The organism is Tabrizicola piscis (assembly GCF_003940805.1).
GTDB lineage: Bacteria > Pseudomonadota > Alphaproteobacteria > Rhodobacterales > Rhodobacteraceae > Tabrizicola > Tabrizicola piscis.
The window spans coordinates 1,495,543-1,552,301 of sequence record NZ_CP034328.1 but is presented as its reverse complement, the minus strand read 5'-3'; the positions used below and the strand labels follow the sequence as shown (position 1 = coordinate 1,552,301).

Genomic DNA, 56,759 nt, shown 5'->3' with positions numbered 1-56,759 from the left:
TGCGATGATCGGCGCGATCTTGGAGGCGTCAGCGCGGGTGTACCAGTCGTCGATATCCTCAAGGTCCCAGACGCTCAGGTCTTTCCGCTGATGCGCCATCAGGGCGATCATCTTGCCAAGGTCAAGCGCGGACCCCCCGCCAAAGCAGATCACGCCGTCATGGCCCCCGGCCAGATAAACCGCGATCCCGGCGGTCATGTTCGCTTCATTCGGGTTCGGGTCCACGTCGGAAAACACCGCCCGGCCCATCCCCGCCTTTTCCAGCACGTCCAAAGCATTGGCGGTGATCGGCAGGCTGGCAAGGGCCTTGTCAGTCACCAGAAGCGGCTTCTTGAGGCCCGCCCCGGCGGCATGTTCGGCCAGTTCGGCAATCCGGCCGACGCCGAACTTGATGGCGGTCGGGTAGGACCAGTTGCGATTGGGAACGGAGTGATTTGCAACAGTCATCGGGGTCAGACCTTCTTCAGGTGATAGGATTTCGGACGGGTCACCGAATGGAACCCAAGATAGGACAGCGATCCGCCCCGCCCGGTATCCTTGCAACCGGTCCAGCACAAGGCCGGGTCAAGGTAATCGGCCCGGTTCATGAACACCGTTCCGGTTTCCACCTGCTCGCCCAGTTTTGCCGCCGTGTCATAGTCCTGCGTCCAGATGCTGGCGGTCAGGCCATAGGGCGAATCGTTCATCAGTCGCAGCGCCTCGGCATCGTCCTTGACCTTCATGATGCCGACGACGGGGCCGAAGCTCTCCTCCATCATCACCCGCATGGAATGGTCAACGTTCACAAGCACTTGCGGCGCAAGGTAGGCGCCCCCGTCATCGGCGGGGAACAGGGCCGGGTCGATCAGCGCCTTGGCACCCTTCGCCACAGCCTCGGCAATCTGGTCGCGCACCACCTTGGCAAACCGCTTGTTGGCCATCGGGCCAAGGGTGCTGTCCGCGTCAAACGGGTTGCCCAGCTTCAACGCCTTGACCCAAGCCACCGCCTTTTCGACGAAGGCATCGTAAAGCGATTCATGGACATAGATCCGCTCGATCCCGCAGCAGCACTGGCCGGCGTTGTACATCGCCCCGTCCATCAGCGTATCCACCGCCGCGTCAAGGTTCGCATCGGCGCGGACATAGCCCGGGTCCTTGCCGCCAAGCTCCAGCCCAAGCGGAGTGAACGTGCCCGCCGCCGCGCGTTCCATCGCCTGCCCGCCCGCGACGGACCCGGTGAAGTTCACGAACCCGAAGGACCGCGCCGCGATCAGCGCCTCGGTCGTGGCGTGGTCAAGGACGACGTTCTGGAACACATCGGCGGGGACACCGGCGGCATGGAACGCCTCGGCCAGACGCTCGCCGACAAGCATGGTCTGGCTCGCGTGCTTCAGGATCACCGTATTCCCGGCGATCAGGGCGGGGACCAGCGTGTTGATCGTGGTGAGGTACGGGTAATTCCACGGCGCCACGATGAAGACCACGCCAACCGGGTCGCGGGCGATGTAGCGGCGGAACTTGTCGCTGTCTTCCACCATCTGCGGCGCAAGGGTCGCGGCGGCGATCTCGGACATATACTCGGTCCGGGCATTCACCCCGCCGAATTCGCCGCCAAAGCGGGTGGGGCGGCCCATCTGCCAGGCGATTTCTTCAACCACCACATCCTTCATCTCGTTCAGCTTTGCGACACCGGCCTTGACCAGCGCAATCCGCTCGGCCAGCGGGCGGGCAGCCCAGCCCTTTTGCGCGGCCTTGGCGGCGGCAACGGCGGCCTTCGCGGCCTCATGCGTCAGGGGCATCCGTTCGGCGTAGACCTGGCCGTCAACGGGGGAAATCAGTTGGATAGGTTTCATATCGTCCTCGTAGGTCGGGCTTCAGCCCGACGGTGTGCAGTCAGTCGGGCTGAAGCCCGACCTACAGGTGTTCCAAGCGTCCAGTCACGCCCGCTCCAAAAGCCGTTCGCGTTCAAAGTCGGTGACAACGCGGTCGGTCTCGGAAATCTCCCATTGGGCGGCGTGGTGGTAGTGGTCGATCACGTCATCGCCAAAGGCCTCGCGCAGCATTTTTGACCCGTTCAGGAGCGCAGCCGCTTCACGCAGGTTATGCGGGATCTCGCGGATGCCGGCGGTGTTGTACATGTCGCCGGACATTTCGGGTTCCAGCTCCATCTTGCCTTCGATCCCTGCAAGGCCCGCCGCCAGCAGCGCAGCGCAGGCGAGGTAGGGGTTCACGTCCGACCCCGGAATGCGGCATTCGACCCGTACGGCCTTGGAGTGGACGCCGCAGACCCGGAAGCCCGCCGTGCGGTTGTCGGCACTCCACACCGCCTTGGTGGGGGCGAACATGCCCACGGTGAAGCGTTTGTAGCTGTTGACGTAAGGCGCCAGAAACGCCGTCAGCTCCCCCGCATGGGCCAGTTGACCCGCCATGTAGTGCTTCATCGTGGCCGACATGCCGTGCTTGTCATCCTTGTCGGCAAAGCAGGGCTTGCCGTCCTTGGTCCACAGGCTTTGGTGGATGTGGCTGGAGGACCCGGCCTTCCTATGGTCATACTTGGCCATGAAGGTCACCGACTTGCCCTTGGTCCAGGCAATTTCCTTCACGCCGTTCTTCACGATCACATGGTTGTCGGCGGTGTCCAGCGCGTCAGAGTAGCGGTAGTTCACCTCTTCCTGGCCTGCATCCGCCTCACCCTTGGAATTCTCGATCGGGATGCCCGCGCCATAAAGCCCGTTGCGGATGGCGCGCATCACGTCTTCTTCCTTGGTGGTCTGGAAGATGTGGTAATCCTCGTTGTACCCCGATACGGGTTTCAGCGCCGAAAGCCCGCCATCGCGCAGGTTTTCGTAGGAATTCTCGAACAGGTAGAATTCAAGCTCGGTCGCCATCATGGGTTCAAACCCCAGCGCCCGGGCCCGTGCCACCTGACGCTTCAGGATCGCGCGGGGGGAATGGGGAACTTCATGCCCGTGATGGTCCAGCGTGTCACCAAGGACCAGCGCCGTCCCCGGCAGCCAGGGGATCAGCCGCAGGGTGCCCATGTCGGGCTTCAGGATGTAATCGCCATATCCCGTCTGCCAGGATGAGGATTTGTAGCCCTGCACCGTGTTCATCTCCATGTCCACGGTCAGCAGGTAGTTGCAGCAATGGGTTTCCTCCCAGCCGCCATCGACAAAGAACTGCGCGTGAAAGCGCTTGCCCATCAGGCGGCCTTGCATGTCGATGCCGGCCACCAGAACAGTGTCGATGTCGCCGCGCTTTACGGCGGCCTTCAGGTCTTCAAGCGTCAGATTTCCGGGCATGGGTGCCTCTTTCAGATGTCGGAATGCAATGCGGGACACGCCGGCCCCGGGTTCAGCAGTCGGGCGAAAATGCCCCGTCCGCCGCCAAACTCGGGCTTGCGCGGCCAGCAGGGGCCGCGGCTGGTGTCTTGCGGATCAGACCGCATTCTGACGTTCTCCCCAACTCACGGCGAATGATCCGTGAATTTGATCATTCATTCACAGGTCGGGCCCGGTTCGCAAGCCCCCCATCAGGAAGAGTCTGCGCCATCTGCGCCCGTGCTCCCATCACCGCGTTCAGCACCACGGCAGCCAGAAGGACCCCGCCGCCGACGAAGGTGGCCGCACTCGCCGTCTCGCCAAGGAAGGCGAACACCCACATCGGTGCCAGCAGCACCTCGATCAGCGACAGAAGCGTCAGTTCCGCCGCCGGGATGACCTTGCTGCCCAGCGTGTACATCACCATCCCCAAAGCCAGGATCACCGCCCCGATTCCCAGTGAGACGCCGATGTCCCAGCCCGACACGACAATCGGTTCACCCGACGCGGTCAGCACAAGGCCGGCCACCAGCACGGAGAAGACGCCCCCCAGCATCGACACCGGCAGCATCTGTCCCACCTTTCCCCAGCGCAGCGCCACCGAAAAGGCGCCGAACCCGACGGCTGACAAAAGGGCTGCGATGTTGCCAGCCAATTCTCCCATGGCCAGCCCCTCGCGCACCATAAGGTACATCCCGATGACCGCCAGCCCGATGGCCACCCAGGTCCAGCGGCCCACCCGTTCGCCAAGGATGATCCAGCCAAGGATCGCCGCGACGAAGGGCGAGGCGGTGAACAGGAACACCGCATTGGCGATCGTGGTGGTCTGGATCGCATAGATCGCCCCGGCAAAGGCAAAGACCAGGCCGCAGCCACCGATCACCCCGGCAAGGCCAACCTTGCGGATCGCGGCAAAGGGCCTGCCGCCCGACCGCCACCAGATGAAGGCGAACAGAACCGGCACCATCCCGACCGACCGCCAGAACAGGATCTGCCACACGCTTGCCGCCTCGATCTGGCGCAGGCCAAGGCCCATCAGCGACCACAGGCTTCCCGCCGCCAGTACCAAAGCCACGCCTTGCCCGTATCGCATTCCGCACCTCGCTGCGACAGTGCTGCCATGGGCGATGGCATCCGGCTGTTCCGTTCCCGACCTTTGAAGGTCAGTAGCCGCGCGCCCGGTCGACAAGGTGGAGGAAGGGCTCTCCGGCTTCGCCCCGGCGGATGTTTTCCGCAATCACCCGGGCGGCGGACGAAGTGCGGGTATCGGCAGCGATGTGGGGGGTTACGGTCACGCGCGCGTGGGCCCAGAACGGATGGTCCGTGGGCAGGGGTTCCACCCGGAACACATCCAGCGTGGCATGGCCGATCTGCCCCGCATCCAGCGCCGCCAGCAGGGCTGCATCGTCGATCAGTGGCCCGCGCCCGGGGTTCAGGATCACGGCCCCCTGGGGCAGCAGGGCAAGCTGGGCGGCGTTCAGAAGGTTTTCGGTCTCGGGCGTTTTCGGCAGCAGCAGGACCACGATCTGCGCCGTGGCCAGGGCTTGGCGCAACCCGTCCTCGCCATGCAGGCAGCCGGGCCTTTCCGTCCGGCTCCACCCCGTGACCGGAAAGTTCAGCGCCTGCAGGGCGGCAGCACAAGCCGCGCCAAGCGCCCCCATGCCCAGCACCGCCACCGGCCGTTCCCGGGCAAGGGGTGGGCAGGTCGGGTCCCACACATGGCCGGGATTCACGATATGCCGGTCCATCCCCAGATGGTGCCGCAGCGTATGGCCCACCACCCATTCGACCATCCCCTCGGTCAGGCCGGGGTCGACCATCCGGCACAGGGGTTGGGTCAGGGTCGTGTTGCCCACAATCCGCTCTACCCCCGCCCAAAGGCTGAGGACGGCCTTGGTGCGGGTATAGGCGGTGAAATCCTGCAGGGGCGAGGAGGGGGCGTAGACGATGTAGTCGACATCCTCGGGGCGGGCCTCGGTCACGACGGGGCCGGTTACCCCGACCTCGGCCAAAGCCTGGGGGAGGGCCGTCTGATACTCGGGCCAGAGGGAGGGGGCGGCGAAGAGGATCGTGGGCATGGGGCAGGGCCTTTGGCAGGTGTCCCGGGCAGGGACTTTGTGCGGCGCAGGCAAAATCAAGGGCTTGCAGGCGCGACTTCAGGATTTGTTAACGTCTGGGCATCTTGCCCATCCGCCGCCCAAAAGGCCACAGCCTATTGCCCAGCCGTGATTGCGGCATTGATCGCCAGCGCCAGGATGCAGGTGTTGTAGAAGAACGAGACCACCGAATGCACCAGCACCGCCTTGCGCACCTGACGCGACTCCACCGTCACATCCGACACTTGCGCCGTCATGCCGATGACGAAACTGGCATACACAAAATCCATCGCATCCGGTTCACCCTTGCCCGGAAAGGTCATCCCGCCATGCGCGCCGTGATAGTAGAGGTGGGCATAGTGCATCGCCACCAGCACATGCACAGTGGTCCAGCCCAAAGGTATGCTGACCAAGGCAAAGAGCCGCGCCGAAAGCATGCTTTCATCGGCGCTGAGGACCAGAAAGATCGCGGCCAGACTGACGATGATTGCCAAAAGCGCCAGAAGCAGGATCAGGGCCACGCCTTCATCATCCTGTTCGGCATGGGCGCGCAGCTCTGCCGGGCCAGAGGCGCGGATCAGCCGGGCCATCAGCGCCAGATAAAGGATGAAAAACGCATTGCCGCCCAAGAGGACGACATAGACCGCCGACTGCCCTTGCAACAGCGCGGCCAGCGCCACGAGCACGCCAACCCCGAAGGCCGCCAGAAACCGGCCGTGCCGGGGGGCGAGGTGGATCATCTAGCGCGGCCTGTGGACATGCGCGCTTTGTACCAGCCCGAAGCCCACCAGCAGAACCAGCATCGCCGACCCCCCGTAGCTGAGCAGCGGCAAGGGCACGCCTACGACCGGTGCCATGCCCATCACCATCGACAGGTTCACCGCGATGTAGAAGAAGAAGTTCGCCGCAATCCCGACGATAAGCAGCGCCGAGAACCGGTCGCGGTTCTGGAATGCCGCCACAAGGCAGAACCCGATGATCAGCGCATAAAGCCCCAGCAGGGAAAACGCGCCGATGAACCCGAACTCCTCGGCCAGAGTGGTGAAGATGAAGTCGGTGTGCTTTTCCGGCAGGAAGTTCAGCCGGGACTGTGTGCCCTGCATGAACCCTTTGCCGGACCACCCACCCGACCCAAGCGCGATCTTGGCCTGAATGATGTTGTAGCCCGCACCCAAAGGGTCGGCTGTCGGGTCAAGAAACGTGTCGATCCGCCGGTACTGATAGTCATGCAGGAACTGCCATTCCGTGCCGCGCAGGGTAAAGACGCTGACCACCGCCCCGACCCCCAAGGCCAGCACGGCGCCAAAGTACCAAAGGCTGACCCCGGCCGCGAACATCACCGCCGCTCCGGCCAGCAGAAGCAGGATCGACGTGCCAAGGTTCGGCTGCATCAGCACCAGAACCGTCGGCGCCACAGTCAACAGGACCGGGATCAGCACATAAAGCGGGCGCGAGGTCTTCTTGCTGTCCAGCCAGTCGTAATAGGCCGCCAGCATCATCACGAGGGTGAATTTCATCATCTCGGACGGCTGCAGGCGAATGAACCCAAGGTCGATCCAGCGCTGCGCACCCATGCCGACATCGCCGAAAAATTCAACGAACAGCAGCAGGATGAAGGACACCAGATAGGCCAGCCCCGCCATGTTGCGCCAGAACCAGATCGGCACCATGGCGACGATGAACATCAACACCATGCCCGCCACAAACCGCTCCATCTGCGGTCGCGCCCAGGTGTCAAGGTTTCCCCCGGCAATCGAATACAGCATCAGGAACCCGACGGACGCGACCGCGGTGACCAGCACGACCAGCGGCCAGTTCAGGAACAGGACCTTGCGGAACCCCGTGGGGGCCTGCTTGACGCGGTATTCAAGAAAGCTCATCGCGTCACGCCCTTGTCCGAACCGGGGTTTCCCCGGTGATCGGGTCGCGCAGCGGCAACTCGTTCAGCATCGTCTCGATCCGGCCGCGCTGGCTGGAAGGGTAGGCGTCCAGCGATGGCAACCCGTCCGACAGCGCCCGAAGCAGGATGTCACGGGCAATCGGGGCGGCAGCGGTCGACCCGCCCCCGCCATGTTCCACCACGACCGAGATGGCATAGCGCGGCGCATCATAGGGCGCATAGCCCACGAACAGCGCATGGTCGCGCCGGTTCCAGGGCAGATCGTCGTTGGAAATCACCCCCGCCTCGCGTTCGGCGGCGCTGATGTTGCGCACCTGACTGGTGCCGGTCTTGCCGGCCATCACGAGCGTCGGGTCCACGACCCGGCTGGATTTGGCCGTGCCGCGTTCGCCGTTCACCACCTCATTCATCCCGCGCTGTACAGCGGCCAGATGTTCCGGCGTCAGGCCAAGCGGCGCGGCCTCGGGTTCGGGCAGTGCCTGATCGTTCACCATCCGCACCAGACGCGGCACCACGGCCCGGCCACTGGCGATCCGCGCTGTCATGACCGCGAGCTGGATGGGAGAGGTCAGCACATAGCCCTGCCCGATCGAGGCGTTGATCGTGTCGCCAATCCGCCAGTCCTGCTTGTGGCGTTCCATCTTCCACTGCTTGTCCGGCATGATCCCTTCGGTGACGGCGCTCATCGGGATGTCAAAGCGCTGACCAAGGCCCAGCTTGCGGCCCATCTCGGCGATCTTGTCGATGCCCACCCGCTGCGCGATGTCGTAGTAATAGACGTCACAGCTTTCGCTGAGCGACCGTTCAAGGCTGACCGTCCCATGGCCCGCGCGCTTCCAGCAGTGGAACCGCCGCCCGCCAAACTCGATATAGCCCGGGCAGCTGACCCGGGTGTCCGCCGTGATCACCCCGGCTTCCAGCGCGGCCAGGGCCGTGACCATCTTGAACGTCGATCCCGGCGGATAGGCCCCCGACACGGTCTTGTTGGCCAGCGGGCGGTGGTCATCCTCCATCAGCAGGTTGTAGTCGGTGTGGCTGATCCCGCGCACGAACAGGTTCGGGTCGAAGGATGGCGACGAGGCGGCGCAGAGAATGTCGCCGTTGCGGACATCCATCACGACGGCGGCAGCACTTTCCTCGCCCAGACGGGCTTGGGCGAAGTTCTGCACCCCGGCGTCGATGGTCAGGCGAATGTCAGTGCCCGGATCGCCTTCTTGCCGCTCCAGCTCACGCATGACCCGTCCGGCCGAGTTCACTTCGATCCGCTTGGTGCCCGCGCGGCCGCGCAGGGTGTCCTCCATCCACTTTTCCACGCCGATCTTGCCGATCTGGAACTTGGGGATCTTCAGAAGCGGGTCCGGCGTCTCCAGCGCCTCAAGGTCCTTTTCGCTGACCGGGCCGACATAGCCGACCACATGCGCGAAATCCTGGTCCAGCGGATAAAGCCGCGACAGGCCGACCTCGGGCACGACGCCGGGCAGGGCCGGGGCGTTCAGCGCGACTTTCGAGAAATCTTCCCAGCTTAGGCGTTCGGCCACCGTCACCGGCACGAAGGCCCGCAGCGCCTTGACCTCTTCGATGGTGCGTTCAAGCTCTTCCGGGGTCATCGGGATGATCCCGGCCAACCGCCGCAGCACAAGGTCCACGTCCCCCGCCGCCTCACGCGTGATGACGACGCGGTAGTTCTGTTCGTTCGCCGCGATCAGCTTGCCGTTGCGGTCCTGGATCAGCCCGCGTTCCGGCGGGATCAGGCGGATGTTGATCCGGTTCTCTTCCGCCAGCAGCCTGAATTCGTCTGCCTGATCGACCTGCAGATAGCGCATCCTGACGCCCAGCACCGCGACCATCGCGCTCATCGCGCCGCCCAGCAGCAGCGTGCGGCGGTTCAGGGTGCGTGCGACCTCTTCGCTGTCGCGTGCGGTCCGTCTCATAGCCGCCTCCCGAAATCATCGACTTCGCCCATGGCGGGCTTGCGCAGGTCAAGGACGAACCGCGACAGGACCACCACCAGCGGATAAAGCGCAATCGACCACAGGTATTGTACGATGGCAAAGCCGAATGCGGGCTGCGGCACAAAGGCCACCGCCAGCGCCAGCCGGTAGGCCAGCATCATGCCCAGCATCACGCCGGCAACCAGCATCCATTCCACGACAAAGTTCAACTCGCGCGTCAAAGCCACGCGGTTGCGCAGGAATTCGGTCGCCAGCACGACGATCGCGGTCCACAGGCCGGGTGGCCGCATCAGGATAAGGTCCTCCGCCAGCATGACGATCAGGATCATCGGCATCGGCAGGAATTCGGGCCGCCGCACCACCCAGGCCAGGATCAGGCACAGCAGCACGTCAGGGCCGGGCAGCGTTCCGGGCGCGTGGCCAAGCGGCAAGAGCCGCATGAACAGCAGGCCAAGTGCGAGCGCCACGAACAGCGCGCGAAACACCCAATGGGCCTGACGCCAGAAATCACCCATCGCCGGCCCCCGCGTCGGCCCCTTCGGCCAGACCGGACCCGGCAGCCTCGACATCGCCGCCTTCGGTTTCCGCAGGCTGCGCCCCCGCCGCTGATTCCAGTGCTGCGGCAGATGTGTCGGGCAACGGCGGCAGCACCGGAGGCGCCACCAGATTGCCGGGATCGGTGATCGGCTCAAGCTCGTGGCTGCGCAGGACGCGCAGGAACTCCAGCCGCTGATAATCCGCCGCCAGCACAACGCGCAGGCGCTTGTCGGTGCCAAGGGCGACCTGTCCCACCAGCAGACCCGCCGGGAACACCCCCCCATCGCCCGACGTGACCACCCGGTCACCGGGGCGCACCTCATCGGTATCCTCGATGAACTCCAGCGGTGGCAGGGGGCTGTTGTCCCCGCTGAGCAGCGCCTTCTGGCCCGAGGGCTGGATCGTCACCGGAATCCGGCTGTTGCTGTCAGTCACCAGAATGACCCGCGAGGTGCGTTGCCCCACGCCCGAGATGCGCCCGACCAGACCGATCCCGTCCATCGTGGCCCAGCCGTCGCGGATGCCGTCGCGTTCGCCCACGTTCAAAAGGACGGACTGCCGGAAGGGCGAGCCGCTGTCGGCCATCACCACGCCGGTGACATGGGTGAACTTCGGGTCCAGCCGCACCTTGTTCAGGTCCAGCAGGCGGGCATTCTTCTGCTCCAGCTGCAGGGCGGCCTCTTTCCAGGCTTTCATCTGCTGCAACTCGCGCTTCAGCTCCTGGTTCTGTTCGTAGATGCGGGTGTAGGACTGAAAGTCGTCCAGCATCCCCGCCACCATGGTGACGGGCCGCATCGCCCAGTCGAGGTTCGGCACGACGGCGTCAATCAGCCCGGCGCGAAAACGCTCGACCCGGGGGCTGTCGATCCGCCACAGCAGGAACAGTCCCAGCAAAAGCAGGACCGCAATCCCCACAAGCAAGCGGCGCAGGGGGCGCTGGAATTCTTCCGGTCCGATGCGTGTCTTCGCCAAACGTCAGCCTTTCCTGAAGGCGCAAGCGCGCCTCGCCTCAGGTGTCGTAGTCGATCACATGCCGAAGCTGCTTTTCATATTCCAGCGCTTTCCCGGTTCCGAGGGCAACACAATTCAGTGACTCGTTGGCCACGGAAATCGACAGCCCGGTCTGTTCGCGCAAGGACAGGTCCAGATCGCCCAGAAGCGCGCCGCCGCCCGTCAGCATCACGCCCCGGTCGACGATGTCCGCCGCAAGGTCCGGCGGCGTGGCTTCCAGCGCCTGCATCACCGCGTCGCAGATCTGCTGCACCGGTTCGGCAAGTGCTTCGGCCACCTGGGCCTGGTTGATCTCGGTCTCTTTCGGGACGCCGTTCAGCAGGTCACGGCCCCGGATCGTCATGCTGGCCCCGCGCCCGTCGTCGGGCATCCGCGCCGTGCCGATGGAGGTCTTGATCCGCTCGGCTGTGGATTCCCCGATCAGCAGGTTCTGGTGGCGACGGAGGTAGTTCACGATCGCCTCATCCATCCGGTCACCGCCCACGCGGACGGACCGGGCGTAGACGATATCGCCAAGCGACAGCACCGCCACCTCGGTCGTCCCGCCGCCGATGTCGACAACCATGTTGCCGGTCGGTTCGGTGATCGGCATCCCCGCGCCAATCGCTGCCGCGATGGGTTCGGCAATCAGCCCGGCCCGCTTGGCCCCGGCCGACAGCACCGACTGCCGGATCGCGCGCTTTTCGACCGGTGTCGCGCCATGCGGCACGCAGACGATGATCTTGGGTTTCGAGAAGGTCGACCGCTTGTGAACCTTGCGGATGAAATGCTTGATCATCTCTTCCGCCGCTTCAAAGTCGGCGATCACCCCGTCACGCATCGGGCGGATCGCCTCGATCGTGCCGGGGGTGCGGCCCAGCATCAGCTTGGCATCCTCGCCCACCGCCAGCACGACCTTCTTGCCGTCCTTCACATGGTAGGCCACGACCGAGGGTTCGTTCAGCACGATCCCCTTGCCGCGGATATAGACCAGCGTGTTCGCCGTGCCGAGGTCAATCGCCATGTCAGACGAAAACAGACCGGAAAATAACGACATCCTATGGGGTCCCCACATGCAGGCAGTATGTCCCGGCGACTCACGGTCGAAGGCGGGCGCCTTCATATAAGAACCTGTGCAGGGGAGCGAAAGACCTTGTAGCACAGCGCGCGAAGGCCCGCTCACACAATCGCGTAGTTGCAGAAGTTCGATGTTTTCCGAGGTTTCGGCTTCGGAACGACGGAATAAATTGACCTATACGAACCTCCCGCCGATCCTGTCACCAGATGGGGTGATGAAGGGCGCAAGAAATGACAGGTGTTTCAGGTCAGATTGCACTGGTTACCGGGGCCGGATCGGCGGGGGGAATCGGCTTTGCCATTGCCCGGGCGCTGGTTTCAGGGGGGGCAAGGGTCTGTATCACCGCCACCTCCGCCCGGATCCACGACCGCGCGGCCACCCTTGGCTGCATGTCCCACATCGCCAACCTGACCGATCCCGCGCAGGTCGCCGCCCTGTTCGCCGCGGTGGAGGAAAAGCTTGGCCCGGTCACCACCCTCGTCAACAACGCGGGCATGGTTCAGACGGGCAAGCGCGTGGGGCGCGGCAAGCTTGCCGACTGGTCCGACGCCGACTGGGCGCACCACATGGCGCTGAACATCAACACCACCTTCCACTGCTGCCGCGCCGCCTTGCCGGGGATGGCTTCGCGCGGCTACGGGCGCATCGTCAATATCAGTTCGGTCACCGGGCCGGTGGTGACCATCGACGGCAGTTCCGCCTATGCCACGGCGAAGGCCGGGATCACCGGAATGACCCGCTCCATCGCGCTGGAATACGGTCGCCACGGCATCACCTGCAACGCCGTCCTGCCCGGCTGGATTGCGACCGAGAGTTCCTCCAAAGCCGAAATCCGTGCCGGGACGCGCACCCCCGCCGGCCGCCCCGGCACGCCGGAGGAGGTCGCCGCCTGTGCCGTTTTCCTCGCCTCAGCCGAAGCGTCCTACGTCACGGGTGCGATGCTGGTTGTGGACGGCGGCAATACCCTGCAAGAGATGAAAGGATGACCGACCCCGTCTTCCTTCCCGGCGTCCCCGCCGAAGCCGTGCTGGCCGCCCTCGGCCGCCTGCCCGGCAGTGACCTTGACAGTCCGGACTCCTCCTCGGCGCTGTTGGCCAATACTTTCGGCTGGTTTCTGGACCGCCCGCGCCTCCTCCTGCCCTTTCCCGGCGTGCCGATGGGCCTGCCTGAAACGGTGGAGCTGGGGGTGGAACTGCAACTGCCGATGCGCGGGGTTCGCCATCCACGGGTGGACGTGCTGGTAACCACGCCGACGACGTTGGTCGGGATCGTGTCAAAGCGCTACCAGCCGTTCCGCCCGGCCAAGGCGGTTGCCTTTACCGAACCCTTCGATGCCCGCGATTGGGGCCCGGGCATGGCGCGCTTTGCGGCGATGCGCAAAGGCTTGATGGAAGGGCGGCAGAGCTATCAGCACCTTGACGCGGTGACGCTGGTCAAGCAGGCCCATGCCCTGCGCACCCAAGCGGTCAAGCGGGCGCGGGGGGCGGTGCTGGTTTACCTTCACGCCGAGCCGCAGAATTGGGCGAGCGGCAAGCCCGTCGACACCAAGGCCATCGCGCGGCACCGGACCGAAGTGACCAGCTTTGCCCGCGCCGTGAAGGGCGATGATGTGACCTTTGTGGCGCTGACCTGGGCCGAGCTTTTGACGCAATGGTCAAGGACACCCGCACTTGTCGCACATACGGCGGCGGTCAGGGGCTGGTTCGGGGGGCTGTGACGGCTTGCCGCCTGGCGGCTCTTCGGTCCCTGTTCGCTGGCGCCGACCAGCGAAAAGGGACCGCAAGGGACCGCCGAGCGAGCCTTTCCGGAGAGCCTCACTCGACAGACAAGGCGTCGAGGATCGGGTGCGACACTCCAAGCGTCCGGAGGATCGGAACCGGTATCGCGACCGGATCGGCGCAGGCTTTCACCGCGTAGGCAAGGTCGACCGGGATCAGGACGAGACTGGCCGACCGGCCGTCGGGGTAGACCACAAAGTCGTGCGGTCGGCCCGCGACGATCTCTCGGCATTCGGCATTGATGGCAGCGTTCTGCTCGACATACGCATCGGTAAGCCGCAGCGATCCGCGCAGGACCGTGGACGCAATCGAAAAGTCCTTTGGATTTCGCAGGTCCGAGGGAAAGAACTCGCTCCAGTCGACTTCGCTGCCGACGGCAAGATCGAAGGTCACCGCATTGATGAAGCTTTCCGGATGGGCGGCACCGCTACAGTAGAAGGCGCTGTGCGACACGAGGCCAAGAAAGCCGGACGTGGCAAGGGTGACGTCAACCCAACGCTCCCAGAACCGATACGGCCCATCCTCGCAGTCGGACATCGCTGCCAAGGTGGAGCGGTCCAGCGCGTCCAGTCGTGCGTTTACCTTGTCAGCCGCGCCGCCTGAGCCTGCAAGGCGCGGCAGGGCCGCCACATCCCTGGCCAGCGGCGGCTGAAAAATCAGCCCCTCCGGCAATGCGTCTGCTGCTATGGGTCCGGTCACGCCGAACAGGCCGAAGATCGCGAGCCCCAAGGCCCGCGACCGGTCACTCGCCATGATAGCTGACGGTCTTCACATCCTCACCCGGGGCGGTCTTCTGGCGCCGGATGATCAGGCGGTTGAGCGCGTTGATATAGGCCTTGGTGCTGGCCACGATCGTATCGGTATCGGCCGATGACCCGGTGACGATCCGCCCATCCTCCTCCAGCCGGACAGAGACCGTCGCCTGCGCATCCGTCCCCTCGGTCACGGCGTGGACCTGATAGACCTGCAGCCGCGCCTTGTGCGGGAACAGCATCTTCACGCACATGAAGGCCGCATCCACCGGCCCGTCACCGGTGGCGTCGATGTGGTGGTCGACCCCGTCGATGGTCAGCACCATCTCGGCTTCCTGCGGGCCTTCGGTGCCGCAAACGACCCGCAGCTTCTTCAGCTGCAGGAATTCATAGGCGTCGTTGGTCTGCTCGTCCGAAACCAGCGCGATCAGGTCGTCGTCGTAGATTTCCTTCTTGCGGTCGGCGAGCGACTTGAACCGCACGAAGACATCGTTCAGCTGGTTGTCGGCGAGGTCAAAGCCCAGCTCTTTCAGCTTTGCCCGGAGCGCGGCGCGGCCGGAGTGTTTGCCCATGGCGATATTGGCCTGGCTGAGGCCAATATCCTCGGGCCGCATGATTTCAAACGTCTGGACGTTCTTCAGCACACCATCCTGATGGATGCCGGATTCATGCAAAAAGGCGTTCTTGCCGACGATGGCCTTGTTGAACTGGACCGGAAAGCCCGACACCTGGCTCACGCGGCGCGAGAGGTTCATGATCTTCGTCGTGTCGATCCCGGTCTGGAACGGCAGGATGTCATTCCTGACCCGCATCGCCATCACGACTTCCTCCAGCGCGGTATTCCCCGCACGCTCGCCCAGCCCGTTGATCGTGCATTCGATCTGCCGCGCCCCTGCCTCCACCGCCGCAAGGGCGTTGGCGGTCGCCATGCCAAGGTCATTGTGGCAATGGGTGGCGAAGATGATCTTGTCGGCACCGGGGACGCGTTCCAGCAGCATCTGGATGATCCGGGCGGATTCCATCGGATAGGTGTAGCCGACCGTGTCGGGGATGTTGATCGTCGTGGCCCCGGCCTTGATCGCGATTTCCACCACGCGGCAGAGGTAATCATGTTCGGTCCGCGTCGCGTCCATCGGTGACCACTGGACGTTGTCGCACAGGTTCCTCGCATGGGTGACCGTCTCATGGATGCGCTCGGCCATCTGGTCCATGTCAAGGTTCGGGATCGCGCGGTGCAGGGGCGAGGTGCCGATGAAGGTGTGGATCCGCGGGGACTTGGCGTGTTTCACCGCCTCCCAGCAGCGGTCGATGTCCTTGAAGTTGGCCCGGGCGAGGCCGCAGATGGTGGAGTTTTTCGCCCGTCTGGCGATTTCCGACACGGCGGCGAAATCGCCTTCCGAGGCGATGGGAAAGCCCGCCTCGATGATGTCGACGCCCATTTCGTCAAGGAGGCTGGCGATTTCCAGCTTTTCCTCATGCGTCATGGTCGCGCCGGGGGATTGTTCGCCGTCACGCAGGGTGGTGTCGAAGATGACAACCTTGTCTTGTTGGGTCATGGGGTGGTCCTTTTGTCTTAGCCTTGGTGCGTTTGGGCGCTGTTCACCTCTGAGCGGTCGCGCCCGGGGGCACGCTCAGAGGCGGCTAAGAAGGAGGAGGCCAAGGGTCATCGCAGGGCGCAAAGCGGCCCCGGCGGCGGCAGGAATGTGGTGTGCCTTGGTCATGGCTGGATCATACGAAGGAATCCGGCGAAGGGAAGGGGAATTTTCCTGAAACGGGGGGCCGTCTGCGGGGCCATCGAGACCCCGCAGACGGCGCTGCCGGGGAATGGGCCTGACACGGCGGGTCGGCTGCAAGGGCGGAGCCTCCGGCGGGAGTATTTGGCTAAAGAGCAAGCCTGTGGTCGCGCGCGGGGGGCGGGCTATCTGAGGCCTCGCGGTCAGGAGGTGGTGATGCGGGCTTTGGTGATCGGGGCGTCAGGCGGGATTGGCGGGGCGCTGATGGCGGCGCTGGCCGCGCGGGGTGAGGTTGTGGGGCTGTCGCGGCGGGGCGATGGGCTTGATGTGACGGATGAGGCGTCGGTCGCGGCGGCTTTGGGGCGGTTGGAGGGGCTGTTCGATCTGGTGGTGGTGGCCACCGGGGCGCTGGTGCTGGGCGGCGTGGGGCCGGAGAAGTCATTGAAGGCGGTGACGGCGGATGGCCTTGCGGCGCAGTTTGCGCTGAATGCGATCGGGCCGGCGCTGGTGATGAAACATGCGCTGCGCCTGATGCCGCGGGACCGGGTGTCGCGCTTGGCGGTGTTGTCGGCGCGGGTGGGGTCGATCGGGGACAACGGGCTTGGCGGCTGGTACGGCTACCGTGCGGCGAAGGCGGCGTTGAACCAGTTGGTGCGAACGGCGAGTGTCGAGGCGACGCGGACGCATCCGCACTCGGTTCTGGTCAGTCTGCATCCGGGGACGGTGGCGACCGACCTCGCCCCGGCGCATCGCGCAGGGCACCCGGCGATGCCGCCGGAGGAGGCGGCGGGGCATCTGCTGCGGGTGCTGGAGGGTTTGGGACCAGCCGACACGGGCGGGTTCTACGACTGGCAAGGGAAGGTCGTGCCGTGGTGAGGCTGGTTCTGGTTCTGGGCGACCAGCTGACGCCGGGGGTGGCGGCCTTGAAGGCTGCCGACAAGGCCCGCGACGTGGTGGTGATGGCCGAGGTGATGGGCGAGGGGACGAGCGTTCCCCACCATCCGCAGAAGATTGCGCTGATCCTTGCCGCGATGCGGAAGTTCGCGCTGGGGCTGGAGGCGGAGGGCTGGCGTGTGGCCTATTCGCGGCTTGACGATCCGGAGAACAGCCAGACGATCACCGGGGAAGTGCTGCGCCGGGCGGCGGAGTTCGGCGCGGGGGATGTGCTGGCCACAAAGCCCGGCGAATGGCGGCTGTTGCGCGATCTGGAGGAGCTGCCGCTGACGGTGACGGTGCTGGAGGATGACCGCTTCATCGCCTCGGACGCCGAGTTCGCCGAATGGGCTGCGGGGCGGAAGCAGCTGCGGATGGAGTGGTTCTACCGCGACATGCGGCGCAAGACCGGGCTGATGATGGACGGGGACAAGCCCGCCGGGGGCCAGTGGAACTTTGACCACGACAACCGCAAACCGGCGAAGGCGGACCTGCTGCGCCCCCGTCCCCGTGATGCAACGCCGGATGCGGTGGTGGAGGACGTGCTGGCGCTGGTCGAGGCGCGGTTCCCCCACTTCGGGCGGCTACGCCCGTTCCGCTGGGCGACGGACCGGGCCGGGGCGCTGGCCGCCTTGGCCGAGTTCGTGGCCGACCGCCTGCCTCGGTTCGGTGACGAGCAGGACGCGATGCTGGAGGGCGAGGCGTTCCTGAGCCATGCGTTGATCTCGCCCTATCTGAACCTTGGGCTCCTCCTGCCGCTGGAGGTGTGCGAGGCGGTCGAGGCGGCGTGGAAGGCGGGCAGGGTGCCGATCCAGGCGGCGGAGGGGTTCATCCGCCAGATCATCGGCTGGCGCGAATTCGTGCGGGGCATCTGGGCGCTGGAGGGGCCGGGGTATCTGACGCGGAACGCGCTGGGCCACTCCCGTGCCTTGCCTGCGGTTTTCTGGGGGGGCGAGACGCGGATGGCCTGCATGAAGGCCGCCGTTGGGCAGACGCGGGATCTGGCCTATGCTCACCATATCCAGCGGCTGATGGTGACGGGGAATTTCGCCCTCCTGGCCGGGGTGGACCCGGGCGCGGTGCATGAATGGTATCTGTCGGTCTACATCGATGCCTTCGAATGGGTCGAGGCGCCGAACACTCTGGGGATGAGCCAGTTTGCTGATGGGGGGGTGCTGGGGTCGAAACCCTATGTCTCCTCCGGCGCTTATATCGACCGGATGTCGGACCACTGCGGGGCCTGTGCCTACAAGGTGAAGGTCAAAGTGGGTGAGGGGGCTTGTCCGTTCAATCTGCTTTACTGGCACTTCCTTGACCGGCACCGCGAAAGGTTCCGGTCGAACCCGCGGATGGGGCAGATGTACCGGGTCTGGGACGGGATGGAGGCGGGGCACCGGGAGGCGGTTCTGGCGGGGGCCGCAAGGGTGCTGGAACGGCTGGATGGGGGGGAGGTCGTTTAGCTGTCCCGGGCAGGGACAGGGAGAGAGGGTGTTATCTTTCAAGGGGTTGAGAGGGGCGTTAGCGAGCTGTTAGGGAGTTGTGGGGCGGCTGGTACTTTGCGGACTGAGCCGGTGGTCGGGACTGAGATGGGGCGGATTGCGATATGGTGCAGGTTGGGCCTTTGACTGTGCGCGGGGCTGTAGGGCTTGGGACAACAGGTGTGATGGCCGGGGATGATACAGCGATTGATTGGCGCCCATCCAGACGGCCCTTTTGGGCGGGAAGTGCAGGCTGTTTGGGATGATGTGTTAGGAACGCGCTGCGTCCTTGACGGGGACGCTGGTGTTCGTCAGGGGCTTTGGACTGGTCGGGCTCTTTTGGGACATATGTGGCGTATTGTGCATATCGAAGCGGTGGGTTGGCACCCACCCTACGTTTTGCTCAAACCGAAATGAGCTTTCCTGCAGAAATTCGTTCTTTGAGTTCGTCTGACAGATCAACGTTGGCGGGAATGTCGAGGCCGTATGCTGGCGACCCGGAAAACACGTTTCCATATCTCCCCAGCGCGGCCAGAACGAATGCAAGAGCGACTTCCTGCTGCGCCGCTGTTTCAAAGCCATCAGAATTCGTGAGTCTCTGATGTCTTTGATCGTGCGGTCGCTTGATGCCTTGGCGAGCATCGTCCCAGCCGGTGTAGTAGACCAATGGCCTTCCAATATCTTCGATGATCCAGTGAAACTTTGAATGGATCCCTGGAACGCCGGAATGCTCTGTCAGTTGCTCGGCTGAAATCTGAATTTTGCGGCCAGCGATGTTAAGGATCAACAGTCTTTGAATGTTTCCCAGGTCAGCCCTGAAGATCACCTGAAGAAACAGGCCAGGGTCAGATGTCACCACACATTCCGTGACCGCATCAAACCAGAATGTGAGGCCAGTTTCAGAGACGTAGCGATTTACCCGTGAGGTGTCACGGTCTGGATAGGTCTGAAACTGGAATGGTTCGTTGTCGACGAAGCGAAGGTGCTTATGATCCATCTTCCAAAGAACCTTGTCTTCGATGTGGCGACATATCTTGCGATTTGGTTCTGCCGCTAGCCCTACCGGGGAGTAAGCATATGCGGTACATCACAGCGCCAAGTTACACAGGCCGGCAATTTAGTTTATTCATCATTTGCCGTTCTTTCCCGTTCCATTTTGTGACTGCCAGAGTGAAAAGAAGAAGGCAGACATTGATACGTACAAAAACGGGGCAATAACGTAATAAACACAGATTGGATTACCGAGAAAAAAATCTTGCGAGTTCCAGCGGAAGACCGATGGCGACTATTGTCGCGCCAACTTTCAACGGGCTTCTCAAACACGCCTTTGCAGGTCTGAACAGCACTGGGTGACCTCCTGGCCCGTCAAGGGTTGGGCGCGGGGCTGTCTTCCGCTGGCGCCCCAACTTCGGCGGGGGCGTCAACGGCGGGAACTTCAGCCCCCTCCGCCGCCGCCGGCGGTGCCGTCAGGATGCCGTTTTGCCAGATGCCTTCGGCCACGTCGCCGCTGGCGTAGGTCAGGGTGCCCTGACCTTCGCGGCGGCCGGCCTTGAAGGTGCCGACATAGACGTCTCCGCCGGGATAGGTGGCCATGCCCTCCCCCTCGATCTGGCCGGCGACCCATTGGCCGACGTAGCGGAAACCGTCTGTCGTGGTGAACTCACCCTCGCCATCGCGGAGCCCGGCCTTGAAGCTGCCCTTGTACAGGCTGCCATCGGGGTAGACCGCAGCACCCACGCCTTCGCGCTGGCCATCCAGCCAGTCGCCTTCATAGCGGTAGCCGTCGGGGTGGGTCATCGTGCCGGTGCCATGCGGCTGCGCGTTGCGGAACGCCCCCTCATACACCCGGCCGTCGGCATAGGTTGACCGGCCCTGACCGTTGATCAGGCCCGCCGCCCACACCCCCTGATAGGTGGAGCCGTCGGGATAGGTGATCGCACCCGTGCCGTTTGGCTGGTCGGCCCGCATCGCGCCGACATAGACCGCGCCATCGGGATAGGTGATGGACCCGGTGCCTTCCATCCGCCCTTCCACCCACGAACCTTCGTATTCGAAGCCATCGGCGGCAGTGAAGGTGCCGGTGCCGTGGCGGCGGTCCTTGACCCAGCCGCCGTCATAGACATCGCCGTTGGCATGCGTGAGGCGGCCCCGGCCTTCGCGCTGGCCGTTGACGAAGGCGCCTTCGTAGACATCGCCGTTCGGCTGGGTCAGGCGGCCTTCGCCGTTGATCTGACCCTCGGCCCAGTCGCCGTCATAGATCAGACCGTCCGGCATCGTCAGCACGCCCTGCCCGGCGCGCTGGCCCTTGACCAGCGTGCCTTCGTAGGTCGCGCCATCGGGGTAGGTGATCTTGCCGATGCCCTGCTTGGCCCCCAGCACCCACTGGCCTTCGTACGTGTAGCCCGACGGGTTGGTCAGCTTGCCCCGGCCATTGTGGACGCCGTTGGTAAAACTGCCTTCGTAGACCGACCCATTGGCATAGCGGGCGGTGCCTTGGCCGGTCATCTGGCCCTGAACCCAGTCACCTTCATAGGTGCGGCCATCGGGGGCGGTGATCTTGCCGCGCCCGTCAGGCTGACCGTTCAGAAAAGCGCCTTCGTAGACCGAGCCATTGGGATAGCGGGCGATGCCCTGGCCGACAATCTCGCCCTCGATCCAGTCGCCGGTGTATTCGAACCCTGAGGGCAGGCGGTAGGTGCCGGTACCGTGCTGGCGGCCGTTCAGGAAGGTGCCTTCATAGACCGACCCGTCGTCGTATTGTTTGGTCAGCACCTCGCCATCCTGGGCCCCGGCCGGGGGGGCAAGGGTCGGAAGGGCGACAAGGCAGAAGATCAAGGCAAGGCGGCGCATGGGCGATTCCCGAGGGTTCGGTCAGGAGGGGAGGGTAAGGGCGCGATGGGGGTGTGACAAGCCGCGCTAGGTCAAGCTTTGGTCAGGTGGGCGGGGCGGCTTTCCCTTGGGCGTCAGTCTGCTAGAACAAGGCGATGTGATGGGGGCCCCGATGACCGACACGTTCCGTTTGATGCTGGCGCAGTTGAACCCGGTGGTGGGCGATATTGCGGGGAACCTGGACCGCGCGCGGACCGCATGGGACGCGGGGCGCAAGGCCGGGGCCGACATGGTGGCCCTGACCGAGATGTTCATCACCGGCTACCAGACGCAGGACCTGATCCTGAAGCCGGCCTTTGTCCGCGCAGCCGTGGCGGCGGTCGAGGCTTTGGCGGCTGAGTGCGCCGATGGCCCGGCGCTGGGGGTCGGCGGGCCGGTGGTGATGGGCGGCAGGCTGTACAACGGCTACTACGTCCTGCAGGGCGGCAGGATCAGCGCCCGCGTGCTGAAGCACCACCTGCCCAATGATGCCGTGTTTGACGAAAAGCGCATCTTCACCTCGGCCGATGTGCATGGGCCCTATGTGGTGAATGGCGTGCGGATCGGCACGCCGATCTGCGAGGATGCCTGGCACCCCGACGTGGCGGAAACCCTGGCCGAGACGGGGGCGGAGATCCTGTTGATCCCCAATGGCTCGCCCTACCACCGGGGCAAGCCGAACCTGCGGCTGAACCTGATGGTGTCCCGCGTGGTGGAGACGGGGCTGCCGCTGGTCTACCTCAACATGGTGGGCGGGCAGGATGACCAGGTGTTTGACGGCTCATCCATGGTGCTGAACCCGGGTGGGCGGCTGATGGCGCAACTGCCGCAGTTTGACGAGACGCTGGTACTGGTCACCTTCCGCCGGGGGGCGGAGGGGTGGGAGGCTGACCCGGGTGAGATCCATGACATCCCGCCGATTGGCGAGGCGGATTACCGGGCCTGCGTCCTTGCGCTGGGCGATTACATGCGCAAGACCGGGTTCAAAAAGGCGCTGCTTGGCCTTTCGGGGGGGATCGACAGCGCCATCGTCGCGGCGATGGCGGTGGATGCCTTGGGGCCGGAGAATGTGCGCTGCGTGATGCTGCCGTCGGAGTTCACCAGCCAGGAATCGCTGGACCTTGCCACGGCGGCGGCGAAGGCTTTGGGCTGCCGCTATGACTCGGTGCCGATTTCCGGGGCGCAAGAGGCGGTGGGTGACGCGCTGGCGCCCCTTTTCGCGGGGACGGAGCCGGGGATCACCGAGGAAAACATCCAGTCCCGCCTGCGGGGCGTGATGTTGATGGCCCTGTCGAACAAGTTTGGCGAGATGCTGCTGACCACGGGCAACAAGTCCGAGATGGCGGTGGGATACTGCACGATCTACGGCGACATGAACGGTGGCTACAACCCGGTCAAGGACATGTACAAGACCCGGATGTTCCTGACCGCGCGCTGGCGGAATGAACACCACCGGCCGTGGATGAAGGGCCCTGCGGGCGAGGTCATCCCGGCGCGGATCATTGACCGGCCGCCAAGTGCCGAGTTGCGGGCCAACCAGCGCGATGACGACAGCCTGCCGCCCTATGAGGTGCTGGACGCCATCCTGGAAGGGCTGGTGGAAAAGGAACTGTCCGTCGCCGAGATCGTGGCGCAAGGCTTTGACCGGGCCACGGTGAAGAAGGTGGAGCACCTGCTGTATCTGGCGGAATACAAGCGCTTCCAGTCCGCGCCTGGGGTCCGGCTGACGCAAAAGGCGTTATGGCTGGACCGGCGCTATCCCATCGTCAACCGCTGGCGGGACGACAGCGGGGCTTGATGATGATGGCGGGGATTGGGATCACTGTCGTCAACCGCTACCGGCTTGTGTCCGGGCGGCAAGCGTTCCTGACCGCTACCACGGCACTTGTAAGGCGGGTTCAGCGTGACGGGCACCGGGGCGTGCTGGACTACCGGTTCTTTTGCACTGAAGGGTCGGAAGAAGGGCAGGCCGTCGTGCGCTATCGCGACGCCGAGGCTTGGGTTGGGCACCATGATCTGGCGATGGGCTGGCCGGAAATGGCGGCACTGCGTGCGGCGGCGGAGCTTGAGGAGATCACCTTCTTCGGCCCGATCTCGGACGCGATGCGCGTTTGGATCGACGCGATGGGTCTGGCCGGAAAGGTCCGGCACCAAGGCGAAGCGGTGGCGGGGTTTTGCCGGTAAGGCAGGATCGACCGCTGCAGACCTGCCCGGTTCCGCGCTAGCTTGACACTGAGGTGCATCCGGACTTTTCGAAAAGTCCGGTCCGGAGCCTTGGAAGGCTCCGGTTCGATGTCTTCGAAGACATCGGCTAGACCTTTGTCACCGCACATTCCGGCAGCAGGCGCATCACGTCTTCGGGGCGGCACAACTGCGTGGCGTCGCTCATCACGGCCGCCGAGGCGGCGGCAGAGCCGAGCGCCAGCGCCTCGTCATTCGACTGACCGCGCGACAGGGCAAGGACGAAGGCCGCGACGAAGCTGTCACCCGCGCCGACAGTGGACTTGACCTTGACGCGCGCCGCCTTGGCGAAGACGCGGTGCTGCGCGTCGGCCAGCACATTGCCTTCGGCACCCCGGGCGATGATGACCATGCGGGCGACCCCGGCGTGCACCAGTGACTGGGCGAATTCGGCAGTATCGGCCAGCGTGGGCAGGGGGCGACCGGCCAGCGCCTCACCCTCTTCGCCGTCCATCCGCAAGACTTCAAGGCCGGGGATCGGGTGGCGGACCGCCTCGGTCAGGGCGGAACCCGAGGTGTCCAGCACCACACGGCTTTCGGGCATCGACGCGGCAAGCTGCGCCGGAAAGTCCACTGGCACCCCGGGCGGCTGGCTGCCGGAGATGACCGAGATGCCGCCGGGCCGCGCGGTTGCACCAAGAAGGGTGAAGACGCGGGCGCGTTCCGCCTCGCCCCAGGTGGGGCCGGGGAGCATGAAGCGGAACTGCTTGCCGGTCGAGGCTTCGTTGACTGTCAGCGACTGGCGCGTCTCACCCGGGCCGAGGATGGACAGGAAGGTCACGCCTTCGCCCCGGATCAGGCCGGCAAGACGGTCGCCGGTCAATCCGCCGATGGCCACCAGTGCAAGGCTGTCACCCCCCAGCGCCTTGATCGCGCGGCTGACGTTCAGGCCACCGCCGCCGGGATCAAGCTGCGGTTCGGAACAGCGCAGCTTGTGGCCGGGGATGATGTCGGCAACCTCGGTCGCCATGTCGAGCGCGGGGTTGAGCGTCAGGGTGAGGATGGGGGCTTGGGTCATGCGGCACCTGTTCGTGTTACCGCTAGCATAAGACCTTTCGCCGGAAAGGGAACTGCCCCCGGACGCGGGGCGCCGGGGGCAGGGTTGGGGCAGGCTGGGGGCAAAAGTTTTCGAAAACTTTTGCAAAATCCTTCGAAGGATTTTGGTCCGGGTGTCAGCCGTTCAGCAGCAACTGATAGCTGGCCGGAACATAGCGGAAGCCTTCGCCCTGCGCCTCAATGAAGCCCACGCCCGGGAAGGGCATGTGGTAGCCGATGAAGGGGATACGGTCGGCGGCGATCATGCCGAACACCTGCTTGCGGGTCGCGGCGGCGGCGGCCTTGTCGGCGTCGAAGCGCACTTCCCAGTCCGGGCGCTGCAGCGACCAGACATAGTGGTTCGCCGTGTCGGCGGTGATCGCAAGGCGCTGGCCGTCGGATTCGACCATGTAGATCATATGGCCAGGGGTATGGCCCGCAGCCAGCATCGCCGTGACGCCAGAGACCGGGCTGCCGCCATCGTCAAGGAAGGTGATCTTGTCGTTCAGCGGCTTCACGTTCTTGTCGAAGCCTTCGTTCCCCGCGGCGGACCAGTTGTTGTGCTCGACCGACCCGGTGACATAGCGGGCGTTGGCGAAGGTCGGGGTGGTGCCGTCCGCGCCCATCAGGCCGCCGATATGGTCACCGTGCATATGGGTCAGGACGACGACATCCACCTGATCGGGGGTGAAGCCAGCGGCCGTCATCGCGGCAAGGGTACCTTCGGCGGACAGACCGGTGTCGAACAGCACCAGTTCAGCGCCGGTGTTCACGACGGTGGGCGTGAAGAAGTTCTGCGTCATGTCGGCGGGAATGAAGTTTGCAGCGGACAGGGCGGCGAAATCCTCAGGTGTCGCGTTGGTGCCGAAGGTTTCCTGCGGCTTGTCGCCCGCGCGGGTGCCCGCAAGCAGGGTGGTCACCTCGAAAGAGCCGAGCTTGAAGCGGTTCCAGGGGGCGAAGCCGGACCCCTGCAGCGGCGCATTCGCCAAGGCAGGGCGCGACACGAACGCGGCGGCAAGCGGCATCGCGACGCCCGCGGCAAGCGCCTGACGGCGGGAAAAAGTGGTCATGCTATCCTCCATTCTGCTGTTCCGCGCAGAATGTTAGGTCAGATGCGCGCAATGTCCGGTAACGGCTGCGTCAGGGGCGGTGCAGGACTGCACAGGTCTTGTGCATTGTGCCCGGTCATTCCCACCACGGATCGATCCGGGCGATGTCTTCATCAGACCAGCCGAAGTGGTGCGCGAGTTCGTGAATGACGACATGGGTGACAAGGTCACCGATCGACACATTGCCGCGGTCGGCCCATTCATCAAGGATCGGGCGACGGAACAGCCAGATGACATCGGGGCGGGTCGGCTGGTCTGAAACGGATTTCTCGGTCAGCGGGATGCCTTCGTAAAGGCCGGTCAGTTCGAACGGGTCGTTCAGGCCCAGTTCCTCAACCATCTCGTCATCCGGAAACTCCTCGATCCGCAGGCGGACATGGGTTGCCGGTTCGCGGAACGGTTCGGGCAGGGTCGACACCGCCTCATGCGCAAGCTGTTCGATCAGGGCGAGGCTGGGGGCGATGCTGGAGGGGGCGGGGTTTGTCATGGTGGGAAGATAGGGGCTGCAGGGGTGCGGGGGAAGGGGGGCAGCAGGGCATTGGGCGTGGCATGCAGGCGGGCCGGATCGGCGGGCGGCGGTGCGGGGCAAGCCGCGACCAGCGGTGACCGGGACCACCCGGTCCGCACACTGTGCGGAAACTGGACAATTGCGGGGCCATGTGACAGGGAGGTGCGCTTGAAGGAGCCCCCACATGTCCACCACATCGTCCACCGTCACAACCCGCTTCGCGCCTTCGCCCACTGGCTGGATCCATGTGGGCAACCTGCGCACGGCGCTGATGAACTACCTGATCGCGCGCAAGAACGGCGGCCAGTTCATCCTGCGGCTGGACGACACCGATCAGGAACGGTCGAAACAGGAATATGCCGACGGGATCATGACCGATCTTGACTGGCTGGGCCTGCATTGGGACCGGGTGGAAAAGCAGTCGCTGCGGATGGGGCGCTATGCCGAGGCGGCAGATGCGCTGCGCGCGGCGGGGCGGTTCTATGAGTGTTTCGAGACGCCGGTCGAGCTGGACCTGAAGCGCAAGAAACTGCTGAACATGGGGCGCCCGCCGGTCTATGACCGCGCGTCGCTGAAGCTGACCGAAGCCGAGAAGGAGGCCTACCGCGCCGAGGGGCGGGCAGGCTATTGGCGCTTTCGGCTGGACATCGAGCGGATCGAGTGGCCCGATGGGATCATCGGCGATGTGTCGATTGACGCGGGGTCGGTGTCGGACCCGGTGTTGATCAAGGCGGATGGGCAGGTCCTTTATACTTTCGCCTCATCGGTCGATGACGTGGACATGGGGGTCACCCATATCGTGCGTGGCGCGGACCATGTGACGAACACGGCGACGCAGATCCAGATCATGAAGGCGCTGGGCGGGGTGCCGCCGGTCTTTGCCCACCATTCGCTGCTGACCGGGCCAGGGGGCGAGGAATTGTCCAAGCGGCTGGGAACGCTGTCCTTGCGCGACCTGCGGGCGCGGGGGGTGGAGCCGATGGCGCTATTGTCTCTGATGGCGCGGTTGGGGTCGTCCAAGCCGGTTGAACTGGTGGGGTCGATGGAGGAGCTGATCGAGGGGTTCGACGTGGGGTCCTTCGGGTCTGCGCCCACGAAATTCGATGCCGAGGATCTGTTTCCGCTGACGCGCCACCATGTGCAGGGCCTGCCCTTCGCGGCGGTGCAGGCGCGGATTGCGGAACTGGGCGTGCCGGACGACATGGCCGAGGCGTTCTGGGCGGTGGCCAAGGGCAACATCACCGTTCTGGCCGATCTGGAGGGCTGGTGGCAGCTCTTCCGCGACGGGGCCGAGCCGGTGGTGGATGACGCGGACCGCGACTTTGTGCGCGAGGCGCTGGCGCTGTTGCCGGCGCAGCCGTGGACGCAAGCCACCTGGAGCGAGTGGACGGCGGCGGTGAAGGAGGCAACGGGGCGCAAGGGCAAGGACCTGTTCCGCCCGCTGCGCCGGGCCTTGACGGGCCGGGATGCCGGGCCGGAGATGGCGGATGTGATGCCGCTGTTGCGCAGGGTCCCCACGGTCTGAGCCTTGTGCTGGCCCCCGGGAGGGCTGTCTGCCCTCCCGGACCCACCCGAGGATATTTTTGGAAGAGAAAGGGCTGGTCAGGCCTTTTTTCTAAAGGAGTGATGGGCTGATGGCTGGGCCGGGCGGGCAGGCGAAGTTTGTCGAGGGAAACCTGTTCCGGCATGTGTCGGTGATGGCGCTGACCTCGTCCGTCGGGCTGATGGCGGTGTTTGTCGTCGACCTGATCAACATGCTGTACATCGCCATGCTTGGGCAGGCCGAGCTTGCAGCGGCGATCGGCTATGCCGGGGCGATCCTGTTCTTCACCACCAGTTTCGGCATCGGGATGTCGATTGCCGTGGGCGCGCTTGTGGCGCGGGCGCTGGGGGCGCGGGATCCGGCCTCGGCCCGGGCGCGGGCGACGACGGGGCTGGTCCTTGGGTTCGTGTTCGGGTCGCTGTTTGCGGCGGTGGTCTGGCTGGCCTTGGAGCCGCTGGTGGCCCTGTTGGGGGCCACGGGGCGGACGGCGGAGTTGACGGTGGATTTCCTGGCAATCGTGATCCCGTCGCAGCCCTTGCTGATGGTGGGGATGATTGGCGGGGCGATCCTGCGCAGCCATGGCGATGCGCGGGCGGCGATGATGGCGACGGTCTGGGGCGCGCTCGTGACGGCGGTGCTGGACCCGATCCTGATCTTTGGCTTTGGCTGGGATCTGACGGGGGCGGCCATCGCATCGGTCGCGGCGCGGGTGGTGATTGCGGTGATGGCGCTGCGGCCGATCACCGCGAAATACGGCGGGTTTGACCGACCGACGCCGGGGCAGGTGGTGGCCGACATGGGGCCGATCTGGGCGATTGCGGTGCCGGCGATCCTGACGCAGGTGGCGACCCCGGTGGGGCAGGCCTTTGTCACCCGCGCGACGTCGGATTATGGCGAGGCGGCGGTGGCGGGGATGGCGATTGCGGGGCGGCTTACCCCGGTGGCCTTTGGGGTGATCTTTGCTTTGTCCGGGGCGATGGGGCCGATCATCGGGCAGAACTTTGGCGCGGGGCGGATGGACCGGGTGCGGCGGGCGTTCCTCGATGGGCTGATCTTTACCGGGTTGGTGATCCTTGTCGTCTCGGGGGTGCTGTTTCTGTTGCGCGCGCCGATTGCCGACGCCTTTCAGGCCGAAGGGCTGACGCGCGATCTGGTCTATCTTTTCTGCGGGCCGCTGGCTTTGCTGTGGTTCTTCAACGGGATGATCTTTGTCGGCAATGCGGTCTGCAACAACCTTGGTCGGCCGTTCTGGTCTACCGTGGTGAACTGGGGCCGCCATACCGTGGGGACGATCCCGCTGGCCCTGTGGCTGGGCGGCATCTGGGGCGCGCAGGGTGTGCTGATCGGCCAGGCGCTTGGGGGCGTTGTCTTTGGCCTTGCCGCCGCGTGGCTGGCGCTGCTGGCGATCCGGTCGCCCGCCGTGGCGCTGCAGGGCCAACGGTCCGGTGCGCCACATGTTGCGCCATCTGCGCCTGAGGCCGAACCGGTCGCCAGCCCCGGCGAACGGCGGGCCTGAGCCCGCGTCGCTTGCGGTCCGCATACCGTCGCATTCCGATTGCCCCTTGCCGCGACGCGGGGCGATGGGCTAACCATCAGGCGTCAGGTTCGGGAGAATCCGGCGGGCCGCAATGCCCGACGGTGCCGAAGGAGCAACCGCCCCGGTAAACTCTCAGGCGCAAGGGACCGTTTCTGGCAACGACACTCTGGAGAGTTCCCGGACAACCGGGACGCCGAAGGGATAACGATCTCAGGCGCACGAAACCGTTCAGGCGGGGGTGCAAGGACAGAGGGGGCATCGCAGGGCAGGGATCAGCCTGCCTGACGGTGCCAGTTTGCGCTGGCCAGACGGGGAGGGGGCGGCAATGGCCGACCTTGACGACAGGCTTCAACGGCTGGGGCTGCATGACCTGCATGTGGAACTTGGGGGCAAGATGGTGCCCTTCGCCGGCTATGAGATGCCGGTGCAGTACCCGGCGGGCGTGATGAAGGAACATCTGCACACGCGCGCGGCGGCCGGGTTGTTCGATGTCAGCCATATGGGGCAGGTGATCTTGCGGCCCAAGGGCACGATGGATGACCTGAAGCTGGCCTTCGAGGCGCTGATGCCGGTGGATGTGCTGGGGCTGGCGGAGGGGCGGCAGCGGTATGGGCTGTTCACCAACGACCAGGGCGGGATTCTGGATGACCTGATGTTCACCAACCGGGGCGATCATCTGTATGTGGTCGTCAACGCGGCCTGCAAGGCCGAGGACATCGCCCATATGATCGCGATGATGCCGGGCGTTTCGGTCGAACCTGTTACCGACCGCGCGCTGCTCGCGCTGCAGGGGCCGGGGGCCGAGGCGGCGCTGGAGGCGCTGCTGCCGGGTGTCGCGGCGATGCGCTTCATGGATCACCGGGTGATGGGTGACGTCTGGGTCAGCCGGTCGGGCTACACGGGTGAGGACGGGTTCGAGATTTCCATCCCGATGGCCGGGGCCGAGGGCTTTGCCCGCACCCTTCTGGCGCAGCCGGGTGTCGAGCCAATCGGTCTGGGCGCGCGGGATTCGCTGCGGCTGGAGGCGGGGCTTTGCCTCTATGGCCATGACATCGACACCACCACCAGTCCGGTGGAAGCGGCCCTGATCTGGGCGATCCAGAAATCCCGCCGGGCGGGCGGCGCGCGCGAAGGCGGGTTTCCGGGGGCAGAGCGCATCCTGGGGGAACTTGCCACCGGGCCGGAGCGTTTGCGTGTCGGGCTGCGCCCCGAAGGCCGGGTCCCGATGCGCGAGGGGGTCGAGGTCTTTGCCCCGGACGGAACGCCGGTAGGCCGCGTAACCTCGGGCGGTTTCGGGCCGTCTGTCGCTGCACCGATTGCGATGGGCTATGTCGCCCTTGGATTCGCGCCCCCCGGCACCCAGCTTTTGGGCGAGGTGCGTGGCAAGCACCTGCCCCTGACCACCTCTGACCTTCCCTTCCATCCCACCAGCTACAAGCGTTGAGGCAAGATGATGAAATACACCAAGGATCATGAATGGCTGCGCGTCGAGGGTGACCTTGTCGTTGTCGGCATCACCGAACATGCCGCGACCCAGCTGGGCGACGTGGTCTTCGTCGAACTGCCGGAAACCGAGACCATGGTTGCCGAAGGTGACGAGGTCTGCGTGATCGAAAGCGTCAAGGCGGCGTCCGACATCCTTGCCCCGGTCGATGGCGAGATCGTCTCGGTCAACACCAAGCTGGTCGATGCGCCGGCGCTGGTGAACGAAGACCCGACGGGGGCGGCATGGTTCTTCAAGATGAAGCTGGATGATCTGAGCGTGCTCGACCAGTTCATGGACGAGGACGAGTATCTGGATCTGGTCAGCTGAGGCTTCAAAGCCCGGTGCAGGACTGTGCCGGGCAAAACTTTTCGAAAAGTTTTGCAAATTCCTTCGAAGGAATTTGTTCGCCCCATGCCCGAGGTATCCGCAATGACCTTCACCCCCACCGACTACAACCCCTACGATTTCGCCAACCGCCGCCATATCGGCCCCTCGCCGTCCGAGATGGCCGAGATGCTGGACACGGTTGGCGTGCGCACGCTGGATGAACTGATCGAACAGACGATCCCCGCGTCGATCCGGCAGGCAAAGCCGCTGACTTGGGCACCCTTGGCCGAGCATGAGCTTTTGGCGAAGATGAAAGAGGTGGCGGCGAAGAACCGGGTGATGACCAGCCTGATCGGGCAGGGCTATTACGGCACGGTGACCCCCCCGGCGATCCAGCGCAACATTCTGGAAAACCCGGCGTGGTACACGGCCTATACCCCCTATCAGCCCGAGATCGCGCAGGGGCGGCTTGAGGCGCTTCTCAACTATCAGACCATGGTCTGCGACCTGACCGGGCTTGATGTGGCCAACGCGAGCCTTCTGGATGAGGCGACGGCGGCGGCGGAAGCCATGACCATGGCGGAACGGGTGGCAAAGTCGAAGGCCAAGGCCTTCTTCGTTGACCGCTTCTGCCATCCGCAGACCATTGCCGTCATCCGCACCCGGGCGCTGCCTTTGGGGATCGAGATCATCGAGGATGACGTTCGCACGCTTGACCCGTCCAAGGTGTTCGGGGCGATCTTCCAGTATCCCGGCAGCTATGGCCATGTGACCGACTTTACCCAGCGCATCGCCTCGCTGCACGCGGTGGGGGCAGTGGCGATCATGGCGACGGACCTGTTGGCGCTGTGCCTGCTGAAGGAACCGGGCGCGATGGGGGCGGATATCGCGGTTGGATCGGCGCAACGGTTTGGCGTGCCGATGGGCTATGGCGGGCCGCATGCGGCCTTCATGGCGGTGAAGGATGCGCATAAGCGGCAGATGCCGGGGCGGATCGTCGGCGTGTCCATCGATGCGCAGGGGGGCAAGGCGTATCGGCTGTCGCTTCAGACGCGGGAGCAGCATATCCGGCGGGAAAAGGCGACGTCCAACGTCTGCACGGCGCAGGCGCTTTTGGCCGTCATGGCCAGCTTCTACGCGGTCTTCCACGGGCCCAAGGGCCTGCGCGCGATTGCGGAGCGGGTGCATTTCCTGACCCAACGCCTTGCGCGGGCGCTGAAGGCGGCGGGGGCCAAGGTCGACCCGAAGGCCTTCTTCGACACGATCACGGTCGAGGTTGGGGTGGGGCAGGCCGGAATCCTTGCCGCTGCCCGGAATGAGGGGCTGAACTTCCGCAAGATCGGCACCAACCGTGTCGGCATCAGCCTTGACGAGACGACGGATGAACGCGTGCTGGTGCGGGTGCTGAAGGCCTTCGGCATCGACGGTGTCCCGCCGCACCGCGCCTCGCTTGGGTTCCCCGAGACGATGCTGCGCACCACCGAGTATCTGACCCACCCGGTCTTCCACATGAACCGCGCAGAATCCGAGATGATGCGCTACATGCGCCGCCTGTCTGACCGTGACCTGGCACTTGACCGCGCGATGATCCCCTTGGGGTCCTGCACGATGAAGCTGAACGCAGCGGCCGAGATGATGCCGATCACCTGGCCGGAATTCGGCAGCCTGCACCCCTTTGCGCCGAAGGATCAGGCGGCGGGCTATACCGAGGCGATCAACGACCTTTCCGCCAAGCTGTGCGAGATCACCGGCTATGACGCGATGTCGATGCAGCCGAACTCGGGCGCGCAGGGGGAATATGCGGGGCTGCTGACCATTCAGGCCTACCACCGGTCACGCGGGGACGCTCATCGGACGGTCTGCCTGATCCCGACCTCGGCCCATGGCACCAATCCGGCCAGCGCCCAGATGGCCGGGATGGAGGTTGTGGTGGTCAAGTCCGCGCCGAATGGCGATGTGGACGTGGAAGACTTCCGCGCCAAGGCGGCGGCGGCGGGGGACCGGCTGGCCGCCTGTATGATCACCTATCCGTCCACGCATGGGGTGTTCGAAGAGACGGTGAAGGACATCTGCAAGATCACCCATGACCATGGCGGGCAGGTCTATATCGACGGCGCGAACATGAACGCCCTCGTCGGGCTGGTGAAACCGGGGGAGATTGGCGGCGACGTCAGCCACCTGAACCTGCACAAGACCTTTGCCATTCCGCATGGCGGCGGCGGGCCGGGGATGGGGCCGATCGGCGTGAAGGCGCATCTGGCGCCGCATCTGCCGGGGCATCCGGAAACCGGGGGCGATGGCGCTGTGAGTGCGGCTCCCTATGGGTCGGCGTCGATCCTGCTGATCAGTTGGGCCTACTGCCTGATGATGGGCGGCCCGGGCTGCACCCAGGCGACGCGGGTGGCGATCCTGAACGCCAACTACATCGCGGCGCGGCTGGCGGGCAGCTATCCCATCCTGTTCATGGGCAACAAGGGCCGGGTGGCGCATGAGTGCATCCTTGACACCCGCCCCTTCGCCGAGGTGGGGGTCACGGTGGACGACATCGCCAAGCGCCTGATCGACAACGGGTTCCATGCCCCCACGATGAGCTGGCCGGTGGCCGGAACGCTGATGGTGGAGCCGACCGAGTCTGAGACCAAGGCCGAGATCGACCGTTTCATCACCGCCCTGCTGGCCATCCGCGCCGAAATCGCTGCGGTGGAAAAGGGCGAGATCACGGCCGAGGAATCGCCCCTGCGCCACGCCCCGCATACGGTGGCAGCACTGGTGACCGAAGCCTGGGACCGGAAGTACAGCCGCGAACAGGGCTGCTTCCCGCCGGGGGCGTTCCGGGTGGACAAGTACTGGCCCCCCGTTGGCCGGGTGGACAACGTCTTTGGCGACCGCAACCTGATCTGTACGTGCCCGCCGGTCGAAAGCTATATGGAAGCGGCGGAGTAGGCATGCCCTTGCAGAAACGAACAAGGCCCGGGGATCGCCCGGGCCTTTTCCTTATGGTGCAGGTTTCGGGGCCGGTGTCCCCAGCGCCCCGCCGGGCCGGGTGCCAAGCCCGCCACCGCCACCAAGGCCGCCCGCCGAGCCGGTCTTGGGCTTCAGATCCGGCACTTTCGGCGGCGGCGGGGCCTTGCCCGGAGCAACGCCACCGGTCTGCCGTGCATGACAGTCCCGCGCGAGGGTAAGGGCCTCGGTGATGCCGGTGACGTCATAGGCGTCGTCGATGCCGATCCCCAAGAGACGCAGCCACTGGCCTTGCGTCAGAAAGTCGATCGAGGCGTCGATCCCCTCCAGCGTCATGCCGGCAAAGGCTTCGTCCCAGGCTTCGGACACGCCCTTGGTGGGCAGGCCCACCTCCAGCATCAGCCAGCTGTCAAAGGTCTGTCCGGTCCGGAAGCGCACGTTCGGGTGCGACAAGAGCACCGACAGCGTGTCATTGGCGTAAAGCCCCATCCACAGGGTTTCGCCGTTGGTAAAGCCGACCGAGACATCGCAATGCGAAAAGCCGCCGCTGCTGTCGGTCTGCGCGGCCCCTTCCCAGAAGCCGGAGGAGAACTGGGTGCCGGGAATCTCCTCGGCCAAAGTGGGGGCAGCCGGTATCAGGAACAGGGCAGTGGCAAGGGCAAGCGCGCGCATGGGCAGATCCTGCATGGGTGTCGTTGCGCTAGACTTGCCGCGCACGGGCCCTTTGCGCAAGTCAGGCTTTCCGCAGTCCAGTGTCGGCCTTCGCTGATGGTCCGGGGCTGAGACACAGCTTGCGCCGGGGTCCGGTCTGCGCGACCATGGGTCAGCGTCATTAGGGAAGGGTCCGGGCCATGCTGGAAATCACCCCCGCCACGGTTGTCCATGTCATCTTCCTTGCCCGCGAGGCGGATGTCGGCGCCGGAGAGCTTCACGCCTTCATCGATGCCCTGAACGATGAGGAGAAAGCCCAGCTGACCGCCATCGCCTGGGTCGGCCGCGGCGCGTTCGAGCCCGAGGATTTCGACGAGGCTCTGTCCACCGCAACGCGTGAGGCGACGACTCCGACGGCCGATTACCTGATGGGGATGCCACATCTGGCCGAAAACCTTGAGGCGGGGCTGGATGCGCTTGGCATCGACGTGGCCGGCGAAGAGGAAGATTTTCTCTGACCCCCGCGCCGGGGGCTTGTGGCTGCCCGCCCCGGCTCACATATCTAGCGAAAATGGAATATGAGGTGTGTGATGGCCCTTGCCGAAGCCGTAAAGCTGACCTGTGCGACCTGTGGTCAGGGAAACCGGGTGCCCATGTCCCGTCTGGCCGAAGGCCCGAAATGCGGAGTTTGCGGGGCGGCGCTGGTGGATGGCCAGGTTGCCGAACTGGACGCCACGACGCATGACAAGGTCACGAAGGAGGCCGGGTTGCCGGTCCTGATCGACTACTGGGCGCCCTGGTGTGGCCCCTGCCGGATGATGGCCCCCGAATTTGCCAAGGCCGCCAAGGCATTGGCCCCATCGGTCAGGCTGATGAAGCTGAACACCGAAGACCACCCCCAGATCTCGGCCCGCGCCGGGATTCGCGGCATCCCGGCGCTGATCCTTTACAAGGGCGGACGCGAGGTGGCACGCCTTGCCGGCGCACGTCCGGCGGCCGACATCATCGCCTTCGCGCGGCAGCACAGCACGGGGTGACGCCCGTCGGTGGCTTGACAAGACCCGCCCGATGCGCGAAACCGCCGCTGGTCTTTGGACCCGAAACGTCGGGGCAGTAGCTCAGTTGGGAGAGCGCGTCGTTCGCAATGACGAGGTCAGGGGTTCGATCCCCCTCTGCTCCACCAAAGATTAACAGCCAAGATTGCGAACACAGACAGAGGCCCAGCTGGGGTCAGGTCTGTCCCCCCTAACCCGGGCCTTCCATGTCGCATCGCCCCGTCAACCGTCGCAAGGTTGACCAGCGGTCAAGGCCCTGCAAACCATCGCCGAAACCGCGCCTCTGACTAGTTGGCCCGCAGGTAACTGGCATTGACCCAGCCGGTGACCTCGACGCCACCGGTCGTCCTGATCTGGCACCAGCGCGTTTGTCCGGATTGCTCGCACCCAAGGTTCCGCACCTTGGAACCCTGTGCCAGCCGGGCAATGACCGTCCCTTGGGTCGATGCCCTTGATCGCACGTTCAGGGTATCGCCCGCGGCAAGCCCGGCGACGGTATAGAGACTGCCCCCACCACCCCCGCCGACCGGGGGCTGGATCGCGATCGGACCCCGCGATTCTTTCAGGTAGCGGCCCGAAACCCAGCCTGTCACATCCATGCCCGTCAGCGACCGCACGCGACACCAGCGCACCGCACCGGTCATCTTGCAGCCAAGGTTCCGGACAATCTCGTTGTTCCTCAGCGTGGCAAGCACTGTGGACCCTGACCGCGGTTCAAGCCGGACGCCCAGCCGTTCGTTTGATGCAAGGCCCTTCACTTCCCAATAGTCGGGTCCGCCCGCAAGATCATCTTCGGTCGGTCTTTCGGCTCCCTCGACAAGGTACTTGGCCGATACATAGCCCGACACCCTGCCGTCCATCGTTTCGACCTGGCACCATTCGGCACTGCCTCCACCGACACACAATCCCTTTCGCACCCGTGTCCCGTAACCAAGGGTGTCCGCGACGGGGAAGATGACAGAAGGGCCGATGCGCACGTTGATCCGGGAATTCGAGGCGATCCCGCCAATTGTCACGACCCCGGGGCCGGTCACCGGTTCGGCGCGTTCGGACACCTGGGAATGTCCTGCGGATGCGGTAAGCCAAAGCACGACCAGAAAGGCCGAGATACTTAGAAGGACGCCCTCACGAAGATACCCCAGACCTGTGCGGTACATGCCAAGCCCCCAATTCAAAAAGCCCCGAATCGAACAGAAACCTCAGATCACGAAAGTCTAGCATCCAAGCCCAAGACCGCGAAAAGGATTGCGCCGCTGGTCCCGCACGCGACCAAAGCGCATGGGCAAGGCCGCTGTCTGCCCGTGGCATGGCGCCCCACCCGAAGCAGCCGTAAGGTTATCCAGCGTCGACCACGCGCACTTCGGTGCCCCAGGCTTCGCATTTGCGCATCAGGTCGGGGGGCAGGGGCAGGTCGGTGAACAGGGTCGCAATCTCGGACAGGGATGCCAGCCGTGCCGGGGCGGATCGGTCCAGCTTGGTATGGTCGGCCACCAGATAGACCTTGCGCGACTGCTGGACGATGGCTTTGGACACCCGCACTTCGGCAAGGTCAAAGTCCAGAAGGTCGCCGTCGCGGTCCAGCGCGGACACACCGATCACCGCGTAATCGACCTTGAACTGCTCAAAGAACTGGGTGGTCAACTCGCCCACCAGCCCGCCGTCGGTGCGGCGCAGCGCGCCACCGGCCACCACGATTTCGCACCCGGGGTTGGCCACCAGGATGTTGGCCACGTTCATGTTGTTGGTGATGACCGTGATGTTGCGATGCCCCAAAAGCTCATGCGCCACCGCTTCGGTCGTGGTGCCAAGGTTCAGGATCAGGCTGCAATTGTCCGGGATTGACGCCGCACAGGCCCGGGCGATGGCGGCCTTGGCGCCTTCGTTCATCCGCCGCCGCGCCTCATAGCCGATGTTGGTGACACCGGTGCGCAGCATGGCCCCGCCATGCACCCGGTCCAGATGGCCCGCATCGGCAAGGTCTGACAGGTCGCGCCGGATGGTCTGCAGCGTCACGTCAAAGCGCTGGGCAAGGTCTTCGACCATCACGCGGCCTTCGGCACGGGCCAGTTCCAGGATTTCGGTCTGCCGGAAATTGAGCGCCACCAGACATCCTTCCCTACGCTTTGCCGGTTGACCGTCTTTTGCCACGCGAAGCCACGCCTGTCAGCGGCTTTTCTTGCACGCGGCGTTTTTCGTTTATTTGCGCTTGCAGCATCTTGACGCTGCAGTTGCGGCAATTCTCAGGCCTGGTTGCGCGCAGATGTTCGTTTTTCAAAAAAGCGCGCCAAAACGAAAGAAAGCCGTTGACGGACCTGTGACAATCGGCAGAGTTGTGCCCGGGGGAGGAACCCAAGTGACAGACGTACAGGCTGAGGTCGTCAGCGACCTTTTCATCATCGGCGGTGGGATCAATGGCTGCGGCATCGCCCGTGACGCCACCGGTCGTGGTCTGTCGGTCACGCTGGCCGAACAGGGCGACCTTGCGCAGGGCACCTCCTCGGCCTCGACCAAGCTGTTTCATGGCGGCCTGCGCTATCTTGAGTATTTCGAGTTCCGCCTTGTGCGTGAGGCGCTGGAGGAACGTGAAACCCTCCTCGTCGCCATGCCACATATCAGCTGGCCGATGCGCTTTGTGCTGCCCCTGTCGCCCGACATGCGGTTCGAGACGACGACCCCCACCTCACGCCTGCTGCGCTGGGTGATGCCCTGGGCCAAGGGTCGGCGGCCGGACTGGCTGATCCGGCTGGGGCTGTTCATGTATGACACGATGGGTGGCCGCAAGATCCTGCCCGCGACCCGCAGCCTTGACCTGACGCGCGACCCGGCGGGCAAGCCGCTGAAGCCCGGCTTCCGCAAAGCCTTTGAATATTCCGACTGCTGGGTCGAAGATTCGCGCCTTGTCGTCCTGAACGCCCGTGACGCCGCTGCACGGGGCGCGCGCATCATGACGCGGACCCGGGTCGTCACTGCCGAACGTCAAGGGAACCTGTGGCAGATCACCACCGAAGGCCCGCATGGCCGCGAACAGCACCGCGCCCGCGCGCTGGTCAATGCCGGTGGACCATGGGTTGAGGATGTGATCCGCAACGTGGCCCGCATCAACTCCTCCGAAGGGGTGCGGCTGGTGCGCGGCAGCCATATCGTGACGAAAAAGCTTTTCGACCACGACCGCTGCTATTTCTTCCAGGGGTCCGACGGGCGCATCATCTTCGCCATTCCCTACGAACAGGACTTCACCCTGATCGGCACCACCGACAAGGACCACACCGGCGCCCCGAAAGAGGCCGTCTGTACCGATGAGGAACGCGATTACCTGCTCGCCTTCGCCAGCCAGTATTTCGCCAAGCCGGTCACGAAAGACGATGTGGTCTGGACGTATTCCGGCGTCCGCCCCCTTTACAACGACGGTGCCAAGTCCGCCACGGCAGCGACGCGGGACTATGTCCTTAGCCTTGATACCACGGGCGCGCCGCTGCTGAATGTCTTCGGTGGAAAGATCACCACCTACCGCCGTCTGGCGGAATCCGCGCTGGCCAAGCTGGCCCCGTATTTCCCGCAGGCCAAACCGGCCTGGACGGCCCGTGTCACCTTGCCCGGCGGTGATTTCCCGCATGATGGCGTGGCCGCCCTGACCAAGAAACTGGCCGCTGAATACCCGTTCCTGTCGCCCTATTGGGCCGGCCGACTGATCCGCGCCTATGGGACCGAGGCGTTCACCGTCCTTGGCAAAGCCGGGTCGGCCGAGGCGCTGGGTCAGGATTTCGGCGCCACCCTGACCGAGGCCGAGGTGCGTTGGCTCATGTCGCGCGAATATGCCGCGACCGCAGCCGATGTGGTCTGGCGCCGGTCAAAGCTTGGCCTGCGGCTGACGGCAGATCAGATCACGCGGCTTGACCGCTTCATGGCGGATGCCGCGTCCCGGGCGATCAGCCCGGCGGCGGAATAGGGGGCGGGGATGACGCTGGAACTGCAAGGGGTCTCACGGTCGGTCGCAGGGCGGGTGCATATCCATGCTCTTGATCTGACACTGGAAAACGGCACGATGAACGTGCTTCTGGGCCCCACCCTTTCGGGCAAGACCAGCCTGATGCGCCTGATGGCGGGGCTTGACCAACCCACCACCGGGCGCATCCACTGGCAGGGCAAGGACGTGACCGGCCAGCGCGTGCAGGACCGCAAGGTCGCCATGGTCTATCAGCAGTTCATCAACTACCCGGCGATGAGCGTGTATGAAAACATCGCCAGCCCGCTGCGCCTGATGGGCAAATCGACGGCCGAAATTGACCGCGCCGTGCGCGAAACCGCAGACATGCTGCGCCTGACGCCCATGCTGCAAAGGAAACCGTTGGAGCTTTCGGGCGGCCAGCAACAGCGCTGCGCGCTGGCCCGGGCGCTGGTCAAAGGCGCGGGGCTGGTGCTTCTGGACGAACCGCTCGCCAACCTTGACTACAAGCTGCGCGAAGAGTTGCGGATTGAAATCCCCCGGATATTCGAGGCGTCGGGCGCGATTTTCGTCTATGCCACCACCGAACCCGAAGAGGCGCTCTTGCTGGGCGGCAATACCGCAACCCTGTGGGAAGGTCGCGTCACGCAATTCGGCCCCACGCCGCAGGTCTACCGCCTGCCGGCCGATGCGCAGACCGCCCGGGTGTTCAGCGACCCGCCGATGAACTTTGTGCCGTGCCGCAAGGATGGCCAGCGCCTGACCTTTGCCGATGTGGCCCATGCGCCTGCCGCGGCCAGCCTGTCGGACTTGCCGAACGCCAGCTATCTGGCGGGCTTCCGCGCCAATCACATCACGCTGAATCGCCATTCCGGCGACTCGGTGGAATTCCGCTGCAAGGTCGCCGCCACCGAAATCACCGGGTCGGAAACCTTTGTCCACCTTGACCATGGGTCGGACCGCTGGGTCGGGCTTGTCCACGGCGTCCATCCGCTTGATGCGGGCGCGCCGGTGTCGATCTACCTTGATCCGACGCATGTCTATCTGTTTGACAGTGCGGGCCGCCTTGCCGCCCCCGCCCCTTATGCAATGGCGGCCTGAATGTCCCGGATCACGCTTTCCAACCTTGCCCACAGCTACCTGCCCAACCCCAAGGGCGAAGCCGACTTTGCGCTCAAGGAAATGGACCATGTCTGGGAAGACGGCGGCGCCTATGCGCTGCTGGGTGCCTCGGGCTGCGGCAAGACCACGCTGCTGAACATCATCTCTGGCCTTGTCCGCCCGTCGCAGGGCCGCGTCCTGTTCGGTGATCGCGACGTGACCGATGCCGAAACGACGGAAAGGAACATCGCGCAGGTGTTCCAGTTCCCGGTCGTCTACGACACGATGACCGTGCGCCAGAACCTTGCCTTTCCGCTGCGGAACCGGGGCATGGACGCGGGCTACATCGCCCGCCGTGTTGACCAGATCGCCGCGATGATCGGGATGGAGGCCATCCTTGACCGCAAGGCGCGCGGCCTGACCGCCGATGCCAAGCAGAAGATCAGCCTTGGCCGCGGCATGGTGCGTGAAGACGTGAACGCCATCCTGTTCGACGAACCCCTCACGGTGATCGACCCCCACATGAAGTGGGAGTTGCGGACCCAGCTGAAATCGCTGCACCGCGAGTTTGGGCATACGATGATCTACGTCACCCATGACCAGACCGAGGCGCTGACCTTTGCCGACAAGGTCGTGGTCATGCATGACGGCCGCGTCGTCCAGATGGGCACGCCGGAAGAGCTGTTCGAGACGCCAGCGCATACATTCGTGGGGTACTTCATCGGCTCGCCGGGGATGAACCTTCTTGATGCGCAAGTCACCGGGTCCGAGGCACACCTGCAAGGTGTCTCGGTGCCGCTGGGTGCGGCCTATGGGCCAACAACGGGCCGCACCCAGATCGGCATCCGGCCGGAATATGTGACGCTGTCAGATGAAGGTCTGCCGGTGACCGTGAAGCGGGTCGAAGACGTGGGCCGCCACCGGATCGTGCGGGCCGAACTGCAGGGCCAGCCCCTGAACGCAATCCTGCCCGAAGGTGTCACCGTTCCCGCAGACGGCGCGCGCGTGACCTTCGCGGCGGGCAAGATCAACGTCTACGCAGACGACTGGCGCGTCGCGCCAATGGGGGGCTGAGATGGACAAGACCCAGAACAACAAGGCCTGGTTCCTTGTCCTGCCCGTGCTGCTGCTGGTGGCCTTCTCCGCCGTCCTGCCGCTGATGACGGTGGTGAACTACGCCTTCAACGACACCTTCGGGAACAACCAGTTCTTCTGGGCCGGACTGGAGTGGTTCGAGGATACCGTCAACTCTGACCGCTTGCAGAACGCGCTGGGGCGGCAGCTTCTGTTCTCCGCGATCATCCTGACGATTCAGGTGCCGCTTGGCATCTTCATCGCGCTGAACATGCCCAAGGGCGGGTTCTGGGCCTCTTTCTGCCTGATCCTGATGGCGCTGCCGCTGCTCATCCCCTTCAACGTCGTCGGCACGATCTGGCAGATCTTCGGCCGCGTCGACATCGGCCTTCTGGGCCACACCCTCGCCGCGCTGGGCATCGACTACAACTACACCAACGACCCGCTTGACGCTTGGATCACCGTCGTGGTGATGGACGTCTGGCACTGGACGTCGCTGGTCGCCCTTCTCTGCTACGCCGGCCTCCAGTCCATCCCCCAGGCCTACTACCAGGCCGCCAAGATCGACCAGGCCACCCGGTGGAGCGTGTTCCGCTACATCGAACTGCCCAAGATGAAGGGCGTCCTCCTCATCGCCGTCCTGCTGCGCTTCATGGACAGCTTCATGATCTACACCGAACCCTTCGTCGTCACCGGCGGCGGCCCCGGCAACTCCACCACGTTCCTCTCCATCGACCTTGCCAAGATGGCCACCGGCCAGTTCGACCTTGGCCCCGCCGCCGCCTTCTCGCTCATGTACTTCTGCGTCATCCTCTTGATCTCATGGGTCTTCTACACCGTGATGACCAACCTTGACCGTGAGGAGAACCGCTGATGCCGCGCTTTCGCACCTCGGCCGTCGTGATGACGATCTACCTTCTGTTCCTCCTCATCCCGATCTACTGGCTCGTGAACATGAGCCTGAAGACCAATACCGAGATCACCTCGACCTTCACCCTCTGGCCGCAGAACCTGACCTTTCAGAACTACGTCACCATCCTGACCGACCCGGCCTGGTACATGGGCTATGTCAACTCGATGATCTACGTCACGATGAACGTGGTCATCTCGCTGGCCGTCGCCCTGCCCGCCGCCTACGCCTTCAGCCGCTACAACTTCATGGGCGACAAGCACCTGTTCTTCTGGCTGCTCACGAACCGCATGGCCCCGCCCGCCGTCTTCGCGCTGCCGTTCTTCCAGCTCTATTCGGCGATGAACCTGATCGACACGCATATCGCCGTGGCGCTGGCGCATTGCCTGTTCAACGTCCCCCTCGCGGTCTGGATCCTGGAAGGTTTCATGCGCGGGGTCCCGAAGGAAATCGACGAAACCGCCTATATCGACGGCTACTCCTTCCCGAAGTTCTTCGTGAAGATCTTCATGCCGCTCATCGCCTCCGGCATCGGCGTCGCCGCCTTCTTCTGCTTCATGTTCTCCTGGGTGGAACTGCTGCTGTCCCGCACCCTCACCACCACCGACGCCAAACCCATCGCCGCGACGATGACCCGCACAGTCAGCGCCTCTGGCATGGACTGGGGCGTTCTGGCCGCCGCCGGGGTGCTGACCATCGTGCCCGGCGCGCTCGTGATCTACTTCGTCCGCAACTACATCGCCAAGGGCTTTGCCCTGGGAAGGGTGTGATGACCGCCACCAACTGGACCAAGATCTACCTGATCCTCGCTGCCATCATGGGCGCGATTCTGGCGCTGCTCCTCTGGGCCGTCCCGGTGACCGAGGATGGCGTGCGCGACTGGACCGGGTCCTTGATCCCCGGCTTCTGGATGGCCTGGACCTTCCCGGTCGCCCTGTTCTTCTGGATCATCGCCAGCCTCCTCATCATCATGACCCTGCTGGCGATCCGCTTCCCGGAAACCCCCCGCGTCGGGATCTTGCGCATCGAAACCACGCGCGGCGACCGGCTGTTCATTTCGCTTCTGGGCTCGGCCTTCATCCACCTTGGCTGGCTCTTCTTTGCGGGTCCCGACCTTCTTTGGGGCGCGCTGGTCCTATCCCTTTTCTATGCCACGGCGGTGTTCCGCTGGGTGTGAAAGGGCACGACAAGACCCCCGGGCGGGATAGGAGACTCGCCCGGGGCAAAACATCTAAACGTCTCAATATCTGGGAGGATGCACATGAGACTTCGTTCAACTGCAACAGCCATGGCGCTTGCGCTGATGGCGACAGGCGTCCCCGCCTGGGCTGACATCGAGGCGGCAAAAGCCTTCCTTGATGCCGAAATCGGCGAACTTTCCACCCTGGACCGCGCCGCCCAAGAGGCGGAAATGCAGTGGTTCATCGACGCCGCCGCACCCTACGCGGGCATGGAAATCAAGGTTGTGTCGGAAACCATCGGCACGCATGAATACGAAGCCAAGGTTCTCGCCCCGGCGTTCGAGGCGATCACCGGCATCAAGATCACCCATGACCTGATCGGCGAAGGTGACGTTGTCGAAAAGCTGCAGACGCAGATGCAGACCGGCGAAAACATCTATGACGCCTATATCAACGACTCTGACCTGATCGGCACCCACTGGCGCTATCAGCAGGCCCGCAACCTGACCGACTGGATGGCAGGCGACGGCGCTGCGGTGACGAACCCTGGGCTGGATCTGGCTGACTTCATCGGCCTGTCCTTCACCACCGGTCCGGATGGGAAACTCTACCAGCTTCCCGACCAGCAGTTCGCGAACCTGTACTGGTTCCGTTACGACTGGTTCAACGATCAGAAGACCAAGGACGACTTCAAGGCCAAGTATGGCTATGACCTTGGCGTTCCGGTCAACTGGTCGGCCTATGAGGACATTGCCGAGTTCTTCACCGGCCGTGACATGTCCTATGCAGGCGGCCCGGCCACCGGCGTCTATGGCAACATGGACTACGGCAAGAAGGACCCCTCGCTTGGCTGGCGCTACACCGACGCGTGGATGTCGATGGCCGGTATGGGCGACGTGGGCGAACCGAACGGCCTGCCGGTTGACGAATGGGGCGTCCGGGTTGACGAAAACTCCCGTCCCGTCGGCTCCTGCGTGACGCGCGGTGGCTCCACCAATGACGCGGCGGCGGTCTATGCCGTGACCAAGGCGATCGAGTGGCTGCAGAAGTACTCGCCGCCGGAAGCCCAAGGCATGACCTTCGGTGAAGCTGGCCCGGTTCCTGCACAGGGCGCGATTGCCCAGCAGATGTTCTGGTACACCGCCTTCACCGCGGCATCCGTCGTCGAAGGCACCCCCGTGATGAACGAGGACGGCACGCCCAAGTGGCGCATGGCCCCCTCGCCGCACGGTGTCTACTGGCAGGAAGGCCAGAAGATCGGCTATCAGGACGCCGGTTCCTGGACGCTGATGGAAAGCACCCCTGTCGACCGCGCGCAGGCCGCATGGCTTTACGCGCAGTTCGTGACCTCCAAGACCGTGGACGTGAAGAAGGCCCATGTCGGCCTGACCTTCATCCGCGAATCGACGATCCAGCATGAGTCGTTCACCGAGCGGGCCCCGAAGCTGGGCGGCCTGATCGAATTCTACCGCTCGCCCGCCCGTCTGCAGTGGTCGCCCACCGGCACCAACATCCCGGACTATCCGAAGATGGCGCAGCTGTGGTGGCAGAACATCGGCGACGCCATGTCGGGTGACAAGACCCCGCAGGAAGCGCTCGATGCCCTCTGCGAAGAGCAGGAGAAAGTGCTGGAGCGGATCGAACGTTCCGGCGTGCAGGGCGACATCGGCCCGAAGCTGAACGAAGTGGTCGATGCGCAATACTGGCTGGACCAGCCGGGCGCTCCGGTCGCCAAGCTTGAGAACGAAAAGCCGATGGGTGAAACCGTCAGCTATGACGAACTGATCAAGTCCTGGCAGAACTGATACTGACGGGGGGCGGGGTCGCCTCGCCCCCCTTCATTTTCTGTCTTCAAATATCCCCGCCGGAGGCTCCTGCCATATCCGGCAAGCGCGTCCGGCGGGGGCCTTTCACCGGGGCAGAGCAGGGCCAAAGATGAACCGTTCCTTACCAGGCGCCCGTAACCCGTTGATATCGCTTTAGCGCAGAACCCGTCCCTGCCCGGGACACCCCCAAGCAGGCCAGACGTCCATGACCCATATTCTTGCCATCGACCAGGGCACCACCTCCTCCCGCGCGATCCTGTTTGATGCGGCCCTCCGCCCCATCGCCCAGGCCCAGGAAGAGTTTCCCCAGTCCTACCCCCGCCCCGGCTGGGTCGAGCACAACCCCGCCGACCTCTGGTCCACCGTCGCCGCCACGGCGCGGGCCGCGATCGAGAAGGCCGGAGTCAACGCCACCTCCATCGCCGCGATCGGCATCACCAACCAGCGCGAGACGACCCTGATCTGGGACCGCAAGACCGGCCACCCCATCCACCCCGCCATCGTCTGGCAGGATCGGCGGACGGCAAACACTTGCACCGCCTTGAAGGATCAGGGCCACGAGGCGATGATCACCGCCCGCACCGGCCTGCTCCTCGACCCCTACTTCTCGGGCACCAAGATCAAGTGGCTCCTCGACCACGTCGACGGCGCGCGGGCGAAGGCGGAACGGGGTGACCTCGCCTTCGGCACCGTCGACACCTGGCTGATCTGGAACCTGACCGGCGGCAAGGTCCACGCCACCGACGCGACCAACGCCTCACGCACCCTGATCTACAACATCGCGAAGGGCGCGTGGGATGAGGACATCTGCAGCCTCCTCGGCATCCCGCTGTCCCTCCTCCCCGAGGTGAAGGACTGCGCCGCGCCCTTCGGCGTGACCCGGCCCGACCTGTTTGGGCGTGAGATCCCGATCCTTGGTGTCGCCGGTGACCAGCAGGCCGCGACCGTCGGCCAGGCCTGCTTCAGCGCGGGCATGATGAAATCGACCTACGGGACCGGCTGCTTTGCCCTTCTCAACACCGGGACCGACATGGTCCCGTCGAAGAACCGCCTGCTGACCACCATCGCCTATCAACTGAAAGGTCAGCCGACCTATGCCCTTGAGGGGTCGATCTTCATTGCCGGCGCGGTCGTCCAGTGGCTGCGCGACGGCCTCAAGATCATCCGCGAGGCGAAGGAGACCCAGCCCCTCGCCGAGGCGGCGGAGGAGGCGCAGGGGGTGATCCTTGTTCCCGCCTTCACCGGCCTTGGCGCGCCCTATTGGCGGCCTGACAGTCGGGGCGCGGTGTTCGGGTTGACCCGGAACTCTGGCCCCGCTGAGCTTGCCCGGGCGGCGCTGGAAAGCGTCGGCTACCAGACCCGCGACCTTCTGGAGGCGATGCGGGCCGACTGGGGGACCGAGGCGCAAGGCGTGTTGCGGGTGGATGGCGGAATGACCGCCAGCGACTGGACCATGCAGTTCCTGTCCGACATCCTTGGCGCGCCGGTGGATCGGCCCAAGGTGACCGAGACGACGGCGCTTGGCGCGGCCTATCTGGCGGCGATGCAGGCCGACGTGATTGGCGGGCCGGAGGAGTTTGCCAAGTCCTGGGCGCTGGATCGCCGCTTTACGCCGCAGATGGACGACCCGACCCGTGACGCCAAATACGCCCGCTGGGGCAAGGCCATCGCCGCGACGATGTCTGTATGATCGCCTTTGGCATCACCGCCCCCGGGCGCATCCTGTTTGGACGGGGGGAGGCGGCGAAGGCCCCGGCATTGATCCGCAGCTATGGGGCGCGGGGGGTCGTGGTGCACGGTGCAAACGCCGGGCGGGCTGCCTGGTTGACCGGGGCTTTGGGGCCGGACGTACTGACCCTTGCTTGTGGGGGAGAGCCGACTCTGGCCGACCTTGTGGCTGCATTGGCCATCGCCCGTGACCATCGCCCCGACTGGGTGGTGGCACTTGGCGGTGGGGCGGCCATTGACCTTGGCAAGGCACTGGCCGGGCTGATCCCGGCGTCGGGTGACCCTGTGCAGCATCTGGAGGTGGTGGGGCAGGGCTTGCAGCTTACCGCCGACCCGATCCCCTTCATCGCGATGCCGACCACTGCGGGAACCGGGGCCGAGGTCACGAAGAACGCGGTGATCGGGTTGCCGGATCTTGGCCGGAAGGTCAGCCTGCGCGACGACCGCATGGTGGCGAGGCTGGCGATTGTCGACCCCGCGCTGACGGATGGCTGTCCTTGGTCCGTGACGCTTGCCTCGGGTCTTGATGCGGTGACACAGGTGATTGAGCCCTATGTGTCGATCAAGGCAACGCCCTACACTGATGCGCTGGCGCTGCCCGCCATCGGCCCGGGACTGGCGGCGTTGATGCGGTTGCAAGCGGGCGAGGACCCGGATGCCCGCGACAGGCTGGCATGGACAAGCCTGTGCGGTGGCCTCGCGCTGGCCAATGCGGGGCTGGGTGCGGTGCATGGCTTTGCCGGGGTGATCGGCGGCATGACCGGGGCCGCGCATGGTGCGATCTGCGGCGCGCTGCTGGGCCCGGTGCTGACAGCGAACCGGGCGGCAGCCAGCGGTGAGCCACGCCGGAAGCTGGACGTGGTTTGCGGGATCCTGGCCGAGGTGCTGGGCTGCACAGCGGCGGATGCACCGCGCGCCTTGCAGAGCTGGGCGCAGGGCGCAGGTTTGCCCGGCCTGGCCGGGTTGGGCGTGACCCCGGCGCTGCACGAAGAGATCGTTGCCGCAGCGCAGGGGGCGTCTTCGATGAAGGGGAACCCGATGAGCCTGAGCCCCAAGGATCTGGCCAGCATCCTGGAAGCGGCCTGACGGCAACTCGGGGACAACGACCCCCAAGGTGCCCTGACAATTGACCGGGATCAAAGCGGACAGCGCCGAAACCTGCAAGAATTGGAATATTAAGTTCCGAGCTTGGAGGTGGCTTCGATGCGCTTGACGATGATCCTGTTTTCCATGATCGGCACCGCCCTTGCCGGGTCTGCCGTCATTGCCGTCCTGACGATGGGCTATGGCACCCTGTGGCCGATCATTGGTGCTGCGGCGGCCGGGGCGGTGCTGGCTTTGCCGGTCAGCTGGTACGTCGCACGGGAAATTGGCTAAGCCTCAAGGAACACGCGCACCGTTTCCTCGAACTCGCGCGGTTTTTCGGCGTGCAGCCAGTGGCCTGCGTCGGGAATCTTTGCAAAGCGGGCCTTCGGGAACAGGGCGCGGATCTGATCGCGATGTTCGGGCCGGACATAGCTGCTGTTGGCGCCGGTCAGGAACAGGGTGGGGTTGTCAAAGCGGCCTTCGGTGCCGGGCCAGCCGACGATCTTTGGCATTTCTTGCCCGAGGACCGAAAGGTTCAACTTCCAGTGCGGGGGCTTAGTGCGGAAATCCAGCGACTGCAGGAAGAACGCGCGCAGGGCTGGGTCTTCGACCGTGGCTGACAGGGCGGCATCTGCGTCAGCCCGTGTGCTGATTTGCGAAAGGTCGAGGGCGGACATGGCCTGAACGTGGCGGCTCTGGTCGTGGGTATAGGCCACGGGCGCGATGTCGGCCACGATCAGGCGGCGGAGCAGTTGCGGCTGGGTCAGGGCCAGTTGCATCGCAGCCTTGCCACCCATCGAATGGCCCAGAAGGTCGACTGGGCCGCCCAGTGTCGTGATCACCTCGGCCAGATCGGCGGCCATGTCCGGGTAGCTGTGCGACGGGCTGCGCGGGCTGTCCCCGTGGTTGCGCATGTCGACGGCCACGACATTGCGCCGGTCGGCCAGACGGCGGGCAATGACCCCCCAGTTCCGGCCCGAACCATAAAGGCCATGGGCGATGACAAGAGGCGGGGCCGTCGCCGCGTCAGGGGCGGGGTGAAGGATCTGGGCAAGCATGGCCCTTATTAGCCTTCACGCAGGCGTCAGGCCAGAGCAGTTGAACGCCCCGGCAATACCCCGTAGGGTCGCGAACGGATTTTGGAGGGTTTTGGGATGAGCGCGGTTGCGATCCAGCAAATGGCGGATCGGGTGGCAGGGCTTTTGGAAGAGCGGCTGAACCTCGGCGGGCGCGACCTTGGGACCAAGCTGCGCCGGAGTGGGCGGCTCTTGCCGAAGAAGGTGCGCGAGGCGGCGCAGCTTCTGGCGGTGGCGGCGGAAAAGTCGAAGAACCCGAAGCTCTTGGGCCAGATCGACATGGGCGAAGTGGCGGATGCCTATGACGCCTGCGTGCGGCATCTGACCGCGATCGATCCGGCAGGGCGGCGGCGCGATACGGTTGCAGGAATGATCGGGTCGGTCGGGTTCGGGATTCTGGCGCTGATCCTGGGGATCATCGCGTTGCTGGCGTGGCGGGGCTATCTCTGAGGTCAACCGCGCTGCGCGACAGAGCGCGGCGGGTGACCAGCGTGACTGTGACGAAGGCCACATACAGCAGCAGGTACCATGACCCAAGCTTGCCAAGGCTGACGATCTGGCCCGGCAGTTGGCCGGAGTAGACCCAGGTGCCCGTGGCAGTGCCGACGTTTTCCGCGATCCACAGCGCAAGGGCGGCAAGGAACGCCGCAACGGGCAGGGGCAGCCACCAGTGACGGTCGTGGATGCGGCGGTGGTCGGGGCTTGTTCACCACGCGGGGCCAATCAACGTGTGCGCGTTGACCAAGAGTGGTGAGGCTTGGCTTCCTGGTGCAGAGTGTGTCTGGGCCAATCAGATCAAGCGCAGGGCTTTCATGACGCAGGTTGCCGACGAAGAAGAAAAAGAGCTCCAGCGCGATGTGCAAAGGTTGTTGGGTCGGTGCATGTTGCGCCTGCAGCAGTATGAACGCTTGATCAAGGCGATGATTGCGGACCATCAGTTCGCGGGCCGGCTGCAGAACCTTGAAGCAATTCGAGCGGCCCGCGCAGATCGAACGTCGCGCAAAACCCTTGGCGCGCTGATTGGCGAGTTTACCGATTCCCTTCTCGACGCAGGCAATCGCAAAGGCGATGACGAGTTGCAAGATGACGGGCCCGGCGATGACGCCACCGTCAGATTTCGAATGGGCATCAGCATGTCAGAGGAAGACTTTGCCAGAACCGAAGTCGGGTTGGGGGAGTTGGTGAAATTGCGGAACGATCTGGTCCACCACTTTATCGACATGCACGATCTATGGAGCGTTGAAGGCTGCCGACGTGCGCAATCAGCACTGACTGCCAACTATGACCGGATTGATCAGTGCTACAGCCACCTTCTTGACTGGGCGAAAGACATGGAACGCGTGAGGCTGCAATTTGCCGAGTACACGCAGACGGATGAGTTCCGCTATCTCCTGCTCAAGCCTTTAGCGGGGGAAGGCACGGGATAGGGCGCGTCGCACCCGCTCTGGCAGCGTTGATCACCCGAATACGGTGGGAGGGATAGGCACAAAGCGCCAAACTCAGCCCGTTTCGCGCCTGCCCGACGGGGGCGGGGCCCGTTGTGGCGCTGGGCTATGGCAGAGGAGGGTGCGTTGTGGCGCACCCTACGCTGATCAAAGCTCCGGATAGATCGGGAACCGCAGGCACAGAGCTTCGACCTCGGCCTTCACTTTGGCTTCGACGTCGCCGTTGCCGTCTTCACCGTTGGCGGCGAGGCCTTCGGTGACCTCGATGATCCAGCGGCCGATCTGGCGGAACTCGGCCTCGCCGAAGCCGCGTGTCGTTCCGGCGGGGGTGCCAAGGCGGACGCCGGAGGTGATCGTCGGCTTTTCGGTGTCGAAGGGGATGCCGTTCTTGTTGCAGGTGATGTGCGCGCGGCCGAGGGCTTTTTCGGTCGCGTTGCCCTTCACGCCCTTGGGGCGGAGGTCGACCAGCATCAGGTGCGTGTCGGTGCCGCCGGTGACGATGTCGAGGCCGCCCTTCATCAACTCATCCGCAAGGGCCTGGGCGTTCTTGATGACCTGGGCCTGATAGGATTTGAAGCCGGGGCGCAGCGCCTCGCCAAACGCAACTGCCTTGGCGGCGATGACGTGCATCAGGGGGCCGCCCTGGATGCCCGGGAAGATCGCGGAGTTGACCTTTTTGGCGATGGCTTCGTCATTGGTCAGGATCATCCCGCCACGGGGGCCGCGCAGGGTTTTGTGGGTGGTGGTGGTGGCGACATGGGCATGCGGGAAGGGGCTGGGGTAAAGGCCAGCGGCCACAAGGCCAGCGAAGTGCGCCATGTCGACGAGAAGGTAGGCGCCGACCGAATCCGCAATCTGACGCATCCGGGCGAAGTCGATGATGCGGGGGATGGCAGAGCCGCCGGCGATGATCATCTTCGGCTGGTGTTCGGTGGCGAGGGCCTGAACCTGATCGTAGTCCAGCGTCAGGTCCTGTTTGCGCACGCCGTACTGGACGGCGTGGAACCACTTGCCGGACTGGTTCGGCGCCGCGCCATGGGTCAGGTGGCCACCGGCATCCAGCGACATGCCAAGGATGGTGTCGCCGGGCTTGATCAGCGCCTGAAACACGCCCTGGTTGGCCTGTGACCCGGAATTCGGCTGGACGTTGGCGAAGCTGCAGCCAAACAGCTGGCAGGCGCGGTCGATGGCGAGGTTTTCGGCCACGTCTACGAACTGGCAGCCGCCATAGTAGCGCTTGCCGGGGTAGCCCTCGGCGTATTTGTTGGTCATCACGGACCCCTGCGCCTCCATCACGGCGCGGGAGACAATGTTCTCGGAGGCGATCAGCTCGATCTCATGGCGCTGGCGGCCGAGTTCGGCGGTGATGGACCCGAACAGTTCAGGGTCACGAGAGGCAAGGCTTTCGGTGAAAAAACCGGTATCACGGTGCGGGGCGTTCATGATGGACCTCTCGGCGATGGATTTGACGGCTATTTAGAGCACGCGGTGCCAGTCGAAAAGGCAAGAAAGCGACAGGTTCGGTGTTTGGGGCGAAATAATCTTACCCAAGGGAAGACGGGCGACCCCGCCCGAAACCGGATGGGGGGCTTGAGTTCACCCGCCTGCGCAGCCAAGACTGGCGGGGGCTAGCAACGGGCGGGGGAAATCAGGCGTGCGGATCAGGTTCACGGCCAGCAAGGCCCCTGCGGCAGTTGCAGCGCATCAGGCGCTGACGGCGGCCTACGGGCAGGCGGACGCGCGCAATGCCGAAGTGATCGTCGCGCTGGGCGGCGACGGTTTCATGCTGCAGACGCTGCATGCGGCGCAGGGGCGGGGTTTGCCAGTCTATGGCATGAACTGCGGCACCATCGGGTTCCTGATGAACGCCTATGCCGAGGGTGACCTGCCCGCGCGGCTGCAGGCGGCGGAAGAGACGGTAATCAACCCCTTGGCGATGCGGGCGACGAACACCAAGGGCAAGGTGACTGAGGCGCTGGCGATCAACGAGGTGTCCTTGCTGCGCCAAGGGTCGCAGGCGGCGAAGTTGCGGGTGTTCATCGATGGGCGGCTGCGGCTAAGCGAGCTTGCCTGCGATGGGGCGCTTGTGGCGACGCCTGCGGGGTCGACGGCTTACAACTATTCGGCGCATGGGCCGATTTTGCCGATCGGGTCGGATGTGCTGGCGCTTACGGCGATGTCGGCGTTTCGGCCAAGGCGGTGGCGGGGGGCGCTTTTGCCAAGCTCGGCCGTGGTGCGGTTCGAGGTGCTGGAAAGCGAGAAACGCCCGGTGATGGCGGATGCCGACAGCCGGTCATCGGTGCGCGATGTGGTCAGCGTCGAAGTGCGGTCGGAGCCGTCGGTGACACACCGTCTGCTGTTCGACCCCGGCCATGGTCTGGAAGAACGGCTGATCGGTGAGCAGTTCACCTGACAGGCGCGTGTCAGTCGCCGTCTTTGCGCCAGCTTTCCATCTTGCGGTACAAAGTCGAGGGTGAGACGTCCAGAACGCGCGCCGCCCTGGGGACAGACCCGCCGTGCTGGGCAAGCGTGGCTTCGATCAGTCGGCGTTCGGCTTCCGCCAGCGTCATTCCGACAAGGCCATCCAGCGGCAAGGGGTCGGCCGCCGGGGCCGGGCTGGGCGCGGCGATGGCCGGGGTGCTGCCTTCTTCCGAAAGACCGGGGGGAAGCATTTCAAGCGTGACCCAGCCACCGGGGTTGAGCACGACCACATTGCGGATGACGTTCAGCAACTGGCGCACATTCCCCGGCCAGGGCAAGCGCGACAGCAAGTCCTGAACGGCCGGGTCGAAGCCAAGAAACAGGCGGCCCTCCTCATCCGCAAAGCGGCGCAGGGCGGCTTCGGCAATCTCGATCACGTCGCCGTTGCGGTCGCGCAGCGGGGGCATGTGGATCGGGACGACGAACAGGCGATAGTACAGGTCTTCGCGGAAGTGGCCGCGGCGGACGGCGTCCAGAGGGTCGCGGTTGGTGGCGCAGACAATGCGGACGTTCACCTTCTTCGGCCGTGTCGCACCCACGGGCTGGACGGTGGAGGTTTGCAAGAAGCGCAGCAGTTTGGTCTGCAGCGCCGGGGCCATTTCGCAGATTTCGTCCAGGAACAGCGTGCCGCCATCCGCCGCCGCCGCAGCCCCGGGCTTGTCTGAAATCGCCCCGGTGAAGCTGCCCTTCATGTGGCCAAAGACCTCGGACTCCAGCAGGTCTTGCGGGATCGCGCCGCAGTTCAGCGCGATGAAGGGGCCGTTGGCGCGGGCAGAGTTGGCGTGAACCGCAAGGGCGCAGAGTTCCTTGCCGGTGCCGCTTTCGCCGGTGATGAAGACCGTGGCCATCGACCGGGCGACAGACGCGATGGTGGAGTGGATACGCTCCATCGCCGGGGAGGACCCGATGAAGCCAGACGTGTCCGTCAGCGTCAGGCGTTCGGGCGGGGGCACCACGGGGGCGTTGTCCTTTGGCCGCTGCGCGCGCTCGGCCAAGGCGTTCTGCACGGCGCTGAGAAACCGGTTGTCGTCGAAAGGCTTGACGAGAAAATCATGCGCACCGGCGCGCATCGCCTCAACCGCGCGGTTGACGGACCCGTTGGCCGTGATGGCGATGATGCTGGTTTCCGGCTGCAGGGCCAGAAGGTCCTGCATCAGGGCCAGACCGTCGCGGTCGGGCAGGACCAGATCAAGCAGCACAACCGCGGGATTCAGGGACTGAAACTGGGTCAGCCCCTCGGCCGCGGTACCAGCGACAGAGACGCGGAAGCCAGCCGATGACAGGACGGACCGATACACCAGTTGCAGCGACAGGGTGTCTTCGATCAAAAGGATTGGGGGTCGGACTGCGGAAGCGGCTTTCATTCAACCCTCGCATCGGGTGCCGGCGTTGCGCGGACCAGCGCGATCAGGGCATCAAGTTCGGCCACAAGCCCCGGGGTCAATTGGCGGGTTCCCGTCGCGTCCTGGCCATGCGCCGCGGTGTTCAGCGTTTCCGCCATGGCTTGCAGCGACAGCGCCCCGACCGACCCGGCAAGCGAGATCAGGATATGGCTGCTTTCGCGCAGCGCGTCCCAGTTCAGATCCTCGGCCCCGGTCAGGGCCAGGGTGCGGCAGCGGTCCAGGTCATCTGCCAGTTGGAGCAGCAAGGTGCCGGCCAAGGCGGGGCCGGTCAGGTCGATCAGACGCTGGAACCGTGTCGGGTCAAAATTGTGGAGACCGGGGGAGGATGGAGATCCCGGGCTGGCAAGGCGCGCCACTTCCGTCCTGAGGCGGGACAGCGTGGCCAGGTCGTCGGCGCTGTGCAAATGCGGGGCCAATGCCGACACGGCACGGAAAAGGTCGTCCAAGGCCGCCTTTCGGGGGTCTACGGTCATCTGATCTGCCTTGGCGATTTCAGCTGCAATGAACAGCGCACTGTTTGCATAATGCAAAGATTGCCGTAGTCACAGGCGTCTGTCCAGTGGGTGATCACCCACTGGCAAGACCAAGTGATTTCAGCGCTGTCGTGATCTCGTCCAGAATGGCGGGGTCGTCGATGGTGGCGGGCATCTTCCAGGGCTGATTGTCGGCGATCTTGACCATCGTTCCGCGCAGGATCTTGCCGGACCGGGTTTTGGGTAGGCGGTCCACCACGACGGCGCGCTTGAAATCGGCGACAGGGCCGATCTTTTCGCGCATCAGGGCAACGCATTCGCGGACCACATCTTCATGCAGGCGATCCGATCCGCGGTTCAGGCACAGGAACCCCAGCGGCGATTGGCCTTTGAGGTCATCGGCCACCCCAATCACCGCACATTCGGCCACGTCCTTGTGGCCGGCCAAGACCTCCTCCATCGCGCCGGTGGACAGGCGGTGGCCCGCGACGTTGATCACGTCATCGGTGCGGGCCATGATGTAAAGATAGCCGTCGCCATCCACATAGCCCGCGTCGCCAGTCTCATAATAGCCGGGGAAGTGGGCAAGGTAGCTTTTGATGAACCGGTCCTCGGCGTTCCACAGCGTTGGCAGGGTGCCGGGGGGCAGGGGCAGCTTGATGGCGATGGCGCCAAGGGTGCCGGGAGAGACGGGGTGGCCGCCCTCGTCCAGCACCTGCACGTCAAAGCCGGGCATGGCGACAGAGGGGCTGCCGATCTTGACCGGCAAAGGCTCGATGCCAAGCGGGTTGGCGGCGATGGCGTAGCCGGTTTCGGTTTGCCACCAGTGGTCGATGACCGGGACCTTGAGATGGTTCTGCGCCCAGTGAATGGTATCCGGGTCGGCCCGTTCGCCCGCAAGGTAAAGGGCCTGGAGGCTGGGCATGGCGGTGACCATTGCGCCGTCGGGGTCGTCGCGCTTGATCGCGCGCAGGGCGGTGGGGGCGGTGAAAAAGCTTTTCACCTTATGCTCGGCGATCACCCGCCAAAAGGCGGCAGCGTTCGGCGTGCCGACGGGCTTGCCTTCGTAGACAATGGTGGTGCAGCCGGCGATCAGCGGGGCATAGCAGATGTAGCTGTGGCCGACGACCCAGCCCACATCTGACGCGGCCCAGAACACATCGCCCGCGCCGCAATTGTAGATCG

The 56,759-nt window shown here is 64.7% G+C and carries 53 protein-coding genes, 1 tRNA gene and 1 riboswitch (2 of these 55 only partly in view); of the genes, 27 read left to right on the top strand and 27 right to left on the bottom strand.

Annotated features, from left to right (window positions below; genetic code table 11):
* The 11 genes from EI545_RS07420 to EI545_RS07370 all read right to left on the bottom strand — a co-directional run.
* Positions 1–447, bottom strand: partial view of an iron-containing alcohol dehydrogenase gene (locus EI545_RS07420; RefSeq protein WP_125324881.1) — the start only. The gene continues 723 nt to the left of window position 1, outside the view; 447 of the gene's 1,170 nt are visible here — the first part of the coding sequence; it begins with the start codon at positions 445–447; the stop codon falls past the left edge of the window.
* Between the two features lie 5 nt (positions 448–452).
* Positions 453–1,832 (bottom strand): aldehyde dehydrogenase family protein, encoded by a 1,380-nt coding sequence (locus EI545_RS07415; protein ID WP_125324880.1) that lies wholly within the window; start codon positions 1,830–1,832, stop codon positions 453–455.
* Between the two features lie 84 nt (positions 1,833–1,916).
* Positions 1,917–3,281 (bottom strand): glutamine synthetase family protein, encoded by a 1,365-nt coding sequence (locus EI545_RS07410; protein WP_125324879.1) that lies wholly within the window; start codon positions 3,279–3,281, stop codon positions 1,917–1,919.
* Positions 3,282–3,471: 190 nt separating this feature from the next.
* Positions 3,472–4,374 carry a DMT family transporter gene (locus EI545_RS07405; protein ID WP_245990326.1) on the bottom strand — a complete coding sequence of 301 codons (903 nt, stop codon included), beginning with the start codon at positions 4,372–4,374 and terminating at the stop codon, positions 3,472–3,474.
* Positions 4,375–4,462: 88 nt separating this feature from the next.
* Complete coding sequence (locus EI545_RS07400; RefSeq protein WP_125324877.1) at positions 4,463–5,377, bottom strand: NAD(P)-dependent oxidoreductase; 915 nt, start codon at positions 5,375–5,377, stop codon at positions 4,463–4,465.
* Between the two features lie 134 nt (positions 5,378–5,511).
* Positions 5,512–6,135, bottom strand: coding sequence for a DUF1345 domain-containing protein (locus EI545_RS07395; protein ID WP_125324876.1), 624 nt, complete (start codon positions 6,133–6,135; stop codon positions 5,512–5,514).
* The gene (gene rodA / locus EI545_RS07390; protein ID WP_125324875.1) at positions 6,136–7,275 is read right to left on the bottom strand and encodes a rod shape-determining protein RodA; all 1,140 of its coding nucleotides are present in this window, start codon (positions 7,273–7,275) and stop codon (positions 6,136–6,138) included.
* A gap of 4 nt (positions 7,276–7,279) precedes the next feature.
* Entirely contained in the window at positions 7,280–9,226 is a 1,947-nt protein-coding gene (gene mrdA, locus EI545_RS07385; protein WP_125324874.1) for a penicillin-binding protein 2, read from the bottom strand.
* The gene (locus EI545_RS07380) at positions 9,223–9,762 is read right to left on the bottom strand and encodes a rod shape-determining protein MreD (RefSeq protein WP_125324873.1); all 540 of its coding nucleotides are present in this window, start codon (positions 9,760–9,762) and stop codon (positions 9,223–9,225) included. Before EI545_RS07380 ends, mrdA begins: the two co-directional genes overlap by 4 nt.
* Positions 9,755–10,756 carry a rod shape-determining protein MreC gene (mreC, locus tag EI545_RS07375; protein WP_125324872.1) on the bottom strand — a complete coding sequence of 334 codons (1,002 nt, stop codon included), beginning with the start codon at positions 10,754–10,756 and terminating at the stop codon, positions 9,755–9,757. The genes EI545_RS07380 and mreC overlap by 8 nt, the downstream gene beginning before the upstream one ends.
* Positions 10,757–10,793: 37 nt before the next feature.
* The gene (locus EI545_RS07370) at positions 10,794–11,831 is read right to left on the bottom strand and encodes a rod shape-determining protein (RefSeq protein ID WP_125324871.1); all 1,038 of its coding nucleotides are present in this window, start codon (positions 11,829–11,831) and stop codon (positions 10,794–10,796) included.
* 251 nt (positions 11,832–12,082) lie between these two features.
* Here EI545_RS07370 and EI545_RS07365 point away from each other — a divergent pair, with 251 nt between their 5' ends.
* Together EI545_RS07365 and EI545_RS07360 are read left to right on the top strand one after the other, a co-directional pair.
* Positions 12,083–12,838 carry an SDR family NAD(P)-dependent oxidoreductase gene (locus tag EI545_RS07365; protein ID WP_216842503.1) on the top strand — a complete coding sequence of 252 codons (756 nt, stop codon included), beginning with the start codon at positions 12,083–12,085 and terminating at the stop codon, positions 12,836–12,838.
* Positions 12,835–13,569 (top strand): hypothetical protein, encoded by a 735-nt coding sequence (locus tag EI545_RS07360; protein ID WP_125324870.1) that lies wholly within the window; start codon positions 12,835–12,837, stop codon positions 13,567–13,569. The genes EI545_RS07365 and EI545_RS07360 overlap by 4 nt, the downstream gene beginning before the upstream one ends.
* A 97-nt stretch (positions 13,570–13,666) precedes the next feature.
* Here the strand turns inward: EI545_RS07360 and EI545_RS07355 are convergent, their stop codons facing one another.
* Both EI545_RS07355 and EI545_RS07350 read right to left on the bottom strand, forming a co-directional pair.
* Complete coding sequence (locus EI545_RS07355; protein ID WP_125324869.1) at positions 13,667–14,383, bottom strand: hypothetical protein; 717 nt, start codon at positions 14,381–14,383, stop codon at positions 13,667–13,669.
* A complete protein-coding gene (locus tag EI545_RS07350; RefSeq protein WP_125324868.1) occupies positions 14,373–15,938 on the bottom strand; it encodes a 2-isopropylmalate synthase in 1,566 nt (521 codons plus the stop codon). Before EI545_RS07350 ends, EI545_RS07355 begins: the two co-directional genes overlap by 11 nt.
* 393 nt (positions 15,939–16,331) lie before the next feature.
* On the opposite strand from EI545_RS07350, the gene EI545_RS07345 reads away from it, so the two are divergent.
* Together EI545_RS07345 and EI545_RS07340 are read left to right on the top strand one after the other, a co-directional pair.
* Positions 16,332–16,991 (top strand): SDR family NAD(P)-dependent oxidoreductase, encoded by a 660-nt coding sequence (locus tag EI545_RS07345; protein ID WP_125324867.1) that lies wholly within the window; start codon positions 16,332–16,334, stop codon positions 16,989–16,991.
* The gene (locus EI545_RS07340; protein WP_125324866.1) at positions 16,985–18,508 is read left to right on the top strand and encodes a cryptochrome/photolyase family protein; all 1,524 of its coding nucleotides are present in this window, start codon (positions 16,985–16,987) and stop codon (positions 18,506–18,508) included. Before EI545_RS07345 ends, EI545_RS07340 begins: the two co-directional genes overlap by 7 nt.
* A 421-nt stretch (positions 18,509–18,929) precedes the next feature.
* Here the strand turns inward: EI545_RS07340 and EI545_RS07335 are convergent, their stop codons facing one another.
* Both EI545_RS07335 and EI545_RS07330 read right to left on the bottom strand, forming a co-directional pair.
* A complete protein-coding gene (locus tag EI545_RS07335) occupies positions 18,930–19,523 on the bottom strand; it encodes a hypothetical protein (protein ID WP_125324865.1) in 594 nt (197 codons plus the stop codon).
* Between the two features lie 368 nt (positions 19,524–19,891).
* Entirely contained in the window at positions 19,892–21,376 is a 1,485-nt protein-coding gene (locus EI545_RS07330; RefSeq protein ID WP_125324864.1) for an MORN repeat-containing protein, read from the bottom strand.
* Positions 21,377–21,527: 151 nt separating this feature from the next.
* Here EI545_RS07330 and EI545_RS07325 point away from each other — a divergent pair, with 151 nt between their 5' ends.
* Both EI545_RS07325 and EI545_RS07320 read left to right on the top strand, forming a co-directional pair.
* Positions 21,528–23,192, top strand: coding sequence for an NAD+ synthase (locus EI545_RS07325; protein WP_125324863.1), 1,665 nt, complete (start codon positions 21,528–21,530; stop codon positions 23,190–23,192).
* Positions 23,192–23,578 (top strand): hypothetical protein, encoded by a 387-nt coding sequence (locus EI545_RS07320; RefSeq protein ID WP_125324862.1) that lies wholly within the window; start codon positions 23,192–23,194, stop codon positions 23,576–23,578. Before EI545_RS07325 ends, EI545_RS07320 begins: the two co-directional genes overlap by 1 nt.
* Before the next feature lie 127 nt (positions 23,579–23,705).
* Here the strand turns inward: EI545_RS07320 and EI545_RS07315 are convergent, their stop codons facing one another.
* The 3 genes from EI545_RS07315 to EI545_RS07305 all read right to left on the bottom strand — a co-directional run bounded on the left by EI545_RS07315 (position 23,706) and on the right by EI545_RS07305 (position 26,266).
* Positions 23,706–24,653 (bottom strand): 1-phosphofructokinase family hexose kinase, encoded by a 948-nt coding sequence (locus EI545_RS07315; RefSeq protein WP_125324861.1) that lies wholly within the window; start codon positions 24,651–24,653, stop codon positions 23,706–23,708.
* 154 nt (positions 24,654–24,807) lie between these two features.
* Entirely contained in the window at positions 24,808–25,740 is a 933-nt protein-coding gene (locus EI545_RS07310; RefSeq protein WP_125324860.1) for an MBL fold metallo-hydrolase, read from the bottom strand.
* A gap of 115 nt (positions 25,741–25,855) precedes the next feature.
* Positions 25,856–26,266, bottom strand: a complete 411-nt coding sequence (locus EI545_RS07305) for a metallopeptidase family protein (RefSeq protein ID WP_125324859.1) — start codon at positions 26,264–26,266, stop codon at positions 25,856–25,858.
* A gap of 205 nt (positions 26,267–26,471) precedes the next feature.
* Here EI545_RS07305 and gltX point away from each other — a divergent pair, with 205 nt between their 5' ends.
* The 5 genes from gltX (at position 26,472) to gcvP (ending at position 34,123) form a co-directional block, all read left to right on the top strand.
* Positions 26,472–27,812, top strand: coding sequence for a glutamate--tRNA ligase (gene gltX / locus EI545_RS07300; RefSeq protein WP_125324858.1), 1,341 nt, complete (start codon positions 26,472–26,474; stop codon positions 27,810–27,812).
* Positions 27,813–27,921: 109 nt separating this feature from the next.
* The gene (locus tag EI545_RS07295; RefSeq protein WP_245990325.1) at positions 27,922–29,346 is read left to right on the top strand and encodes an MATE family efflux transporter; all 1,425 of its coding nucleotides are present in this window, start codon (positions 27,922–27,924) and stop codon (positions 29,344–29,346) included.
* 80 nt (positions 29,347–29,426) lie between these two features.
* Positions 29,427–29,526, top strand: a riboswitch (glycine riboswitch).
* 166 nt (positions 29,527–29,692) lie between these two features.
* Entirely contained in the window at positions 29,693–30,811 is a 1,119-nt protein-coding gene (gcvT, locus tag EI545_RS07290; protein WP_125324857.1) for a glycine cleavage system aminomethyltransferase GcvT, read from the top strand.
* Positions 30,812–30,820: 9 nt separating this feature from the next.
* On the top strand, positions 30,821–31,180 hold the full coding sequence (gene gcvH / locus EI545_RS07285; protein WP_125327281.1) for a glycine cleavage system protein GcvH: 360 nt from the start codon (positions 30,821–30,823) through the stop codon (positions 31,178–31,180).
* A gap of 102 nt (positions 31,181–31,282) precedes the next feature.
* Positions 31,283–34,123, top strand: coding sequence for an aminomethyl-transferring glycine dehydrogenase (gene gcvP, locus EI545_RS07280; protein WP_125327280.1), 2,841 nt, complete (start codon positions 31,283–31,285; stop codon positions 34,121–34,123).
* 51 nt (positions 34,124–34,174) lie between these two features.
* Here gcvP and EI545_RS07275 read toward each other — a convergent pair whose 3' ends face one another.
* Positions 34,175–34,813 (bottom strand): hypothetical protein, encoded by a 639-nt coding sequence (locus tag EI545_RS07275; protein ID WP_125324856.1) that lies wholly within the window; start codon positions 34,811–34,813, stop codon positions 34,175–34,177.
* 179 nt (positions 34,814–34,992) lie between these two features.
* On the opposite strand from EI545_RS07275, the gene EI545_RS07270 reads away from it, so the two are divergent.
* From EI545_RS07270 to EI545_RS07260, 3 genes are all read left to right on the top strand, one after another.
* Positions 34,993–35,310 (top strand): DUF3775 domain-containing protein, encoded by a 318-nt coding sequence (locus EI545_RS07270; protein ID WP_125324855.1) that lies wholly within the window; start codon positions 34,993–34,995, stop codon positions 35,308–35,310.
* A 72-nt stretch (positions 35,311–35,382) separates the two neighbouring features.
* Positions 35,383–35,829: a thioredoxin TrxC gene (gene trxC, locus EI545_RS07265; protein WP_125324854.1), complete on the top strand. Its 447-nt coding sequence runs from the start codon at positions 35,383–35,385 to the stop codon at positions 35,827–35,829.
* A 70-nt stretch (positions 35,830–35,899) separates the two neighbouring features.
* A tRNA-Ala gene (locus EI545_RS07260) sits at positions 35,900–35,975 on the top strand.
* A 159-nt stretch (positions 35,976–36,134) separates the two neighbouring features.
* On the opposite strand, the gene EI545_RS07255 is transcribed toward EI545_RS07260, so the two are convergent.
* Together EI545_RS07255 and EI545_RS07250 are read right to left on the bottom strand one after the other, a co-directional pair.
* Complete coding sequence (locus tag EI545_RS07255) at positions 36,135–37,004, bottom strand: SH3 domain-containing protein (RefSeq protein ID WP_125324853.1); 870 nt, start codon at positions 37,002–37,004, stop codon at positions 36,135–36,137.
* A gap of 178 nt (positions 37,005–37,182) precedes the next feature.
* A complete protein-coding gene (locus tag EI545_RS07250) occupies positions 37,183–37,950 on the bottom strand; it encodes a DeoR/GlpR family DNA-binding transcription regulator (protein WP_125324852.1) in 768 nt (255 codons plus the stop codon).
* A gap of 250 nt (positions 37,951–38,200) precedes the next feature.
* On the opposite strand from EI545_RS07250, the gene glpD reads away from it, so the two are divergent.
* The 10 genes from glpD (at position 38,201) to EI545_RS07200 (ending at position 48,987) form a co-directional block, all read left to right on the top strand.
* A complete protein-coding gene (gene glpD / locus EI545_RS07245; RefSeq protein ID WP_245990324.1) occupies positions 38,201–39,793 on the top strand; it encodes a glycerol-3-phosphate dehydrogenase in 1,593 nt (530 codons plus the stop codon).
* A 9-nt stretch (positions 39,794–39,802) separates the two neighbouring features.
* Positions 39,803–40,891 carry an ABC transporter ATP-binding protein gene (locus EI545_RS07240; RefSeq protein WP_125324850.1) on the top strand — a complete coding sequence of 363 codons (1,089 nt, stop codon included), beginning with the start codon at positions 39,803–39,805 and terminating at the stop codon, positions 40,889–40,891.
* A complete protein-coding gene (locus EI545_RS07235; RefSeq protein ID WP_125324849.1) occupies positions 40,892–41,965 on the top strand; it encodes an ABC transporter ATP-binding protein in 1,074 nt (357 codons plus the stop codon).
* Between the two features lies 1 nt (position 41,966).
* Complete coding sequence (locus tag EI545_RS07230) at positions 41,967–42,839, top strand: carbohydrate ABC transporter permease (RefSeq protein WP_125324848.1); 873 nt, start codon at positions 41,967–41,969, stop codon at positions 42,837–42,839.
* Positions 42,839–43,645, top strand: coding sequence for a carbohydrate ABC transporter permease (locus EI545_RS07225; RefSeq protein WP_125324847.1), 807 nt, complete (start codon positions 42,839–42,841; stop codon positions 43,643–43,645). Before EI545_RS07230 ends, EI545_RS07225 begins: the two co-directional genes overlap by 1 nt.
* Positions 43,645–44,052: a DUF2160 domain-containing protein gene (locus tag EI545_RS07220; protein WP_125324846.1), complete on the top strand. Its 408-nt coding sequence runs from the start codon at positions 43,645–43,647 to the stop codon at positions 44,050–44,052. The genes EI545_RS07225 and EI545_RS07220 overlap by 1 nt, the downstream gene beginning before the upstream one ends.
* A gap of 84 nt (positions 44,053–44,136) precedes the next feature.
* Positions 44,137–45,861, top strand: coding sequence for an ABC transporter substrate-binding protein (locus EI545_RS07215; protein WP_125324845.1), 1,725 nt, complete (start codon positions 44,137–44,139; stop codon positions 45,859–45,861).
* Between the two features lie 226 nt (positions 45,862–46,087).
* Complete coding sequence (glpK, locus tag EI545_RS07210; protein WP_125324844.1) at positions 46,088–47,572, top strand: glycerol kinase GlpK; 1,485 nt, start codon at positions 46,088–46,090, stop codon at positions 47,570–47,572.
* Positions 47,569–48,696 (top strand): iron-containing alcohol dehydrogenase, encoded by a 1,128-nt coding sequence (locus tag EI545_RS07205; RefSeq protein WP_125324843.1) that lies wholly within the window; start codon positions 47,569–47,571, stop codon positions 48,694–48,696. Before glpK ends, EI545_RS07205 begins: the two co-directional genes overlap by 4 nt.
* Positions 48,697–48,813: 117 nt before the next feature.
* Positions 48,814–48,987 (top strand): CTP synthetase, encoded by a 174-nt coding sequence (locus EI545_RS07200; RefSeq protein WP_125324842.1) that lies wholly within the window; start codon positions 48,814–48,816, stop codon positions 48,985–48,987.
* Here EI545_RS07200 and EI545_RS07195 read toward each other — a convergent pair.
* Entirely contained in the window at positions 48,984–49,754 is a 771-nt protein-coding gene (locus EI545_RS07195) for an alpha/beta fold hydrolase (RefSeq protein ID WP_125324841.1), read from the bottom strand. The genes EI545_RS07200 and EI545_RS07195 overlap by 4 nt on opposite strands.
* A 96-nt stretch (positions 49,755–49,850) precedes the next feature.
* Between EI545_RS07195 and EI545_RS07190 the strand changes: the two genes are divergently transcribed.
* Complete coding sequence (locus EI545_RS07190; RefSeq protein WP_125324840.1) at positions 49,851–50,222, top strand: hypothetical protein; 372 nt, start codon at positions 49,851–49,853, stop codon at positions 50,220–50,222.
* On the opposite strand, the gene EI545_RS07185 is transcribed toward EI545_RS07190, so the two are convergent.
* Positions 50,188–50,430, bottom strand: a complete 243-nt coding sequence (locus EI545_RS07185) for a DUF817 family protein (protein ID WP_342776567.1) — start codon at positions 50,428–50,430, stop codon at positions 50,188–50,190. The genes EI545_RS07190 and EI545_RS07185 overlap by 35 nt on opposite strands.
* Positions 50,431–50,584: 154 nt before the next feature.
* Between EI545_RS07185 and EI545_RS07180 the strand changes: the two genes are divergently transcribed.
* Positions 50,585–51,199 (top strand): hypothetical protein, encoded by a 615-nt coding sequence (locus EI545_RS07180; RefSeq protein WP_125324839.1) that lies wholly within the window; start codon positions 50,585–50,587, stop codon positions 51,197–51,199.
* Positions 51,200–51,364: 165 nt separating this feature from the next.
* Here the strand turns inward: EI545_RS07180 and glyA are convergent, their stop codons facing one another.
* Positions 51,365–52,660, bottom strand: coding sequence for a serine hydroxymethyltransferase (glyA, locus tag EI545_RS07175; RefSeq protein ID WP_125324838.1), 1,296 nt, complete (start codon positions 52,658–52,660; stop codon positions 51,365–51,367).
* Positions 52,661–52,871: 211 nt separating this feature from the next.
* Between glyA and EI545_RS07170 the strand changes: the two genes are divergently transcribed.
* Positions 52,872–53,630: an NAD kinase gene (locus EI545_RS07170; protein WP_125324837.1), complete on the top strand. Its 759-nt coding sequence runs from the start codon at positions 52,872–52,874 to the stop codon at positions 53,628–53,630.
* A gap of 10 nt (positions 53,631–53,640) precedes the next feature.
* On the opposite strand, the gene EI545_RS07165 is transcribed toward EI545_RS07170, so the two are convergent.
* The 3 genes from EI545_RS07165 to EI545_RS07155 form a co-directional block, all read right to left on the bottom strand.
* Positions 53,641–55,062 carry a sigma-54-dependent transcriptional regulator gene (locus tag EI545_RS07165; RefSeq protein ID WP_125324836.1) on the bottom strand — a complete coding sequence of 474 codons (1,422 nt, stop codon included), beginning with the start codon at positions 55,060–55,062 and terminating at the stop codon, positions 53,641–53,643.
* Positions 55,059–55,574: an Hpt domain-containing protein gene (locus tag EI545_RS07160; RefSeq protein WP_125324835.1), complete on the bottom strand. Its 516-nt coding sequence runs from the start codon at positions 55,572–55,574 to the stop codon at positions 55,059–55,061. Before EI545_RS07160 ends, EI545_RS07165 begins: the two co-directional genes overlap by 4 nt.
* A gap of 94 nt (positions 55,575–55,668) precedes the next feature.
* Positions 55,669–56,759 carry the 3' portion of a propionyl-CoA synthetase gene (locus EI545_RS07155; protein WP_125324834.1) on the bottom strand. It continues 796 nt past the right edge of the window, so 1,091 of the gene's 1,887 nt are visible here — the last part of the coding sequence; its start codon lies beyond the right edge, outside the window — the gene reads right to left on this strand; it ends in the stop codon at positions 55,669–55,671.

Bases quoted from the DNA above. Each gene is read 5' to 3' on its own strand.
- EI545_RS07320 (WP_125324862.1), top strand. From the start codon at position 23,192: ATGATGATGGCGGGGATTGGGATCACTGTCGTCAACCGCTACCGGCTT.
- EI545_RS07305 (WP_125324859.1), bottom strand. From the start codon at position 26,266: ATGACAAACCCCGCCCCCTCCAGCATCGCCCCCAGCCTCGCCCTGATC.
- EI545_RS07205 (WP_125324843.1), top strand. From the start codon at position 47,569: ATGATCGCCTTTGGCATCACCGCCCCCGGGCGCATCCTGTTTGGACGG.
- EI545_RS07200 (WP_125324842.1), top strand. From the start codon at position 48,814: ATGCGCTTGACGATGATCCTGTTTTCCATGATCGGCACCGCCCTTGCC.
- EI545_RS07415 (WP_125324880.1), bottom strand. From the start codon at position 1,832: ATGAAACCTATCCAACTGATTTCCCCCGTTGACGGCCAGGTCTACGCC.
- EI545_RS07235 (WP_125324849.1), top strand. From the start codon at position 40,892: ATGTCCCGGATCACGCTTTCCAACCTTGCCCACAGCTACCTGCCCAAC.
- trxC (WP_125324854.1), top strand. From the start codon at position 35,383: ATGGCCCTTGCCGAAGCCGTAAAGCTGACCTGTGCGACCTGTGGTCAG.
- EI545_RS07165 (WP_125324836.1), bottom strand. From the start codon at position 55,062: ATGAAAGCCGCTTCCGCAGTCCGACCCCCAATCCTTTTGATCGAAGAC.
- EI545_RS07335 (WP_125324865.1), bottom strand. From the start codon at position 19,523: ATGGATCATAAGCACCTTCGCTTCGTCGACAACGAACCATTCCAGTTT.
- EI545_RS07360 (WP_125324870.1), top strand. From the start codon at position 12,835: ATGACCGACCCCGTCTTCCTTCCCGGCGTCCCCGCCGAAGCCGTGCTG.
- EI545_RS07220 (WP_125324846.1), top strand. From the start codon at position 43,645: ATGACCGCCACCAACTGGACCAAGATCTACCTGATCCTCGCTGCCATC.
- glyA (WP_125324838.1), bottom strand. From the start codon at position 52,660: ATGAACGCCCCGCACCGTGATACCGGTTTTTTCACCGAAAGCCTTGCC.
- EI545_RS07355 (WP_125324869.1), bottom strand. From the start codon at position 14,383: ATGGCGAGTGACCGGTCGCGGGCCTTGGGGCTCGCGATCTTCGGCCTG.
- EI545_RS07240 (WP_125324850.1), top strand. From the start codon at position 39,803: ATGACGCTGGAACTGCAAGGGGTCTCACGGTCGGTCGCAGGGCGGGTG.
- EI545_RS07380 (WP_125324873.1), bottom strand. From the start codon at position 9,762: ATGGGTGATTTCTGGCGTCAGGCCCATTGGGTGTTTCGCGCGCTGTTC.
- EI545_RS07190 (WP_125324840.1), top strand. From the start codon at position 49,851: ATGAGCGCGGTTGCGATCCAGCAAATGGCGGATCGGGTGGCAGGGCTT.
- gcvT (WP_125324857.1), top strand. From the start codon at position 29,693: ATGGCCGACCTTGACGACAGGCTTCAACGGCTGGGGCTGCATGACCTG.
- EI545_RS07315 (WP_125324861.1), bottom strand. From the start codon at position 24,653: ATGACCCAAGCCCCCATCCTCACCCTGACGCTCAACCCCGCGCTCGAC.
- mrdA (WP_125324874.1), bottom strand. From the start codon at position 9,226: ATGAGACGGACCGCACGCGACAGCGAAGAGGTCGCACGCACCCTGAAC.
- EI545_RS07330 (WP_125324864.1), bottom strand. From the start codon at position 21,376: ATGCGCCGCCTTGCCTTGATCTTCTGCCTTGTCGCCCTTCCGACCCTT.
- EI545_RS07225 (WP_125324847.1), top strand. From the start codon at position 42,839: ATGCCGCGCTTTCGCACCTCGGCCGTCGTGATGACGATCTACCTTCTG.
- gltX (WP_125324858.1), top strand. From the start codon at position 26,472: ATGTCCACCACATCGTCCACCGTCACAACCCGCTTCGCGCCTTCGCCC.
- EI545_RS07370 (WP_125324871.1), bottom strand. From the start codon at position 11,831: ATGTCGTTATTTTCCGGTCTGTTTTCGTCTGACATGGCGATTGACCTC.
- EI545_RS07400 (WP_125324877.1), bottom strand. From the start codon at position 5,377: ATGCCCACGATCCTCTTCGCCGCCCCCTCCCTCTGGCCCGAGTATCAG.
- glpK (WP_125324844.1), top strand. From the start codon at position 46,088: ATGACCCATATTCTTGCCATCGACCAGGGCACCACCTCCTCCCGCGCG.
- EI545_RS07270 (WP_125324855.1), top strand. From the start codon at position 34,993: ATGCTGGAAATCACCCCCGCCACGGTTGTCCATGTCATCTTCCTTGCC.
- EI545_RS07310 (WP_125324860.1), bottom strand. From the start codon at position 25,740: ATGACCACTTTTTCCCGCCGTCAGGCGCTTGCCGCGGGCGTCGCGATG.
- EI545_RS07195 (WP_125324841.1), bottom strand. From the start codon at position 49,754: ATGCTTGCCCAGATCCTTCACCCCGCCCCTGACGCGGCGACGGCCCCG.
- EI545_RS07180 (WP_125324839.1), top strand. From the start codon at position 50,585: ATGACGCAGGTTGCCGACGAAGAAGAAAAAGAGCTCCAGCGCGATGTG.
- EI545_RS07230 (WP_125324848.1), top strand. From the start codon at position 41,967: ATGGACAAGACCCAGAACAACAAGGCCTGGTTCCTTGTCCTGCCCGTG.
- EI545_RS07215 (WP_125324845.1), top strand. From the start codon at position 44,137: ATGAGACTTCGTTCAACTGCAACAGCCATGGCGCTTGCGCTGATGGCG.
- EI545_RS07365 (WP_216842503.1), top strand. From the start codon at position 12,083: ATGACAGGTGTTTCAGGTCAGATTGCACTGGTTACCGGGGCCGGATCG.
- EI545_RS07345 (WP_125324867.1), top strand. From the start codon at position 16,332: ATGCGGGCTTTGGTGATCGGGGCGTCAGGCGGGATTGGCGGGGCGCTG.
- gcvP (WP_125327280.1), top strand. From the start codon at position 31,283: ATGACCTTCACCCCCACCGACTACAACCCCTACGATTTCGCCAACCGC.
- gcvH (WP_125327281.1), top strand. From the start codon at position 30,821: ATGAAATACACCAAGGATCATGAATGGCTGCGCGTCGAGGGTGACCTT.
- EI545_RS07325 (WP_125324863.1), top strand. From the start codon at position 21,528: ATGACCGACACGTTCCGTTTGATGCTGGCGCAGTTGAACCCGGTGGTG.
- rodA (WP_125324875.1), bottom strand. From the start codon at position 7,275: ATGAGCTTTCTTGAATACCGCGTCAAGCAGGCCCCCACGGGGTTCCGC.
- EI545_RS07255 (WP_125324853.1), bottom strand. From the start codon at position 37,004: ATGTACCGCACAGGTCTGGGGTATCTTCGTGAGGGCGTCCTTCTAAGT.
- EI545_RS07410 (WP_125324879.1), bottom strand. From the start codon at position 3,281: ATGCCCGGAAATCTGACGCTTGAAGACCTGAAGGCCGCCGTAAAGCGC.
- EI545_RS07395 (WP_125324876.1), bottom strand. From the start codon at position 6,135: ATGATCCACCTCGCCCCCCGGCACGGCCGGTTTCTGGCGGCCTTCGGG.
- EI545_RS07160 (WP_125324835.1), bottom strand. From the start codon at position 55,574: ATGACCGTAGACCCCCGAAAGGCGGCCTTGGACGACCTTTTCCGTGCC.
- EI545_RS07275 (WP_125324856.1), bottom strand. From the start codon at position 34,813: ATGCGCGCGCTTGCCCTTGCCACTGCCCTGTTCCTGATACCGGCTGCC.
- EI545_RS07350 (WP_125324868.1), bottom strand. From the start codon at position 15,938: ATGACCCAACAAGACAAGGTTGTCATCTTCGACACCACCCTGCGTGAC.
- EI545_RS07295 (WP_245990325.1), top strand. From the start codon at position 27,922: ATGGCTGGGCCGGGCGGGCAGGCGAAGTTTGTCGAGGGAAACCTGTTC.